This is a genomic window from Bradyrhizobium sp. CCGUVB4N (genome assembly GCF_024199945.1).
GTDB lineage: Bacteria > Pseudomonadota > Alphaproteobacteria > Rhizobiales > Xanthobacteraceae > Bradyrhizobium.
Window position 1 is genome coordinate 2,793,105 of the sequence record NZ_JANADP010000001.1, and the last position, 56,783, is coordinate 2,849,887.

The 56,783-nt window shown below is 60.0% G+C and carries 54 protein-coding genes, 1 tRNA gene, 1 pseudogene and 1 riboswitch (2 of these 57 cut by a window edge); of the genes and pseudogenes, 31 read left to right on the forward strand and 25 right to left on the reverse strand.

From position 1 onward, the window contains the following. Positions 1-363, reverse strand: the 5' portion of a protein-coding gene (gene crcB, locus NLM31_RS12625; RefSeq protein ID WP_375143556.1) for a fluoride efflux transporter CrcB. The gene continues 27 nt to the left of window position 1, outside the view; 363 of the gene's 390 nt are visible here — the first part of the coding sequence; it begins with the start codon at positions 361-363; its stop codon lies off the left edge, out of view. Positions 364-379: 16 nt separating this feature from the next. After that, a complete protein-coding gene (locus NLM31_RS12630) occupies positions 380-1,591 on the reverse strand; it encodes an MFS transporter (protein ID WP_254192407.1) in 1,212 nt (403 codons plus the stop codon). Positions 1,592-1,678: 87 nt separating this feature from the next. Next, a riboswitch (Fluoride riboswitch) is annotated at positions 1,679-1,757 on the reverse strand. Positions 1,758-1,978: 221 nt separating this feature from the next. Between NLM31_RS12630 and NLM31_RS12635 the strand changes: the two genes are divergently transcribed. Further along, on the forward strand, positions 1,979-2,857 hold the full coding sequence (locus NLM31_RS12635; protein WP_254129588.1) for a DUF1194 domain-containing protein: 879 nt from the start codon (positions 1,979-1,981) through the stop codon (positions 2,855-2,857). A gap of 126 nt (positions 2,858-2,983) precedes the next feature. Then, positions 2,984-3,619: a hypothetical protein gene (locus tag NLM31_RS12640; RefSeq protein ID WP_254129589.1), complete on the forward strand. Its 636-nt coding sequence runs from the start codon at positions 2,984-2,986 to the stop codon at positions 3,617-3,619. Positions 3,620-3,623: 4 nt separating this feature from the next. On the opposite strand, the gene NLM31_RS12645 is transcribed toward NLM31_RS12640, so the two are convergent. Both NLM31_RS12645 and NLM31_RS12650 read right to left on the reverse strand, forming a co-directional pair. Further along, the gene (locus NLM31_RS12645; RefSeq protein ID WP_254129590.1) at positions 3,624-4,469 is read right to left on the reverse strand and encodes a nucleotidyltransferase domain-containing protein; all 846 of its coding nucleotides are present in this window, start codon (positions 4,467-4,469) and stop codon (positions 3,624-3,626) included. Positions 4,470-4,485: 16 nt separating this feature from the next. Continuing rightward, a complete protein-coding gene (locus NLM31_RS12650; protein ID WP_254129591.1) occupies positions 4,486-5,133 on the reverse strand; it encodes a carboxymuconolactone decarboxylase family protein in 648 nt (215 codons plus the stop codon). Positions 5,134-5,262: 129 nt separating this feature from the next. Between NLM31_RS12650 and NLM31_RS12655 the strand changes: the two genes are divergently transcribed. Further along, a complete protein-coding gene (locus NLM31_RS12655; RefSeq protein ID WP_254129592.1) occupies positions 5,263-5,646 on the forward strand; it encodes a glyoxalase superfamily protein in 384 nt (127 codons plus the stop codon). A gap of 28 nt (positions 5,647-5,674) precedes the next feature. Here NLM31_RS12655 and NLM31_RS12660 read toward each other — a convergent pair whose 3' ends face one another. After that, the gene (locus NLM31_RS12660; RefSeq protein WP_254129593.1) at positions 5,675-6,733 is read right to left on the reverse strand and encodes a methyltransferase domain-containing protein; all 1,059 of its coding nucleotides are present in this window, start codon (positions 6,731-6,733) and stop codon (positions 5,675-5,677) included. Positions 6,734-6,986: 253 nt separating this feature from the next. Here NLM31_RS12660 and NLM31_RS12665 point away from each other — a divergent pair, with 253 nt between their 5' ends. After that, a complete protein-coding gene (locus NLM31_RS12665; protein ID WP_254192408.1) occupies positions 6,987-7,574 on the forward strand; it encodes a hypothetical protein in 588 nt (195 codons plus the stop codon). Positions 7,575-7,578: 4 nt separating this feature from the next. Here NLM31_RS12665 and NLM31_RS12670 read toward each other — a convergent pair whose 3' ends face one another. The 8 genes from NLM31_RS12670 to NLM31_RS12705 form a co-directional block, all read right to left on the reverse strand. After that, entirely contained in the window at positions 7,579-8,823 is a 1,245-nt protein-coding gene (locus tag NLM31_RS12670) for a methyltransferase (RefSeq protein ID WP_254129595.1), read from the reverse strand. Further along, positions 8,816-9,550: a TlyA family RNA methyltransferase gene (locus NLM31_RS12675; protein ID WP_254129596.1), complete on the reverse strand. Its 735-nt coding sequence runs from the start codon at positions 9,548-9,550 to the stop codon at positions 8,816-8,818. Before NLM31_RS12675 ends, NLM31_RS12670 begins: the two co-directional genes overlap by 8 nt. Before the next feature lie 27 nt (positions 9,551-9,577). Continuing rightward, complete coding sequence (locus NLM31_RS12680; RefSeq protein ID WP_254192409.1) at positions 9,578-10,132, reverse strand: nucleoside 2-deoxyribosyltransferase; 555 nt, start codon at positions 10,130-10,132, stop codon at positions 9,578-9,580. A gap of 38 nt (positions 10,133-10,170) precedes the next feature. Further along, positions 10,171-12,099: a 1-deoxy-D-xylulose-5-phosphate synthase gene (gene dxs / locus NLM31_RS12685; protein ID WP_254192410.1), complete on the reverse strand. Its 1,929-nt coding sequence runs from the start codon at positions 12,097-12,099 to the stop codon at positions 10,171-10,173. A 596-nt stretch (positions 12,100-12,695) separates the two neighbouring features. Beyond that, on the reverse strand, positions 12,696-12,947 hold the full coding sequence (locus NLM31_RS12690) for an exodeoxyribonuclease VII small subunit (protein WP_254129599.1): 252 nt from the start codon (positions 12,945-12,947) through the stop codon (positions 12,696-12,698). 74 nt (positions 12,948-13,021) lie between these two features. Then, positions 13,022-13,951 (reverse strand): histone deacetylase family protein, encoded by a 930-nt coding sequence (locus NLM31_RS12695; RefSeq protein WP_254129600.1) that lies wholly within the window; start codon positions 13,949-13,951, stop codon positions 13,022-13,024. A gap of 135 nt (positions 13,952-14,086) precedes the next feature. Continuing rightward, positions 14,087-15,742 (reverse strand): bifunctional UDP-sugar hydrolase/5'-nucleotidase, encoded by a 1,656-nt coding sequence (locus NLM31_RS12700; RefSeq protein WP_254192411.1) that lies wholly within the window; start codon positions 15,740-15,742, stop codon positions 14,087-14,089. A gap of 62 nt (positions 15,743-15,804) precedes the next feature. Next, the gene (locus NLM31_RS12705; RefSeq protein WP_254135302.1) at positions 15,805-16,563 is read right to left on the reverse strand and encodes an enoyl-CoA hydratase-related protein; all 759 of its coding nucleotides are present in this window, start codon (positions 16,561-16,563) and stop codon (positions 15,805-15,807) included. A 298-nt stretch (positions 16,564-16,861) separates the two neighbouring features. Between NLM31_RS12705 and NLM31_RS12710 the strand changes: the two genes are divergently transcribed. Next, a complete protein-coding gene (locus NLM31_RS12710; protein WP_254192412.1) occupies positions 16,862-18,121 on the forward strand; it encodes an MFS transporter in 1,260 nt (419 codons plus the stop codon). 27 nt (positions 18,122-18,148) lie between these two features. Here the strand turns inward: NLM31_RS12710 and NLM31_RS12715 are convergent, their stop codons facing one another. Further along, entirely contained in the window at positions 18,149-19,927 is a 1,779-nt protein-coding gene (locus tag NLM31_RS12715) for an acyl-CoA dehydrogenase (protein WP_254192413.1), read from the reverse strand. Between the two features lie 241 nt (positions 19,928-20,168). On the opposite strand from NLM31_RS12715, the gene NLM31_RS12720 reads away from it, so the two are divergent. Both NLM31_RS12720 and NLM31_RS12725 read left to right on the forward strand, forming a co-directional pair. After that, positions 20,169-20,243: transfer RNA gene (locus NLM31_RS12720), tRNA-Gln, on the forward strand. 202 nt (positions 20,244-20,445) lie between these two features. After that, complete coding sequence (locus NLM31_RS12725; protein WP_254192414.1) at positions 20,446-21,213, forward strand: hypothetical protein; 768 nt, start codon at positions 20,446-20,448, stop codon at positions 21,211-21,213. A gap of 12 nt (positions 21,214-21,225) precedes the next feature. Here NLM31_RS12725 and NLM31_RS12730 read toward each other — a convergent pair whose 3' ends face one another. Beyond that, positions 21,226-22,173: a ParB N-terminal domain-containing protein gene (locus tag NLM31_RS12730; RefSeq protein WP_254192415.1), complete on the reverse strand. Its 948-nt coding sequence runs from the start codon at positions 22,171-22,173 to the stop codon at positions 21,226-21,228. A 4-nt stretch (positions 22,174-22,177) separates the two neighbouring features. Beyond that, a complete protein-coding gene (locus NLM31_RS12735) occupies positions 22,178-23,404 on the reverse strand; it encodes a DUF2130 domain-containing protein (RefSeq protein ID WP_254192416.1) in 1,227 nt (408 codons plus the stop codon). A 119-nt stretch (positions 23,405-23,523) separates the two neighbouring features. Here NLM31_RS12735 and NLM31_RS12740 point away from each other — a divergent pair, with 119 nt between their 5' ends. The 11 genes from NLM31_RS12740 to NLM31_RS12790 all read left to right on the forward strand — a co-directional run bounded on the left by NLM31_RS12740 (position 23,524) and on the right by NLM31_RS12790 (position 34,809). Continuing rightward, on the forward strand, positions 23,524-24,054 hold the full coding sequence (locus NLM31_RS12740; RefSeq protein WP_254192417.1) for a hypothetical protein: 531 nt from the start codon (positions 23,524-23,526) through the stop codon (positions 24,052-24,054). Positions 24,055-24,058: 4 nt separating this feature from the next. Further along, on the forward strand, positions 24,059-24,559 hold the full coding sequence (locus tag NLM31_RS12745; protein ID WP_254192418.1) for a hypothetical protein: 501 nt from the start codon (positions 24,059-24,061) through the stop codon (positions 24,557-24,559). Further along, on the forward strand, positions 24,537-25,046 hold the full coding sequence (locus NLM31_RS12750) for a hypothetical protein (RefSeq protein ID WP_254192419.1): 510 nt from the start codon (positions 24,537-24,539) through the stop codon (positions 25,044-25,046). The genes NLM31_RS12745 and NLM31_RS12750 overlap by 23 nt, the downstream gene beginning before the upstream one ends. Positions 25,047-25,051: 5 nt before the next feature. Continuing rightward, positions 25,052-26,437 (forward strand): hypothetical protein, encoded by a 1,386-nt coding sequence (locus tag NLM31_RS12755; protein ID WP_254192420.1) that lies wholly within the window; start codon positions 25,052-25,054, stop codon positions 26,435-26,437. Between the two features lie 11 nt (positions 26,438-26,448). After that, the gene (locus tag NLM31_RS12760; protein WP_254192421.1) at positions 26,449-27,669 is read left to right on the forward strand and encodes a helix-turn-helix domain-containing protein; all 1,221 of its coding nucleotides are present in this window, start codon (positions 26,449-26,451) and stop codon (positions 27,667-27,669) included. Then, the gene (locus NLM31_RS12765) at positions 27,669-28,550 is read left to right on the forward strand and encodes a hypothetical protein (RefSeq protein WP_254192422.1); all 882 of its coding nucleotides are present in this window, start codon (positions 27,669-27,671) and stop codon (positions 28,548-28,550) included. Before NLM31_RS12760 ends, NLM31_RS12765 begins: the two co-directional genes overlap by 1 nt. A gap of 226 nt (positions 28,551-28,776) precedes the next feature. Then, on the forward strand, positions 28,777-31,134 hold the full coding sequence (gene hsdR, locus NLM31_RS12770; RefSeq protein WP_254192423.1) for an EcoAI/FtnUII family type I restriction enzme subunit R: 2,358 nt from the start codon (positions 28,777-28,779) through the stop codon (positions 31,132-31,134). Then, on the forward strand, positions 31,124-32,725 hold the full coding sequence (locus NLM31_RS12775) for a class I SAM-dependent DNA methyltransferase (protein WP_254192424.1): 1,602 nt from the start codon (positions 31,124-31,126) through the stop codon (positions 32,723-32,725). The genes hsdR and NLM31_RS12775 overlap by 11 nt, the downstream gene beginning before the upstream one ends. After that, positions 32,718-33,893 (forward strand): restriction endonuclease subunit S, encoded by a 1,176-nt coding sequence (locus NLM31_RS43210; RefSeq protein ID WP_254192425.1) that lies wholly within the window; start codon positions 32,718-32,720, stop codon positions 33,891-33,893. Before NLM31_RS12775 ends, NLM31_RS43210 begins: the two co-directional genes overlap by 8 nt. 359 nt (positions 33,894-34,252) lie before the next feature. Next, positions 34,253-34,558 (forward strand): hypothetical protein, encoded by a 306-nt coding sequence (locus NLM31_RS12785; RefSeq protein WP_254192426.1) that lies wholly within the window; start codon positions 34,253-34,255, stop codon positions 34,556-34,558. Between the two features lie 11 nt (positions 34,559-34,569). Next, complete coding sequence (locus NLM31_RS12790; protein ID WP_254192427.1) at positions 34,570-34,809, forward strand: hypothetical protein; 240 nt, start codon at positions 34,570-34,572, stop codon at positions 34,807-34,809. An 18-nt stretch (positions 34,810-34,827) separates the two neighbouring features. Here NLM31_RS12790 and NLM31_RS12795 read toward each other — a convergent pair whose 3' ends face one another. Further along, the gene (locus NLM31_RS12795) at positions 34,828-35,172 is read right to left on the reverse strand and encodes a hypothetical protein (protein ID WP_254192428.1); all 345 of its coding nucleotides are present in this window, start codon (positions 35,170-35,172) and stop codon (positions 34,828-34,830) included. 437 nt (positions 35,173-35,609) lie between these two features. Here NLM31_RS12795 and NLM31_RS12800 point away from each other — a divergent pair, with 437 nt between their 5' ends. Further along, on the forward strand, positions 35,610-36,086 hold the full coding sequence (locus NLM31_RS12800) for a hypothetical protein (protein WP_254192429.1): 477 nt from the start codon (positions 35,610-35,612) through the stop codon (positions 36,084-36,086). A gap of 68 nt (positions 36,087-36,154) precedes the next feature. On the opposite strand, the gene NLM31_RS12805 is transcribed toward NLM31_RS12800, so the two are convergent. Further along, complete coding sequence (locus NLM31_RS12805) at positions 36,155-36,334, reverse strand: hypothetical protein (protein ID WP_254192430.1); 180 nt, start codon at positions 36,332-36,334, stop codon at positions 36,155-36,157. A 235-nt stretch (positions 36,335-36,569) separates the two neighbouring features. On the opposite strand from NLM31_RS12805, the gene NLM31_RS12810 reads away from it, so the two are divergent. Both NLM31_RS12810 and NLM31_RS12815 read left to right on the forward strand, forming a co-directional pair. Then, entirely contained in the window at positions 36,570-37,046 is a 477-nt protein-coding gene (locus tag NLM31_RS12810) for a hypothetical protein (RefSeq protein ID WP_254192431.1), read from the forward strand. Positions 37,047-37,213: 167 nt separating this feature from the next. Then, entirely contained in the window at positions 37,214-38,125 is a 912-nt protein-coding gene (locus NLM31_RS12815; protein ID WP_254192432.1) for a hypothetical protein, read from the forward strand. A gap of 307 nt (positions 38,126-38,432) precedes the next feature. Here NLM31_RS12815 and NLM31_RS12820 read toward each other — a convergent pair whose 3' ends face one another. Next, entirely contained in the window at positions 38,433-38,813 is a 381-nt protein-coding gene (locus NLM31_RS12820) for a hypothetical protein (protein ID WP_254192433.1), read from the reverse strand. 80 nt (positions 38,814-38,893) lie between these two features. On the opposite strand from NLM31_RS12820, the gene NLM31_RS12825 reads away from it, so the two are divergent. The 4 genes from NLM31_RS12825 to NLM31_RS12840 all read left to right on the forward strand — a co-directional run bounded on the left by NLM31_RS12825 (position 38,894) and on the right by NLM31_RS12840 (position 43,527). Continuing rightward, complete coding sequence (locus NLM31_RS12825) at positions 38,894-40,459, forward strand: recombinase family protein (RefSeq protein WP_309143686.1); 1,566 nt, start codon at positions 38,894-38,896, stop codon at positions 40,457-40,459. Next, complete coding sequence (locus tag NLM31_RS12830; protein ID WP_254192435.1) at positions 40,456-41,340, forward strand: plasmid partitioning protein RepB C-terminal domain-containing protein; 885 nt, start codon at positions 40,456-40,458, stop codon at positions 41,338-41,340. The genes NLM31_RS12825 and NLM31_RS12830 overlap by 4 nt, the downstream gene beginning before the upstream one ends. Beyond that, positions 41,337-42,248 carry a plasmid partitioning protein RepB C-terminal domain-containing protein gene (locus tag NLM31_RS12835; RefSeq protein ID WP_254192436.1) on the forward strand — a complete coding sequence of 304 codons (912 nt, stop codon included), beginning with the start codon at positions 41,337-41,339 and terminating at the stop codon, positions 42,246-42,248. The genes NLM31_RS12830 and NLM31_RS12835 overlap by 4 nt, the downstream gene beginning before the upstream one ends. Before the next feature lie 385 nt (positions 42,249-42,633). After that, positions 42,634-43,527, forward strand: a complete 894-nt coding sequence (locus tag NLM31_RS12840) for an ArdC family protein (protein WP_254192437.1) — start codon at positions 42,634-42,636, stop codon at positions 43,525-43,527. A gap of 37 nt (positions 43,528-43,564) precedes the next feature. Here NLM31_RS12840 and NLM31_RS12845 read toward each other — a convergent pair whose 3' ends face one another. Next, complete coding sequence (locus NLM31_RS12845) at positions 43,565-43,882, reverse strand: hypothetical protein (RefSeq protein WP_254192438.1); 318 nt, start codon at positions 43,880-43,882, stop codon at positions 43,565-43,567. 206 nt (positions 43,883-44,088) lie between these two features. After that, entirely contained in the window at positions 44,089-44,859 is a 771-nt protein-coding gene (locus NLM31_RS12850) for a glycosyltransferase family 32 protein (RefSeq protein ID WP_254192439.1), read from the reverse strand. A gap of 277 nt (positions 44,860-45,136) precedes the next feature. Here NLM31_RS12850 and NLM31_RS43425 point away from each other — a divergent pair. Then, a pseudogene (locus tag NLM31_RS43425) lies at positions 45,137-45,631 on the forward strand (tyrosine-type recombinase/integrase); the annotation flags it as partial. Between the two features lie 166 nt (positions 45,632-45,797). Here NLM31_RS43425 and NLM31_RS12860 read toward each other — a convergent pair. Continuing rightward, positions 45,798-46,082, reverse strand: coding sequence for a DNA -binding domain-containing protein (locus tag NLM31_RS12860; RefSeq protein WP_254192441.1), 285 nt, complete (start codon positions 46,080-46,082; stop codon positions 45,798-45,800). A gap of 497 nt (positions 46,083-46,579) precedes the next feature. On the opposite strand from NLM31_RS12860, the gene NLM31_RS12865 reads away from it, so the two are divergent. The 5 genes from NLM31_RS12865 to NLM31_RS12885 all read left to right on the forward strand — a co-directional run bounded on the left by NLM31_RS12865 (position 46,580) and on the right by NLM31_RS12885 (position 52,361). After that, positions 46,580-46,903: a hypothetical protein gene (locus tag NLM31_RS12865; RefSeq protein ID WP_254192442.1), complete on the forward strand. Its 324-nt coding sequence runs from the start codon at positions 46,580-46,582 to the stop codon at positions 46,901-46,903. A gap of 71 nt (positions 46,904-46,974) precedes the next feature. Next, positions 46,975-50,601: a hypothetical protein gene (locus tag NLM31_RS12870; RefSeq protein ID WP_254192443.1), complete on the forward strand. Its 3,627-nt coding sequence runs from the start codon at positions 46,975-46,977 to the stop codon at positions 50,599-50,601. A 45-nt stretch (positions 50,602-50,646) separates the two neighbouring features. Then, on the forward strand, positions 50,647-51,729 hold the full coding sequence (locus tag NLM31_RS12875) for a hypothetical protein (RefSeq protein ID WP_254192444.1): 1,083 nt from the start codon (positions 50,647-50,649) through the stop codon (positions 51,727-51,729). Continuing rightward, the gene (locus NLM31_RS12880) at positions 51,726-51,983 is read left to right on the forward strand and encodes a hypothetical protein (RefSeq protein ID WP_254192445.1); all 258 of its coding nucleotides are present in this window, start codon (positions 51,726-51,728) and stop codon (positions 51,981-51,983) included. The genes NLM31_RS12875 and NLM31_RS12880 overlap by 4 nt, the downstream gene beginning before the upstream one ends. A gap of 30 nt (positions 51,984-52,013) precedes the next feature. Next, positions 52,014-52,361 (forward strand): hypothetical protein, encoded by a 348-nt coding sequence (locus tag NLM31_RS12885; RefSeq protein WP_254192446.1) that lies wholly within the window; start codon positions 52,014-52,016, stop codon positions 52,359-52,361. On the opposite strand, the gene NLM31_RS12890 is transcribed toward NLM31_RS12885, so the two are convergent. The 3 genes from NLM31_RS12890 to NLM31_RS12900 form a co-directional block, all read right to left on the reverse strand. Further along, positions 52,358-53,539: a CpXC domain-containing protein gene (locus NLM31_RS12890; protein ID WP_254192447.1), complete on the reverse strand. Its 1,182-nt coding sequence runs from the start codon at positions 53,537-53,539 to the stop codon at positions 52,358-52,360. The genes NLM31_RS12885 and NLM31_RS12890 overlap by 4 nt on opposite strands. Before the next feature lies 1 nt (position 53,540). Then, positions 53,541-54,446 carry a hypothetical protein gene (locus NLM31_RS12895; protein ID WP_254192448.1) on the reverse strand — a complete coding sequence of 302 codons (906 nt, stop codon included), beginning with the start codon at positions 54,444-54,446 and terminating at the stop codon, positions 53,541-53,543. Positions 54,447-54,896: 450 nt separating this feature from the next. Beyond that, positions 54,897-56,783: the 3' portion of a caspase family protein gene (locus NLM31_RS12900; RefSeq protein ID WP_254192449.1), read on the reverse strand. The gene runs 2,190 nt beyond the window's last position; 1,887 of the gene's 4,077 nt are visible here — the last part of the coding sequence; its start codon lies off the right edge, out of view; its stop codon occupies positions 54,897-54,899.

Below are 56,783 nucleotides of genomic sequence, written 5' to 3' on the forward strand. Positions count from 1 at the left end.
AAAGCCGCAGCTCACGGCCGCGAGGCACAGTCCGACCGAGAACACGATATTGCCGAGTGCGTGCGCCGGCTCGCCGTTGCGCGCCAGGGTCAGCGTTTGCAGGCTGAACGAGGACACAGTGGTGTAGCAGCCGAGGAAGCCGGTCACTGCGAACAGCCACGGATTGGGCGTCGCGAACACCGAGTCCGGATGGGTCGCCAGCGCCCCGAAGATGCCGATCAGGAAGGCCCCGGTGACGTTGATGGTCATGGTGCCCCAGGGAAAGGTCTCGCCCAGCCGCCGCGCGACTGCGCCGGATACGAAATAGCGGGCGCAGCCGCCCAGCACGCTGCCGGCCACGATAGCGATCAATCCGCTCAGCACGATGAACAGTCCTCCGTCATTGCGTCTTCTCCGTTGCCAGCCCGTCGCCGACGGTGAGCAGTCCCACGAGTGCGGCCACCGCAAAGCCGAGTCCTGCGAGGAACGTGCCGGCCGGGCCGTAAACGTCCCACAGTGCGCCGGCGATCACGCTCGCGGCCAGCAGCGCCAGGCCCGTGAACAGGTTGAAATAGCCGAAGGCGGTGCCGCGCAGGCTTGGCGGCGCGGTATCGGCGACGAGGGCCGAGAGCACGCCTTGCGTCAATCCCATATGCAGACCCCACAGCACGACGCCGAGCGCGAGGCCGGGCAGACCAGGCAGCAGCGCCAATGCGAGGTCGGCGCCGGCGAGGAAAACCAGGCCGAGCGCGAGCAGGGCGGTCCGGTTGATCCGGTCCGACAGCGCGCCGGCCGGATAGGCCGAGAGCGCGTAGGTGATGTTCATGAGCACCAGCACCGCCGGCACCCACATCGCATTGAGGCCGATGTTCTGCGCACGCAGGATCAGGAAGGCCTCACTGAAGCGGGCGAGCGTGAAGGCGACGCCGACCGCGACGACGCGCCAATACACGGGCCCAAGCTGCCGCATGGCGGCGGAGTCGAGCGGATTTCTTGCGGGCTCCCGGCTGGCATCCGGCTCCGGCTCGTTCACCGCGAACGCGATCAGGCCGAAGGACAGGAACGCCGGCACCACGGCGACCCAGAACACCGCGGCAAATTGGTCCGCCGTCCACCACATCAGGCCGATCGCGGCGAGCGGTCCGACGAAGGCGCCGATCGTATCGAGCGACTGTCGCAGGCCGAAGCTCGCGCCGCGCAGGCCCGCCGGCGAGATATCGGCGATCAACGCATCGCGGGGCGCGCCGCGGATGCCCTTGCCGACGCGATCGATGAAGCGCGCCGCCACCAGCCAGCCGACGCTGGGCGCGAGCGGGAACAGCGGCTTGGTCAGGGCGGCTAGGCCATAGCCGAGGGCGGCGAGCAGCTTGCGCCGGCCGAGCCAGTCCGACAGCGCGCCGGAGAAGATCTTCGTGATCGAGGCGGTCGCCTCCGCGATGCCCTCAATCAAGCCTACGGTGAGCGTGGAGGCGCCGAGCACGGTGACGAGATAGACCGGCAGCAGCGCGTGGATCATCTCGGAGGAGACGTCCATCAGCATCGAGACGAAGCCGAGCACCCAGATTCCCCTGGGTAGCTTGGTGCGCGCAGCATTCGGTGCGGTCGTCGTCACGTCCCTCGGCCTCGTTTCAGGCAACAAAAAACCCGCCAGCGGCGGGTTTGTCCATGCTCCCGCCAAAGGCAGAGGCTGATTGCCTCACCTCCAGCAGGAGTCATCAGCCCACTACGGTCGTTCGACCGCCGGGCGGTTATCGGGGGACTCCATCCCCATCTGTATGGTCAGCCTAGCATGGAAATCACGGGGAACAAGTAGGCGCGGCGCACTGTCCCGCGGCGCGATCGCGTGGCGGCGCAAGCGTGGCGACACGGCGGCGATTTCGCGCAACACACTAAAAGACTAACTCGCAATCCCTAACCTGAATGTGAAGCACAAGCGATCTTCGCGCTTTGCGGCAAGGCGTTTGCATGTCACCATCGCGTCATACGACGGGAGACTGCGATGCGGTTGCTGTTCTCGATCGGGGCTGTGCTGGTGGCCGGCGTGCTTGCCGGAGGGGACGTCGCGGGCATCGCGGCACCAAGTTCTAAACTTGAACCGCCGAAGTTTGAACCTTCAAGATATCAGCGGCAGGCGGCCGACGGCGATGCACAGTCGGTCGATGTCGAGCTGATCCTTGCGGTCGACGTCTCCTACTCCATGGACATGGACGAGCTCGCGATCCAGCGCGAGGGCTACGCGCAGGCGATCCAGTCCAAGGAGTTCCTGCAGGCGCTGAAGGCCGGGCCGAACGGCAGGATCGCGGTGACCTATTTCGAATGGGCTGCATCCTCCGATCAGAAGATCATCATTCCGTGGCGCCTCATCGACGGACCGGAGACGGCGGACGCGGTCGCCGCCGAGATCTTGAAGACGCCGATCCGGCGCGCCTCACGCACCTCGATCTCCGGCGCGATCGGATTTGCGATGCCGTTGTTCGACGAGGATCCCTATCACGGCATTCGCCGCGTCATCGACATCTCCGGCGACGGCCCCAACAACAATGGCGGCCCCGTCACCGTCGCGCGTGACGCCGCGCTCGAGAAAGGCATCGTCATCAACGGCCTGCCGATCATGGTCAAGGAGCCGTCCTATTCGACCATGGATATCGACAATCTCGATTACTATTACGAAGACTGCGTTGTCGGTGGTCCCGGCTCCTTCGTCATCTCGATCAAGGATCGCGACAAGTTCAAGGAAGCCATCCGCACCAAGCTGCTGATGGAAGTTGCCGGACGCACGCCCGAGCGCCCTGTCGTGCGCGTTGCGGACAAGGAGAAGGAGCCGCGCGTGAACTGCCTGATCGGCGAGAAGATCTGGTCGGATCGCTGGGGCCGCTAGGGGCCCATCCCGATGAGACCGTTTGCCTCATCGCATCAGGCATTCCAAATTAACCGCTCGTTAACTGTGGCATGGTCCTAATCGAATTGTTTCTGGATATTTCTGACGCTGCTCCCGAGCAGATTCATGCCCATCGTCACGCAGAGCACCAGCCAGATTTCGCCCGCCAATGAGCGGATGTATCACCAGAGCGCTCTGCTCGGTGAATGGAAGGGCAATTGGGCGGGCAACAATCAGCCCGTCGGCTTCAAGGTCGTGAATATCAGAGGCAGCCGCGCGCAAGTCGAGTACACCCATAACGGGCACACCGAGCGTGGTTTTGCCCAGATCAGCGGTTCGCTCATCACCTTCGGCTCGGTCACGGTCGGCACCAAGGACGGCAAGAACCTCGTGCTCCTGTTCTCCGCGGGCGGCGCCGGCAAGCAGACTGCGACCTTGGCGAAACAGGCGCCGCCGGCCTCCGACAGCCGCCTGATGGGAAGCTGGGGCGGCTATTCCAGCGACAACGGCAAGAGCGCGAGTTTTCGCGTGCTGTCGGTGAACGGCAACGAAGCCCAGGTCAGCGTCACCACCGACGGCATCACCCGCCAGGGCACCGGCATCGTCTACAAGAACGTCATCATGTTCGGGCAGTCGCAGATCGCGACGGATGACGGGCAGAACGGCAAGATCATCTACCAGGTCGGAATGAAGTCCTTCATGGTGCCGGTGACGAAATATCCCCCGGCGGATTCTTCATCCTCGGTCGACGTGACAGCGTAGTCGCTCAACGCTGCTTCCCGTTCGACTGTGTCAGCACCTGCAATTGCCGATCGATGTCCCGCAACACCTGGCAGGCTGACGCAAGCGCGCCGTCGCCGAACAATTGCCAGACCTCGTTTGCCCGTTCGGCCAGATGCGGAATCGTCAGCGGCAAGCGCGCGGCTTCGAGCAGCGCGCCCTTCTCGTTGATGAGATAGCGTGCGTTCAGCGCGAACAGGACCTGTGCAGTGCAGGCGAGCGATCGGTAGATGCATCCGGCGACATGGGTCTGATCGTCGCGGGCGATGGCAAGCTCGGCGTTCTCGATGCCGAACAGCACCTCCCACCGAAAGCGCCGGATCAGAGCATCGCGCAACGCTTCGGGATAAGGCTGCGCGATCGATTTCAGCCGGGCGATCAGGCCCTGCGGATCATGCATCGGTTCGCAATACGCAATCTCGCCCATCCAGATCGCCGAGCAGAAGCCGTGCGGATGGCCGGGCTGATAGTCCATGGTGACGGCCCCGGCATGGCAGGCTTCCATCACGGCTTCGACGGCATCGGCGTTGCGGTAGAGCAGATCGACCTTGTGTCCTTCGACCGACAACCACGCACCGCCGATGATCCACGGTCCCCACTCACCGATTGGTGTCACCGAAGCGACCGCGGGGTTGTCGGCGACTGCTTTTGCGGCCGCCAGCAGCCGTTCCGTATCGAGCGGCGCGGCCGCCGTGAAGTAGAGGCCGATATCGTAGTCGGACGTCGGATGCGCGCTGCCTCGCGCACGCGAGCCGCCGAGCACGATGGCCGCGATGCCCGGCACCTCGGCAAAGGCGGACGTCAGGCGCGTGAGCAACGGATCGTGCGGCATCGGCGGTCGGGTTCAGCTATTTCGCCGCGAGCGGTGGCAATGGCGGCACGCTGTCATTCGGGGCTTCCGCCTGCATCGTGATCAGCGTCATCGAGACCAGATCGTAATAGCCGATCAGGCCGATGATATCCATGATGCCGCGCTCGCCGAATTTCTGCTGCGCGGCGCGATAGACGTCGTCGGAGACCTTCCTGTCGCGATAGAGCGCCGTCGCGAGGTCGTAAAGCGCGGCCTCGTCGTCCTTCATCGCCTGCGGCCGTACGCCGTTTGCGAGGTCCTTGGCGACCTGCGGATCGAGACCGGCCTTCATCGCGAGCGGATAATGCGCGAACCATTCATATTGCGCCGTCCACTGGCGCGCCGTGATCAGGATGGCGAATTCGCTTAAGCGCGCCGGCAGCGACGAATTCCAGCGCAGATAATCCGACATCGCCGAGAGCTTCGGCGCGAGCACGGGATTGCGGATGTAGGCGCGATAGGGTGGGTTGGTGAATTTGGCATTGCGCGGCGGCACCGCGATCGCGTCCGCCCATTCCTTCTGCGGTGCCGAAAGCTCGTCGGGCTTCAGCGGCACGAAGCGGGTCGGCTCGGCCGCGCGGGCCGCTCCCGGGATCGTCACAGCGAGCAGCGCGGCCAGCGCCAGGCCGGAATATTTCATCGTCATCCTCCCATCCCGGCGGACTTGTGCCGCCTTGTTCGATCGCCAGCTTACGGTGCGGCGCGACCCGTGCAAGATGTCCGCTGCGCATGCTAGGCTGCGTGCTGGAGATCGCTTGCAGGATGGGAGAACCTCATGACCGACGAAACCGCGATGATGGTCGGCTCCGCGACCGTCTTCGTCGTCTCCGACATCGAAGCGAGCCTCGCTTATTACCGTGATGTACTCGGCTTTCAGGTCACTTTCGAATATGGCTCGCCCTTGTCTTACGCTTGCCTGTGCCGCGACGAGGTGGCCCTGCATCTGCTCGCGGCGGCGGCAACGAAACGACTGCCCGGGCAGGGCGGCCTCTGCATCTTCGTCCGCGACGTGGACCGGCTCTACACCGAGCTGTCCGGACGCGGCGCGAGGCTCATCAACCGGCCGGAGGACCGCGACTACGGCATGCGCGATTTCGATGTCGTCGATGCCGACGGCAATCAAGTCACATTTGGCATGGGCACGGACGCGGCGGCCTGACGGCCGGCCGCGCCCGTCGCGATCAGGCTCAGATCCGTGCTTCCAGGATCAGGTTGAAGGGCGTCTCGGCGGCCCGGCGGAAGCGCGATAGGCCGCCTTCGCTGGCGACCTTGCGCAGCCGTGCTTCGCCGGCTTGCGCGCCGAGTGCGAGGCCCACCTCCTGATCGAGCGAGGCCGGGGTGCAGATCATGGTCGACGCCGCGTAATAGACGCGCCCGACCGGATTGAGATTGTCCTCGAGGCGGTCGCCCGCGAACGGTTCGACCAGCATGCAGGTGCCGTCCTTCGCCATGGTCTGTCGCACGTGGCTGATCGCGCCGACGGGATCGCCCATGTCGTGCAGGCAATCGAAGAAGCAGACGAGATCATAGCCCTCGGCCGGATAGGTCTTGGCCGAATGAACCGCGAAGCTGACGCGATCACCGAGCTTCGCCTCGGCTGCCGCCTTGCGCGCGGCCTCGATCGAACCCTCGTGATAGTCGAAGCCGTAGAAGCGTGACTTCGGGAAGGCCTCGGCCATCAAGCGTGTCGAGACGCCATGGCCGCAGCCGACATCGGCGACCTTGGCGCCGCGCTTCAGCTTGTCCACGACGCCGTCGAGCGCGGGCAGCCATTCCTGCACGAGGTGGTGCATGTAGCCGGTGCGGAAGAAGCGGGCCGTGCCGCAGAACAGGCACTCGCTGCGCCGGTTCCAGCCGACGCCCTTGCCGGACTTGAATGCGTCCGAGACCTTCGGCTCGTCGAGAAACGCCGATGCGATGACGTTGCCGAATGCACCGAGGAAAACCGGACTATCCTCGTCGGCAAGCGCCATCGCCTGCTCCGGCAGCATCGAAAACTTTCGTGATGCGGAATCGTATTCGATGTAGCCGGATGCCGCCTGGCTCGACAGCCATTCGCGGATATAGCGCTCCGTCGTTCCGGTGGCGCTCGCGAGCTCGGACGAACTCATCGGCCCCTTGGCGGCGAGGGTCCGGTAGAGACCGAGCTTGTCTCCGAGCAGCACCAGCGATGCATTCATCGCCGCGCCGAACTCGGTGACCATCTTGCCCATAAAGGCATTCAACCTGTCGGCATTGACCTCCATGACGACCTCCTTACAAAGGTTGCGTATTTTCAAGGGTCTGCGCAATCGCGCTGCGGGACGGCGCCAGGCATTCGCGGTCAAGCCCGCGGCCTGAACTTGCGCGTCCTCTCAATGGGTCAATTCGCCACGGAGGAGGTTCAAAGCGTCAGGAAGAGGTGATCCGGGAACCGGATGGCGCAGTCACCGGCATCGCATCGCTGGTATTGGAGCGGGCCCCGGCGTATAATTTGTGACCATTCTGACGGTTACCTGAATGCCCAGCCTTGTACGTTCCTGCGGTCTCGCAACTCTCTTCGCGGTGCTCTGCTTCGGTGGAGCACCGGCTCATGCGCAGGTCGCCCCCCTGCAATATTGGATTCCGGGCGGGGCTTTCGGCTTTGGCAACAGCGCCGACAGCTACGGTAATTTCCCGGCCTTCAATGCCGGCGATGCGAGCGGCTATGGCTTTCGTCCCGGTTTCTTTGTCGGAAGCCAGAGCGGCAATCTCGGTCTGAGCGGTTTCAGCCAGCCGGGTCCGGCCGGTAATTTCAGCGCGCTGTCTTACGACAGCACGCAGTTCGGCTACAACATGAAGAGCGCCGGTGGCATGCCCGTGACGTTCTTTGCCGGCTTCGACACGCTGAAATATGGCAACGGCATCGGCAGTTCGGTTGCGCCGCTGACCTCCGGCGCTGCGCCCAGCTATGGCGGCTTCGCCGGTGTCGAGTTCAAACCGACGTCGAACCTCAGCCTGTCGTTCGGGGCCGGTTTTTCCCAGCGAGGCTCGGGCCGCATGGATAGCGATATCAGGTCGGACATGCTGCCCGGCGAGTCGCCGGCGCTCGGTCAGCTACGACACTAGGGCTTCATCGCGTAAATCGCGCCACCAGCTCCACGTGCGGGGTGTGGCGGAACTGGTCGACCGGGACCACGGCGTCGATCTTGTAACCGCCATCGATCAGCAGCCTCGCGTCGCGTGCGAAGGTTGCGACATTGCAGGACACCGCGATCACGACCGGTACCTTGCTCGCCGCGAGTTTCAGCGCCTGCGCTTGTGCGCCCTGGCGCGGCGGATCGAACACCACGGCATCGATATCGCGCAACTCCGGCGGCACCAGCGGACGGCGGAACAGGTCGCGCGGCTCGGCCTTGATCGGCTTCAGCCCCGGCGTGCGCGCGGCCTTCGCGAGCGCGGCGATCGCGCCGGCGTCATTGTCGTAAGCGGTGACGCGGGCCTTCTCGGCGAGCCGCAATGCGAACGGGCCGACGCCGCAGAAGAGATCGAGGACCTCCTTCGCCTTGCCGAGGCGCTCGGCAACGAGTGCAGCGAGCGTCTCTTCTCCCGCCACCGTTGCCTGCAGGAACGAGCCCGGCGGCAGCGTCACCTCGGCACGGCCCATCCTGATCGTCGGCGGCAGGCGTTGCAGCACCAGCTCACCATGCCGCGTCAGCCGCGCCAGGTCATGCTGCTCGGCGACGCGCGATAGCGCCGTGACCAGAGGCGTCGGCAGCGGCCCGGAGCCGCGCACGTCGACATCGAGACCATTGGCGGTCGCGGTCACCTGGATATCGAGCGGTTTCGTCACCGGCATTTTTGACGTCAGCGGCTCCGCGAGCGCCCAGGCGGCATCGAGCGCACCGTCGAGCGCAGGATCGAGGATCGGGCAGCGATGGATCGGGATCACGTCGTGCGAGCTTGCGGCCGAGAAGCCGACCTTGAGCACGTCATGCGTGCCGAACCTTCCGTGCAGCGTCACGCGCCTTCGGCCGGTGCCGTGGGCATCGACCAGCGGCGCCACCTCGCAATCGAGGCCGGCCTGCGCCAGCGTCTCGACCACGATGTTGCGCTTCCACGCGTGATAGGGCTCGGCCGCCCAATGCTGGATGGCGCAGCCGCCGCAGATGCCGAAATGTGGGCAGAACGGCTCAACGCGCTCGGGGCTTGCGACGTCGACCGCGAGCAGCTTGCGGCGGTCGGGATGACCGGCGACATGGTCGACCTCGACGCTCTCGCCGCCAAGCGTGTAGGGCACGTAAACCGCATCGCCGGTCGTGAGCGAGACGCCATCGCCGCGATGGCCCACATGATCGATCGTGATGCGTTCAACCACGGCGCGCGCCCAGGAAGAATTCGATGTTGCCGTCGCCGCCTGCGATCGAGGAGGGAAACACCGCGATGTCGGTGCAGCCGAGCGACGCGGCAAAGGTCGCGATGTCGTCGCAGATTTCCTGATGCACCGCGGCGTCGCGGACGATGCCCTTCTTGTTGTGCTTCCGATCGGCTTCGAACTGCGGCTTGATCAGCGCCAGCAGGCTCATCGGCGCGGCGGCCAGCGACAGCGCCACCGGCAGCACGGTCTTCAGCGAAATGAAACTGACGTCGATCACGACGACATCGGGCCGCGCCGGCAGTCGCTTGCCCTCATAGCTGCGAATGTCGGTCGCCTCCATCGATACGATCTTTGGATGATCGCGCAGCGAGGCGTGCAGCTGGCTGGTGCCGACGTCGATGGCGAACACCAGGCTCGCGCCATTCGCCAGCAGCACTTCGGTGAAGCCGCCGGTGGAGGCGCCGACGTCGAGGCAGACATGGTCCTCGATGTCGATCGGATACCGCTCCAATGCGCCCGCGAGCTTGACGCCACCGCGCGACACATAGGGGTGCGCCGGCTCGGCCTGGATCACGGCGTCCTCGGCGATCGTCTCCGAGGGTTTGGCGACCTGCTTGTCGTCGGCCGTGACGAGGCCGGCCTCGATCGCCGCGCGCGCCCGCGCCCGGCTCTCGAACAGGCCGCGCTCGACCAGCAGAACATCCGCACGCTTGCGGGCAGGGGACATGATCTCTCCGAGAGACGATTGAAACGTCTATGATGCGATCAATCGCGCGGCTGCGATCCGGACGCAAGTCTCGAACGCGGCGAGATCGTGCCAGACGTCGGCCGGTGGTTCTGCCGGCGTCACCAGTGGGCAGCCGTGCAGCTCCAGCGCGTGGATCATCATGAGATTGTCGACGAGGCCGAAATCCTCGACCGTCAGCCCCTGTGCGTCGACCAGCCGCCCGTCTTCAGCGGTGACGGCCGTGAAGCGCCTGACGCGGTCGGCATAGCTGGCGCCATCGTTGGAATAGGCCAGGCAGAACTTGCGGCGCCCGGCCATGTAGCCGAGCTCGTAGACGGTGCCGGGATCGGCACCGGCGCCGCGGAACGGGGTGAGATTGGCGATGATGGCGTCGGCCCCGTCCATCATGGCCTCGTTGCCGCAGAAGATCTGCCGCGACGCATCAGGCGCGGTGAGGTCGATGGCGTTGTCGAGGGGGTAGAGGCCGATGAGGCCGTGGGCAGCGCAGATCGCGGCTTTCTGCCGGCCGATCTCAACCGCATCCGGCAGGAACACATCGGGACCTGCCAGATAGATTTTCATGAACGTCGCGCCGCTTCGCGTGAGGTCGAAGCTCGCCCTCAGGCGAGCTTGACCGTCTCGGTCTTGACGTCCTTGCCGAGCGCTTCGAACACCTTGGCGACGATGCCCTTGGCGTCGAGACCGGCGCGGGCGTACATCGCGTTCGGCGTGTCGTGATCCTGGAACACGTCGGGCAGGACCATCGTGCGGAACTTGACCATGCCGGTGTCGAGCACGCCCTGATCGGTCAGGAACTGCGCGACATGCGAGCCGAAGCCGCCGATCGAACCTTCTTCCACCGTGATCAGAACGTCGTGGTCGCGGGCGAGCTTGAGCACCAGCTCGGTGTCGAGCGGCTTCATGAAGCGCGCATCCGCGATCGAGGTCGAGAGGCCATGGGCGGCGAGTTCGTCAGCCGCCTTCTCGCATTCGGCCAGACGCGTGCCGAAGGAGAGCAGGGCGATCTTGTTGCCCTGGCGGATCATGCGTCCCTTGCCGATCTCGAGGGGAACGCCGACGTCGGGCATCTCGATGCCGCGGCCTTCGCCGCGCGGATAGCGCAGCGAGCTCGGACGGTCGTCGATCGCAACCTGGGTCGCCACCATGTGCACGAGTTCGGCTTCGTCGGCCGCCGCCATGATCACCATGTTCGGCAGACAGCCGAGATAGGCGTTGTCGAACGAGCCGGCATGCGTCGCGCCGTCGGCACCGACAAGGCCGGCGCGGTCGATGGCGAAGCGCACGGGCAGGTTCTGGATCGCGACGTCATGGACGATCTGGTCGTAGCCGCGCTGCAGGAAGGTCGAGTAGATCGCGCAGAACGGCTTGTAGCCTTCGGTCGCAAGACCGGCGGCGAAGGTCACCGCGTGCTGCTCGGCGATACCGACGTCGAAGGTGCGGTCGGGGAAAGCCTTGTTGAAGATGTCGACGCCGGTGCCCGACGGCATCGCCGCGGTGATGGCGACGATCTTCTCGTCCTTCTGGGCTTCCTTGACCAGGCTCTGGCCGAACACGTTCTGGTAGGCCGGCGCGTTCGGCTTGGCTTTCGCCTGGGTGCCGGTCGCGACGTCGAACTTGACGACGGCGTGGTACTTGTCGGCGGACGCTTCCGCCGGGCCGTAGCCCTTGCCCTTCTGTGTCACGACGTGGACCAGGATCGGGCCGGTCTCCATGTCGCGCACGTTCTTCAGCACGGGCAGCAGATGGTCGAGGTTATGGCCGTCGATCGGGCCGACGTAGTAGAAGCCGAGCTCTTCGAACAGCGTGCCGCCGTCCATCATGAAGCCGCGGGAATATTCCTCGACGCGGTTGGCGCGGTTGGCGAGGATCTTCGGCAGGCGCTTGTTGATCTGCTTGGCCGCATCGCGCAGCGTGCGATAGGTCTTGCCGGAGTAGAGGCGCGACAGATAGGCGCTCATGGCGCCGACCGGCGGCGCGATCGACATGTCATTGTCGTTGAGGATGACGATCAGGCGCGAGTTCATGGCGCCCGCATTGTTCATGGCCTCGTAGGCCATGCCTGCCGACATCGCACCGTCACCGATCACTGCGATAACGTTGTTCTTGCCACCAGCGAGGTCGCGCGCGACGGCCATGCCGAGGCCGGCGGAGATCGAGGTCGAGGAATGCGCGGCGCCGAACGGATCGTAATCGCTCTCGCTGCGCTTGGTGAAGCCGGAGAGGCCGCCGCCGGTGCGCAAGGTGCGGATGCGGTCGCGGCGTCCGGTGAGGATCTTGTGCGGATAGGCCTGGTGGCCGACGTCCCAGATCAGCCGATCGCGCGGCGTGTCGAAGACGTAGTGGATCGCGGTGGTGAGCTCGACCACACCGAGACCCGCGCCGAAGTGACCGCCGGTCACCGAGACGGCATCGATGGTCTCCTGACGCAGCTCGTCGGCGACCTGGCGAACCTGCTCGACCTTGAGCTTGCGCAGGTCTTCCGGCGTCCGGATGGTGTCGAGAAGCGGCGTTTTACTATATGCGTTCACGGCGATTTCCAATTTGTCAGCGCCGGAAGGTCATTCCGGTGCGCGATGGGTTTGCACAATGTCGGCGCAGCGCGAGTCCTCAAACCGTCGGAGCCACCTGCATGGGGCAAGGCCCCGTCTTCAAGCTTAGGTGAGCTTAAGTGCGCTCCGGTTCAGTCTCTGTGATCCCTGTCACGTAGATCGGCTTCGTCCGTCCCAGCCAATTTCATTAGCGATTTGAAGCTCTTGTCGTCGGAAATCGGTCCCCACGTCAAAGCTAACAAAAAGCCACACTCCGCGCAGCTTTACACCAAAGCTTCGGCCAAAGCCAACCCGCCCGACCGCTTACGGGTATGCAGGTGCAACCGGCGGGCCAATTTGGTTAATCGCGGCGCCGGCGGGGAAGTTCCAATCTTGCCCGGTTCCTTGGCAGGATTCTGGGCGAAAGAACAGCCATTTTTACGGGATTCGCCGGGCGAAAACGCGTCAGCGCGGGAACCCGTCAATTTTGGTGCCCGGCTGCTCGCTGCCGGGAGCAGAGATAGCGGCGTGCGATCTTGAAAAAATGCAGGCGACCGATGCTCGGGACGGGCAGCTTTGGGAAAGAGAGCGCCCTTTTACTGCACGTCGAGCGGTGCGGTTCCGACCGCTTGGCCGCTGGCGTCGGTGGTGATCTTGTCGACCCGAGCCTCGGCCTGGCGCAACAATTCCTCGCAGCGGCGCTTCAGGGCTTCGCCGCGCTCGTAGATCGTGACGGATTCCTCGAGCGGCACCTTGCCGTCCTCGAGCCGCTTCACGATCGTTTCGAGTTCCTCGATCGCGCGCTCGAAGGTGAGCCGGGAGACGTCGACTTGGGTATTTTCGGCCATATCCGTTTCCGATTGCCCGATTCGCTTGCCATCTCAAACAGCAGGGTTTTGCGGGCTTAATGTGGCGGGTCCGTCTAGGCGCCCATCAGGGCGCCGACATGCGCCGTAACAGATTCTTTCAGTCCTTGCAGATCGTAGCCGCCTTCGAGCACAGAAACAACGCGGCCGCCAGCGGACTTGTCGGCGAGGTCCATCAGCTTGCGCGTAACCCAGGAATAGTCCTCCGCGCGCAAATTCAGCGAAGCCAGCGGATCGCGGTAATGCGCGTCGAAGCCCGCGGAGATGATGAGCAGCTCAGGGCTGAATTTCTCGAGTTGCGGCAGGATCAGATTCTCGAACGCGCTGCGGAATTCGGGCCCGCCGTCTTCCGAGGCGAGCGGTGCATTGACGATGGTGTCGTGATCGCCGCGCTCGCCCTTGGCGCCGGTGCCCGGAAACAGCGGCATTTGATGCGTCGAGCAGTACATCACGGTCGGGTCAGACCAGAAGATGTCCTGGGTGCCGTTGCCGTGGTGAACGTCGAAATCGACGATGGCCGCGCGCTTGATGCCGTATTTGCGCTGCGCATGGCGCGCGGCGATCGCGACATTGTCGAAGAAGCAGAAGCCCATCGGCTTGCCGATCTCGGCGTGATGGCCGGGCGGGCGCACCGCGACGAAGGCGTTGCGGTGCTCGCCGTTCATCACCGCTTCGGTCGCAGCCACCGCGCCGCCGACGCCGCGCATCACCGCTTCCCACGTGCCGGGGGACATCGAGGTGTCGCCGTCGATATAGACCTGGCCGCTGGTCGGCGCGATATGGCGCAGCTCGGTGACGTAATGCTCGTTGTGGCACAGCGTGACGAGATCGAGATCGCCCTCCGGCGCGAGGTCGCGCGCCAGGAACTGGAAGCGCTCGACCGACAGCGCCTCCTCCACCGCGCGCAGGCGGTCGGGTCTTTCAGGGTGTCCCGGCGGCGTGACGTGGTCGAGGCAGGCCTTGTGGGAAAGGAGGAGCGTGCTCATCAGGTCGGCCTCACAGGGAACGAACTCTCGACGTCGCTTGGCGCATCCGGCGCCAAAACGCAATGCAAAACCCAATCTATGCGTTCCACCGCGAATGGCAAAGGGTTGTCCCGTTCCGCGCGGGCTTCATCCGCATCAATTCACGCGCAGGATGCGGGTCGGCGGCAGCGGGCCGATCGGACCATGTGCCTTGAAAAAGGCAAACAGCGCATCGGCGTCATAGCCGCCATATTGCGGCGAAGCGCCCTGTTTCGCGACCGTAAACCCGTCGCCGCCGACGGCGAGGTAATCGTTGACGGTCACGCGGTAGCCGGTACCCGGCTCGATCGGTTTGCCATTGAGCGTCATTTTGTCGGCCATCACGCGTTCGCCGAACTGCTTTGACGCATCCCAGCTGTAGCTAAATCCGATCGACACCTGGAGGATCCGCGGCCGCTTCGGATCGAGCCATTGCTGCTCCAGCATGTCCTTGAGCTGGCTGCCGGTGAGCGTCATCGTGACGAGGCGGTTGCGAAATGGCTGGCTCGCGAACAGCTCGCCGTAGGACACCGCGCCGTTCTCTTTCGGGATGATGTCGGTGCGGATGCCGCCGGGATTGGTGAGCGCGATGACAGCGCTGCCATCCTTGGCGTCCCTGGTTGCGGCGAGCTGTGCATCGGCAATGACGTCGCCGAGCGGGCTTTCACCGGCTTCGTTCGGGACGCGCGACAGCGTCTGCGTCACCGATCCGGCCGGCCGGTTGGCAATCGGCGCCGAGAGCTTGTCATAGGCGTCGATCAGCGCGGTCTGCTCGGGATCCTTGGCCAGCGACGCGTTGGCGACGATGACGTTCTCGGCCTTGGCGCTGACGATGTCGCGCGTCGCCGGATCGAGCTTGAGGTCGATCGCGGTGACCAGCGTGCCGTATTTATCGCCGCTGGTGACCAGCCTGCCGTCGATATTGCAAACATAGGCACGATGGGTGTGGCCGCTGACCACGACGTCGACGGCGCGATCGAACTTCTTGACGATGTCGACGATCGGCCCCGTGATCGCCGGGCATTCGTTGTAGTCGCCGGAGGGCTCGCCGCCCTGGTGGATCAGCACCACGATCGCCTCGACGCCGCGCGCCTTCAGTTGCGGCACCAGCGCGTTCACCGTCTCGGCCTCGTCGCGAAATTCGAGCCCGGCAATGCCCGACGGAGAGACGATGTCGGCGGTCTCCTTCAAGGTCAGCCCGATAAAGGCGACCGGGATGCCCTCGAACTCCCTGATCTCGTAAGGCGGCAACACGCTCTTGCCGGTCGCGGTCTCGATGGTGGAAGCCGCGAGGTAGTGGAATTTTGCTCCGGTGAACGGATGCGGCCCCTGGCATCCATCTTCCGGATGGCAGCCGCCGTTCTGCATCCTGAGCAGCTCGGTCTTGCCCTCGTCGAATTCGTGATTGCCGACCGAGGTGATCGCAAGCCCCATCATCGAGAGCGCCTCGACCGACGGTTCGTCGTGAAACATCGCCGACAGGAACGGGCTCGCACCGATCAGGTCGCCGGCGGCGACGAAGATGGTGTTCTTGTGCCCCTCGCGCAATTGCTTCACCAGCGTCGCCATGTACTCGGCGCCGCCGGCGGCCACCATCACCTTCTTGCTCTTGTCTTCGGGATCGTTGATGCGGATGCCGCCCGGCGGCGGACGGAGATTGCCGTGGAAATCGTTGATCGCGAGGATGCGCAACTCGACCGGCGCCGCGGTCTGGGCTGCGGCGGGCAGGGCGAAGATGAGCGCGAGCGCAGCAAGGACGGATTGGTATCGCATGGAATCAGAGTAGTCGTTCCGCGCGAAGATTTCACGAAGCATTGTCGTGATCGCGCCGAGGCCTACCGCTTCTTCCTGTTCGCAAACGCATTGAACGCGGCGATCGCTTCGTCGGACTTCAGCCGCTCGCCGAACAGATGGCCCTCCTGATCGATGCGGCGGGTGAGTTCTTCCGGCGGGGCACGCAGCAGCTTGCGCGAGGTCGCAACCGCTTCGGCCGGCAGCCGGCAGATCTCGCGCGCCACCTTGCGGGCCTCGACCTCGGTATGTCCCGGCGACACCACGGTGTTGACGAAGCCGGCGGCATGGGCCTCCGCGGCGGTGAAGCTGCGTCCCATCACCAGCATTGCAAAGGCGCGCTGGTATCCCATCGTGTGCGGCATCAACAGGCTGGCGGCTCCGACCGGCACGAGTCCGAGATGGATATAGGGCGCGGAGAATGTCGCAGCGGTGGAGGCGAGCACATAGTCGCAGTGGAACAGCATCACCGTCCCCACGCCGATCGAGGCACCGTCCACGGCGGCAATGATCGGTTTGACGTTGAGGGTGAGCGAATAGAGAAATTTGGCGCCGTCCGACAAGGTTTCCGGACGCGAAGTATCCGCGTGCATGAAATCGTCGATGTCATCGCCGGCCGTGAACACGCCGGAGCCGCCGGTGATGATCATGCAACGGATATCGGGATTGTTCTGCGCGGTGTCGATCGCGCGGCTCATCTCGCGATACATGTCCTGGGTGATCGCGTTCTTCTTGCTCGGACGGCGCAGGGTGATGACGCGCGTTCCACGCTCTTCGGTGACGACGATATTGCCGTTCGGCATGAACACTCCCTGCGGCCGCCGCGGCGCCTGCCATCGGCGAGTCTTAGCATAGCTCAGCCTACATGATCCGGCCGGCGTGCCAATCCTGCGGCTCACCAATTCGGTGGGGATGCCGGTGGACGGTTGCATGACACCCGTCCGACATTGCATTCGTACGGGGGAACCGTGATGCGAAAGCTGCCTCCCATATGCTGCGGCGTTTTGCGCATTGCAACAATTGGCTACAATGTTTAATTTGAAAAACCGGTGGTTGTGCGGCACGATCAGCCGTCTCGTTCAGGAGGCCGACACTTGATCGATGATTGCCGCAACGGGCGTTGACGAATCCTCGGTTCACTACCGCGGCTGGCGCGTGGTGCTGGCCTGCTTCCTGATGGCCTTCTTCATGTTCGGCTTTGGTCTCTATGGCCAGGGCGTCTATCTCGCCGAGCTCCAGCGCGCGCATGGCTGGCCCGGTACGCTGGTGTCCACGGCCAGCACATTCTCGTTCCTGCTGACCTCCGTCCTTGTCATCTTCACCGACGATCTGCTTGCCCGCATCGGGCTGCGGGCGTTGATCCTGTGCGGGCTGGCCGCGCTTGGCGCATCGACCGCGCTGCTGGCTCTGATGCAGGCGCCCTGGCAGCTCTATCTTGCCTATGCGCTGATGTCGGTCGGCTGGACCGGCATGGGCTCGGTGGTGATCGCAACCGTGCTGAACGCGTGGTTCGCGCGGCGCCGCGGGCTTGCGCTCAGCCTCGCCTTCAACGGCGCGACCTTCGGCGGCATCATCCTCGTCCCGGTCTTGCTGGCGCTCAGCAGCAGCATCGGCTTCCGCTCAGCCATGCTGGTGGCCACCATCGTGATGGTGGTGCTGGTGCTGCCGGTCGTCGTCGTCTTCACCGGCTGGCCGGTCGATGCGGCACCGAATGCAGCCGGTATATCCGGGGCCAAGGCCGCGGGTCATTCGCGCAAGGATCTGCTCGCCAACGCGTCATTCTGGACCATGGTCCTGCCGATCGCGATCGCGCTGCTCGCGCAAATGGGATTCATCATCCATCAGGTGACGTTTCTCGAGCCGCTGATCGGCCGCGCCAGTGCCGGCCTGGCGGTCACCATCATGGCCGCGATGGCGGTGGTCGGCCGGCTGTCGCTCGGCCTGTTCGTCGACCGGCTCGATCCGCGGCTTGCCTGCGCGGCGTCGATGACGAGCCAGGCGGCGGCGCTGTTCGTTCTGCTGCAAAGCCAGAGCCCGACCGTGCTGCTCATATGTTGCGCCGTCTATGGCTTCTCGATCGGCAACATGATCACGTTTCCGCCTTTGATCATCCAGCGCGAGATCGGCAGCACGGCTTTCGCAGCCGCGATGGGGTTGGGGACGTCGATCAGCGGCATCGTCAGCGCCTTCGGCCCCGGCATTGTCGGCCTCGTGCGCAGCGTGAGCGGCGATTACACCATGGCGTTCGCGATGTGCGTGGTGCTCGATGTCATTGCGGCCGGCATCGTGCTGTGGCGGCCGGGAAGACGGGCAGCCGTCACGCGCGATCTATCGCCCGAGCAGGATCGTAAGGTGGGATAATCCACCCGACGTGTCCACGCTTTCAGGTTACCCCAGCAACACTGCATCCGCCGCGGCGACCGACTCCGCGCTCTCCGTTACGATGCGCTCGAGCGCGGGCGCCTGCACCGTGATGTTTTCGGCGAAGAAGCGTGCGAGCGAAACGTAGCGCGCGGCTTCCGTGTTGCCGTCGGCCTTGGCGGCGAGCGCCTCGGAGGCCAGCATGCAGCCGCCGAGCGTCGCGCCGAACTGCTGCAGATACGGCGTCGCGCCGGCGAGCGCCTCGTTCGGCGCCGAGGTGACGCGCTCCAGCAGCCACTTGCTCGTGCGCGTCAGCGCCTCCAGCGCCTCGCGCAGTTTCACGCCCGTGGTGCCGAAGGCAGGATCGTTGGAAGCTTCGACCTGCTTCACGGTGGCGGAGAGCTCGTCGAGCAGCGCCCACACCGCCGCGCCGCCATTGGCCGCAAGCTTGCGGGTGACGAGGTCGATCGCCTGGATGCCGTTGGTGCCCTCGTAGATCGCGGTGATGCGGGCATCGCGATAATGCTGCGCGGCGCCGGTCTCCTCGATGAAGCCCATGCCGCCATGGACCTGCACGCCGAGATAGGCGACCTCGTTGCCGATATCGGTGGAATAGCCCTTTGCCATCGGCGTCAGCAGCGCGGCGCGCGCAGCAGCATCGGCGCGCACCTTCGGATCCTTGGCGCGCAGGGACACGTCGAGCGCGACCGCGGTCGCATAGCAGATGGTGCGCGCGGCCGCGGTCTGCGCCCGCATCCGCATCAGCATGCGCTTGACGTCGGGATGCACGAAGATCGCATCCGACCCGTCGCCCTTCTTGCCGACGGCGCGGCCCTGCTTGCGCTCCTGCGCATAGGCCAGCGCCTGCTGATAGGCGCGATCGGCGACGCCGACACCCTCCAGGCCGACGCCGAGACGGGCCTGGTTCATCATCGTGAACATGCAGCGCATGCCCTGGTTCTCCTCGCCGATCAGGAAACCGATCGCGCCGCCATGGTCGCCCATGGTCATGGTGCAGGTCGGCGAGGCGTGCATGCCGAGCTTGTGCTCGACGCCGGAAGCGAAGATGTCGTTGCGCGCACCGAGCGAGCCGTCGGCATTGACCATGAACTTGGGAACGAGAAAGAGCGAGATCCCCTTGGTGCCGGCGGGCGCGTCCGGCAGACGCGCCAGCACGAAATGCACGATGTTGTCGGTCATATCGTGCTCGCCATAGGTGATGAAGATCTTCGTCCCCTTGATGCGATAGGTGCCGTCGGCCTGCCTGTCGGCGCGGGTGCGCAGCGCACCGACGTCGGAGCCGGCCTGCGCTTCCGTGAGCTGCATGGTGCCGGTCCATTCGCCGGTGACGAGCTTTTCGAGATAGATCGATTTCAGCTCGTCGCTGCCATGCGCATCGAGCGCCTCGATTGCAGACGCCGTCAGCAGCGGGCAGAGGCCGAAGGCGACGTTGGAGGCGCTCCAGATTTCGGTGCAGGCGGCGTTGATCGCCATCGGCAGGCCCTGGCCGCCGAAATCTTCCGGCCCGGACACCGCGTTCCAGCCGCCGTCGGTCCAGCGCTTGTAGGCATCCGGCCAGCCCGGCGCGGTCGTGACCTTGCCGTCGTCGAGCTTGATGCCGTGCTCGTCGCCGACCTTGTTGAGCGGCGCCAGCACGTCGGTCGCGAACTTGCCGGCTTCCTCCAGCACCGCCGACACGATGTCGCCGTCGAAATCGCCGTAATGGCCGGCGTCCACGGCGGCCTTGAGGCCGGCGCCATGGTTGAGCGACAGCAGCATGTCAGAAATCGGCGCGCGGTAGGTCATGGCTCACTCCCGTGGACAGGTTTGGCGCCGTATTCCCATGAAACGCCGGAGGTCTCAATGGGCGGGAGGGCCGGGGCCGGGCGGGGATCGAGCCTATAATAGAGTGTGGCCGGGCCGGCCCCGGGCCCGCGGTATTTTGCCCCTCCAGGCGGTTGAAATGCTGCGCCGCTCCCTATAGACCGGCTGCGACCAGAGGGAATCTGCGGTTGCCGGTTCTTCCGCCGTTCCCCTTGTCGCCTGATGGGGCGTAGCCAAGCGGTAAGGCAGCGGATTTTGATTCCACCAGACGTAGGTTCGAATCCTGCCGCCCCAACCACCAAACCATCCCGAACGCTCTGATTTTTTGCGAGTTTCTACGAGAAATTCCCGCGGATTTTGCAGAGCGCGGCTTCGCAAAAATTCCCCTGTATTTTCAAGCACTACAAAGCAGTCCCGGCGACTCCGCGCGACATGGACGCGACATGGAGCTGGGGCTTGATGCTGACAGAAGTCAGCACAAGCCTATGTGACGAACACTCATGCATCGATTAGGTTTGCTTATGCGCGTATCGTTCGACAGCAACGCTTGGGAGAAAATATTCGATCCTGCGGACAGCAATTGGACCCCTATTCGCGCGGGGCTCACCAAAAATCAGATCGAGGGATTCATAAGCGAAGCCACCTTTCGGATCGAAGCAATCCGCAAGACCGAACGGGCGGCCTATTTTTCCGAGCCCAGAATGCAGGTGCAATTCCCTCTTTCCGTGGTTGAGAGGAATGGCAAGCCTTACGTCCATTTCATGACGATCGGTCCCGATGACGCCCAACATCCAGGCTTGCCCGAGAGGCAATTGGCAAAGCTCACAAGTGCGCTCCACGCTAATGCAAGGATTATGCGCACGGCGTCATGGCTCGGACTACCTAGTCCGCCGGAGATTGGCGATCCGGCGCTCTTTGCGCAAACTGCGTACTGCGATAGCGAGCGCGAGCAACGCCAGATCGATGCCTTGGCACGCATTGAAGCGCGGGGCGTAGGTAGGGCTGCGTTCGAAGCCGCTGGCGGGTGGCAGGGTGCCGGCGGAGCGCCCTTGGACGAAAAGAGATTTCGCAAGGCCTGTGCCGAATGGGCGGACGGGGAACTCGTCGCCGCCCACATCGCCTATCGAAACGATATTCTATGCACCGATGATCAAGGCCGCGCGGCAGGTCGATCCATTCTTGATCCAACAAATCGAGCTTGGCTCACGGCGGAGTTTGGGGTTCAATTTGCGACGCTAGACGAGCTTCTCAGCCAGATTCGCGCATGACGTGACCGATGGCTACGAAGAAAGAGTGGTTCGCAGCGAGTTTAGCAACGTGGTCGCTTCATCGATCTTCTTTAAGAATTCCGGATCTTTCTTCAATTCATTGAGCGTAGCCCAGGGCACCTTCTTTACAGAATCCACAACCGTATCGAGATCGCTCACCAGCCCACCTTTTTCTTTCTTAGGTGCCGGGGCACGCAATCGCATCATCGCAGATTCTAGGTCACCATCACGCGTCATGAAATGTGCATTAGCAACTGGATCGGGAAGAATGGCGCGAAGCTTTCTGAGGTCCTTGGAATTTGTGATCCGTTTTCTTGCCACTTTGTCGACGACCGCGTCGATGACGGTCGGAGACAATAGCTTCTTGTTAACTCCGAGAAGTTCGCGCGCCCAAGTCAAGCTGGCGGCGTCGTCCTTTAGTCCCTTAAATCGCTCCGACAGCTCAAAAACCTCGATGAGCTTGTCTAACTCTTTGAACGATATGCCCAGCATGTTGGCGGCACTGGCGCGTCCAACAAGCTGTATGAGGCGATAGGCCACCATTTCCTTTTCTTTGGCATCCCATTCTTTCCGCTGACGATGGATATAAATCCAAACGCGCAAACGATCTTCTTCGCTTAAAGTGCGGTCGGTTACCTCAATTGGGATCTGTCGATACTGAGTCTTGCCGTGTTCAACGAGAATGCGCGAGTTCGCCCAACGACGTTCACCGTCGATGATGCGAAACTTTCCCTGCTGATCAGGATGCGGTTCGACGAGAAGAGGCTCAAAGAGCCCTTCGTTGTCGTCAATTTGGCGTTGCAGTTCTTCGTCTTCCTTGGGGCCCAGTCTGGGCTGACGCTCGTTGGGAACGACGTCGTCGAGGTCGGCCTTCGCTCGGTATGTCCGAAGAACAGTACGTCCAAGGGGGCGTTCCTGAAGCCCTATGACGCGGCCCTTGTTAGGTTCGGGCTTGTTCATGGGTTTAATCCGTCTCCGAAGTTCCGATGATGCATTCTATCTCTTCCCGCAGCTTTGCGTGAAGTTTCTGGGACGATTTAAGGAGAATGCCGCGTTTTTCCCACACCTTGTCATGTGCTTTCTTTTCGTCCACGTCTAGTTGTAGAAGCTTCTCATCGTTTCCTTCAACGGAGCCTAGGAGCTTCGCAAAACCTTCGGATACGATGAAGTCATAAAGCTTCGCGGTTTTTTGGCTGCGATCCTCTTCGCTCAGACGCAGCGTGTGGAAGCGAACAATCTCCTCACGAACGATGCCAACGATCGCCATTACCCGAGCGGGGTTGGCCGCAATCACTCCCTCGACACCGTGCACCTGCCGCGCGCCGGTCGGAAACTTGCTGGTCGTCAGAAAGGCGTGGTCCGCTTTTTCGCTGACCATGTCTTCGCGCAGCTTTGTGACAAACGACGCTTGCCAACCATTACGGTTGCGAGAATCGTAGACGATCTTCCCGCAGACCTTATTGTTATGCTTGACCACATGGATGATGTCGGCACCCGAAGATTTGTTGAGCGCCGTGATCTCGTCTTTGGGATATCTCTTTTTCAGTTCCTCGAGCAGCTTGACGTCCGCACCTTCGGCTTCTTCGGCATCAAGCCGACGTTGCATGGCGCTCATCTGTTCGGAGATCTTCGCCATGTCGGTGGCGTGCTTGACGGTAAGGGTGGCGATGTTCTCGCTGTTCTTCTGTTCCATGGCCGTCCGCACTTCGTCGGTTCGAGCCGCGATTGTGGTCTCCTGATCGGCCTTCACCTTCGCTAAGGCTGCCATGGCCTCGGACTTTTCCCGCTCGGCCTGCACGGCACGCAACGTTGTCGCCTCCTGTTGCGCGACAATCGCTTCCAACTTTTGCTTCATTTCGTCTTCGGCGGCCTGCTTCGCGGCCGCGCGCGCTGCGTTCTCGCGCGCTAGGGCGTCAGACTTTATCTGCTCGATCACCGCGACGTGATCCTGCAGAATTTTTTGGGTGGCCGCCTTGTTGTCGGCTTCGATCTGCTCACGCGCTTCTTTGAACTGCTCTTCCATGCGCGCTTGCAGTGCTGCCGTTTGCTTCAACGTATCAGCTTCAAATCGCGCTCGAATCTCTCCGGCGCGCTCGTTCGAAATTGGCTGTTCGCAGTACGGGCACACCTCGTCGCCGGCGTGCACGTGTACGGCGCCATCCGGGTGCAAAGCTGGCTGCAGACTGGCCATCGGTTTCTTCCCCATCTTGACATGGACGAAATAATGTCCTATTCTGTCCTAGTTAGTCCTAGTCGTCAATCACTATTGCGGAACTCCGTCCCGCAAGGGCGCTGAAACGAGGTAACCATATGGAAAATCAAGAGATTGAGCTGTTTGTCCATGCCTCGGGCCGCAAGCCCCAGGTGGTCTTGGCTGCGGCTGAGGAAACGCTGGGCGACACATTGCGCCGTCTGGACCTGCTGCCGGCGGGCGATCACGGCCACCACATTTTCGTCGGCGAGGCCGTGACAGAAACGATCGAGATCGAGCACGGCGCGCAAGAGCACACCACGGTCGATATCGACCTGAAGCTGGTAGTTCTCGATCTCCACAAGCATCGCCATGTCCATGTTCACAAGTGTCAGCGAATCGCCGTCGCTGTGAATTTCAGCGCCGACACCAAGGACCACAAGTTCAAGCCCAACACCACGATCGGCACTGTTACCGATTGGGCCCGGAAACAGTTTCCCATCGATGCTGCGGTGGCCGGTGAATATGTGCTGCAAATCCATGGCACCACTACGCAACCGCGCTCGACCGAGCATCTTGGCGATGTCGTCGAGGGTGACACCTGCTCGATCTGCTTCGATCTCGTCAAGGAAGTGACGCCGAAAGGGTGACCCCATGCTGCCGCCCGATCAGCGCCTGTTTGAGTCTCACCTGCTCCTGCCCGAGTACCGCGACGGGCTCGCCAAGGAACTTTGGGGCCACGTCGTCGGTGACGACCTGCCCCCAGGTACAGCATGGCCCAACGTCGTGTTCTGGATGGCAGCCGCGCGGCGCGAAGGTGCTCCCGATCACTACCATGTCGCGCTGAACCTAAGCGGCTACAGCACCCAGCCCCCAACCGGTCCTCTATGGGATCCGGCAACGAAGCAAACTCTCGCTTTCTCGAAATGGCCGAAGGGCAAACCCGGAAGCCGCTTCGCCATCGTGTTCAGGACGGACGGCTTCTCGTTTGCCGGAAAGGCCCTTTATCATCCCTACGATCGTTCACCGCTGTCGGATCATCCCGAATGGAAGAGCGAGCCGCTTCGGCCGGTCTGGACGAGCTCGCATACGATCATCGACTACCTCGAAGAATTTCAATCGCTGCTGACGAGTGAGGATTACCTTGGTATCTGATGCTGACATCAAGATCATCAAGCTGCCGGTCTGGCTGTGGGCTAGCGCGATCCGCGACCTGCGTAAGCGCGGTGCCGGCGTACGTGAAAGCGGCGTATTTCTGCTCGGGCCGCTCGACAGCCAATATCCCCGCGTCACTTCCTATCTTTGCTACGACGATATCGATCCCGACGCTTATCAGCTCGGCGCCATTGCCTTCCACGCGTCCGGATGTGCGGCTTTGTGGAAACACTGCCGTGAACACAAGGTGCGATTGCTCATTGATGTCCATACGCATCCGACACGCGATGTACGGCAGAGCCACATCGATGTTCGTCACCCGACACTCCCCGTCGTCGGACACACCGCAATGATCGTCCCGAACTACGCCGACGCGCCGTGGTGGTCGCTCAAGACCGCGGGCGTCTATGAATATTGCGGTGGCTTCAAATGGCGCACCCATTCGCCATCCGCGCCCGACCGGCGCGTCAAACTTTCCCTGTGGTGACGGTTATGAATGCCTTTACCAGCGAAATCTCCCGCATCTCGAAACTCGCTATTGATCGCGACGGAGCTGATCCCGCCGAGGTGCTTGCGCGGCGGCAATCGTATGCCTTGACGCTGTGTTGCGGCGATGATGTTGCCGCTTCCTACACCCTTCAGCTCGCGGTACTGACCGCGGCCGCGACCGCCAGCCGTTGCTTTCCGGGAGCGGTGCGCGTCGCCATTTCACCGGATCTCGCAGCGGCACCCCTTCTCATTTGGCCATGGCTTCGTCTTTCCTTCGGCCAGGCACTCATCGACATTCTGGGCCCGCAGAGCGTGAACCCCAGCGCTACGCCAACTCCCCGGGCACTGGTTTTCGGCAGCGCTATTGCTGGACGTGGGGCTCTGCGCGTGACGTTCGATGGATGGATCGGCCTCGTGGGGCCTGTGCAAAGCGTCGGCCGCTTGCCAGAGCGTCAGTTTTTTCCAACCGCCGGCGTTTTGGCGGCGTCGCTTGCGGTGTCCGAGTTGTTCCTCTCGTTTGCTGACATCAACTTGGAAGCGACCCGACGGTCAGTCGGTTTGTCGCTGTGGCGTCCCGATCTCGACATCACCGATCCTGAAGCGCTTGGCATCCCGGTGCAGTACCTGCCACAAAGTCTCTGGGCTTTGGGATTGGGGCATCTTGGTAATGCCTATCTGTGGTCACTCGCAACCTTGCCCTATGTTGATCCAAAGGCAGCAGAGTTCGCCCTGTTCGATTTCGACAAGGTCGTGAAGGACAATATTGAAACCGGAGTGCTGTTCGATTCCGGCTTCATCAATCGCTTTAAGGCTCATGCGTGTAGCCAATGGTTGGGCGCGCACGGCTTTGAGCAACCACGTCTTGTTGAACGTCGGTTCGACAGGACCTTCAAGCTCCAGGACGGTGAGCCGAAGCTGGCTCTATGCGGCTTTGACACCAACCCCGCACGTCGTGACATGAAGGACGCAGGTTTTCTGCGCGTCATCGAGAGTGGGCTCGGGGGAACGGTGAACAATTTCGACACCATCAGCTTCCACACCCTGCCAAATCCGCGTCCCGTCGAGGAACTTTGGCCGGATGTTAGAAAGGAAGACGAGGCGAAGATGGAGACCGAGCAAGAACGGACTGCCCGTAACAATGCCGGTTACCAAAAGCTCGCGCGTGACGTATGCGGTCGTCGCGACCTTGCCGGCAAGTCAGTTGCAGTGCCGTTTGTGGGCACGACCGCAGCGAGCTTCGTCGTGGCCGAGGCGATACGCCTCCTGCACGACGGCCCGGCCTACCACGACATTAGGTTCAGTCTGGGCAACCCCGGCAAGCGCCATACCACCCGAAATGGCAACTATGGCCCGCCTGACACCGCCGGCTTAACCTACGTCCCCGTTTAGAAGGTTCAACAATGACGCTTTCCCACAAGCCGCTTGGCCAGATTACCGAACGCGACCTGCTTCAGCTTATCGAGGACAAGGCGGCCGAAAGCAAAACGATCGAATATAAACGTGACCTCGTTGCCTCCAGCGATTCTGAAAAGAAAGAATTCCTTTATGACGCCTCTTCGTTTGCCAATACGCAAGGAGGGCACATCGTGTTCGGGATGGCGGAAGCGTCAGGTCTCCCCACGAAACTTGACGGCCTAGCTGGAATCGATCCCGACAAGGAAATTCAGCGCCTTGAGCAAATCTTGAGAGATGGGGTGCGGCCGAGTTTGGCGGTTGAAACCAAGTCAGTTCGTCTTACCAGTGGAAACGTCGCGCTTGTTATGCGCATTGCAAAAAGCTGGAATCCCCCGCATCAGGTGACCTTCCAGAAAGCCTTTCGTTTTTACGCCCGCGACACGAATGGCAAGTATCAAGTCGACGTTGATGAGCTTAGGTCAATCTTTTCCCTATCCGGAACGGTCGCAGATCGTATTAGGAATTTCCGGGCCGACAGAACATCCAGGATCTTAACGGGAGACGCTCCCGTAAAGCTACTCGATGCTCCAATCCTGGTCCTTCATGTTGTTCCACTAAGTGCGTTCGCGGCGGGTGGCTCTTTTCCGTTCGAAAGAGCCGCGCGTATGGCCGATGAATTCCCAACCATTCTAGACAATACGGCGCGCAACGCCTTCGTTACCTTTGATGGTTTGCTTGTCACCTCGAATGCGAAGCCGCCTCCTCAATCCCAGCGTGCCTATACGCAGGTCACTAGGAACGGTGCCGTCGAGGCCGTTGCTTCATCGCTGGCTCGCGGACGAGATCACAACTTCCTGCTCCTCTCGCAATTGGAAGGTATCGTCATTCGTTACGCGGGCCTCTATATGCAGCCGCTAGGCGCTCTGGGCGTTTCACCGCCTGCTGCGGTGCTCGCGAGTCTTCTAGGTGCAAGAGGAATCCGCATCCTAGAAGAGATGCCCCCAAATGGAGCCTTGTGGGAGGATATGCCGTGTACGACGCTGGATCAGGATCAGTATCATTTTGTGGAATCGATCTTTGCAACCATACCCAAGAATGACCAAGAGTCTGCCGACCAAGCTCGGGGTACGCTCCACCACATTGCGAACACGGCAGGTTTGGCTGCATCCCCGTCGTTCGATGCTCGCGGAAGATATATCCGCAAAATACCGCCTCAGGGTCTCTGATGGCTCAGCGGCTCAAATTCAATGAAGGGAAGTCTTGTGACGCCGTCATTCGGATATTGGAGGCACGGGAAGGTCACCCGCGCACCGATGTAGAATTCCCAGAGCGCACGCACCATTCTGCGCCCGTAGAGCTGACCTGCAAAATCAAGGGCAACCTATTTGCCTTCGAGCACACGGGCATTGAGCCGTTTGCCGGTCATATGCAACTCGACGCCGAAGCCGATTTGCACATTCGGCCCATCGAGGCCATGGTAGCCGGGAAACTCCCCCCTGCTGAGACCTTCGAACTCAACATGCCTGCGCTAGCGACACAAGGATTGCGGCTCAAAGAAGTTCGCACGATCCAAGAGTCCCTTGTTGCTTGGATTGTTGCAACAGCACCTAAACTGCCAATTGCACGCTACGGCGACTATCTGCCTGATCTTCAGAAGGTGAGGCCTCCCGGGGTACCGTTCGAGGTTTCACTATATCGTTTTGAGGCGGTTGTACCGCCCGCGCGCTTTTTCATTCGTCATGTGGTGAGCGACCATGCGGTCGCACGCGAGAAGAGGATACACGAGGCTTGTGCACGCAAGTTTCCAAAATTGGTCGCTTGGCGCCGGCAGGGTGCACGGTCGGTTCTGGTGCTTGAAGATAACGATATCTTTCTGACGAATGCACAAGTCGTCTATGAAGCCCTCGCCAAGGTCGAGGGCGACTTCAGTGAACGTCCAGACGAAATCTACCTCGTAAGCTCCATTATCGAAGATGAATGGTTTGTCCACGCTTTGCGTGTCGATGACATTGGCTACTACGAGATGACAGCCAAACAGGCTTGTTTGTCTCGATTCGATCCCGAGCAGCTCATCGACTTGACCCGAGGCTGCCGGGATCTGCGATAGGTCTTAGCAGCCGGGTGCAGTTCAAATTCGTGGGGCTATGGCCCTTGTCCACGGCCCGATTGGTAGGCCGCTAGCACAGTTTATACCAAGGGGAGTGCGCCAAAACGAATAAAGGCTTGATTTTATTGTGTTTTGCTGGAATTTCTCTCGCTGAAGGTGCGTTCAGAGTTCGTTTCTCTAAGTTGCCCTGCTTCCCTTCCTCAACCTGATTTGGTTTTATGAATTGATGGCCACAGAAGCGGACACCTGCCGAAAACTCGTTGTACCCAAGCTTCAGAGCTCTGGCTGGGATACTGACCCTCACTCCATCGCTGAGCAGCGAACGATTACAGACGGCCGTGTCGTTCCGGTCGGGAAGGGCTTCATCCGCAAACCGCCGAAGCGCGTCGACTATCTTCTGCGCTACATGCGCGATTTTCCGCTTGCCGTCGTCGAGGCCAAGGCGGCCTACAAGACCGCTGCGGATGCCGTACAGCAGGCCCGCACCTACGCTGAAATGCTCGCTCTGAAATTCGCCTATGCCACCAACGGGCATGACATCATCGAGATTGACTATTTCACCGGCAAGGAAACCCACGTCTCCGACTACGCTAAGCCGCAGGATCTCTGGCAGCGATATCAGGCCGGGCAAGGCCTCGCGAAGCCCGACGTCGGCGAGCGACTTCTAACTCCTTTTAATCACACCGGTGGCAAGGACGAGCGCTACTACCAACAAATCGCCGTTAACCGGACTGTTGAGGACATCCTGAAGGGCCGTGAGCGCCTGCTGCTTACCATGGCCACCGGCACTGGTAAGACCTTTGTTGCGTTTCAGATTTGCTGGAAGCTGTGGTCATCGCGCTGGAACCGAACAGGTGAGCATCGCCGCCCGCGTATTCTCTACTTGGCCGATCGCAACATCCTCGTTGACCAGCCGAAGGACGGACTGTTCGCGGCGTTCGGCGATGCTCGCTATAAGATCGAGTCCGGTGAGGTTGTCCAAAGTCGCGAAATGTATTTCGCTATTTACCAGGCGTTGGCCGAAGATGAGCGGCGCCTGGGACTTTTCAAGTCATTCGCGCCCGACTTCTTCGATCTGATTATCATTGACGAATGCCATCGTGGTAGCGCGCGCGACGATAGCTCGTGGCGCGTCATCCTCGATTATTTCAAGCCAGCTTACAAACTTGGAATGACCGCCACACCACTTCGCGAGGACAACCGAGACACGTACGTCTATTTTGGCGCGCCAATTTACGAGTACAGCCTTCGTCAGGGGATTGACGACGGTTTCCTTGCGCCGTACCGCGTTCACCGCGTGGTCACCCAATGGGATGCTGCCGGGTGGCGCCCTAGCAGAGACGAAGTCGATCGCTTTGGCCGCGCCATACCCGATGACGAATATCAGACCAAGGACTTCGAGCGGGTCATAGCGCTCCGAGCGCGCACCAATGCGATTGCGCATCACCTCACTGAGTTCCTCAAGAAGACCGACCGGTTCGCCAAGACGATTGTGTTCTGCGTCGATCAGGAGCACGCCAGCGAAATGCGCGAAGCGCTCGTCAATCTGAACTCGGACATCAACAGCAAAAATCCTGACTATATTTGCCGCGTCACTGCGGATGAGGGACAAATCGGGCGCGGGCATCTTAGCCGTTTCCAAGACGTCGAAACCCAGACGCCGACCATCCTAACAACCTCACAGTTGCTTACGACCGGAGTCGACGCGCCGACCTGCAAGAATGTAGTTCTTGCGCGGGTCGTAGGGTCCATGAGCGAATTCAAGCAAATCATCGGCCGTGGAACGCGGCTGCGAGATGATTATGGGAAGCTCTGGTTCAATATCGTCGACTACACCGGATCGGCAACGCGGATGTTCGCCGATCCCGCCTTCGACGATGACCCAGCTCGCATAACTGAAGAACAGGTGAACGACGAGGGGGACATCGTCGCCACAACTGAAACCACGCCTGGCGAAGAAACAATACCCCCAGACGTGGATCCCGCCATTGTCGAACCACCGGAAACGGAGCACCGCAAGTTCTATTTCGATGGTGGCCAGGTCTCGATCGTAGCCCATCTCGTCCATGAGCTTGATCCCAACGGCAAGCAGCTACGAGTTGTTCGGTACACAGACTACGCTGCCGAAACGATTCGGACCCTTTGTCCGACGACGCAGGAGTTGCGCAAACGCTGGGCTGATGCCGCCCAGCGCGACGAGATCATCCAGGCTCTCGCGGAGCGTGGCGTCGGCTTTGAGGAACTGGCCGAGCAGACCCAGCAGCCGGATGCCGACCCGTTCGATTTGCTCTGCCACCTGGCCTTCAACGCGCCGTTGCGCACAAGGCGGGAACGAGCTCAGCGTCTAAAGCAGGAACGGACGGACTTTTTTGAGAACTACGGGCCTGAGGCGCGGCAAGTTCTCGACGAACTCCTCGAGAAGTACGCGCAACACGGTGACGCCCAATTCGTGCTGCCTGACGTTCTGCATGTACCCCCGATCTCGAATCATGGCAATCCGGGAGAGATCATCAAGTTGTTTGGCGGCGCCGAGCAGCTCCGCACCGCGGTAACCGATCTGCAGGGTATCCTCTATGGTTCGTAGTCCTAAAGTTAAGAAAGCCAAAGCAAAGAAAGCGAAAGCCGAAAAAGCAAACGACGCCGAAAAAGCAGTGACGACCGCGCAAGCTCTCGGCAGTGTGCTCAAAACGGCGCGCGCGATCATGCGTAAGGACAAGGGCCTCAACGGCGATCTTGATCGGCTCCCCCTACTCACCTGGATCATGTTCCTCAAGTTCTTGGACGATCTTGAGGTGCAGCGTGAAGACGAGGCGCAACTCGGTGGCAAAAAGTTTCGAGCGGCTGTCGATTCTCCTTATCGATGGCGAGATTGGGCTGCCGATCCGCAAGGGATCACGGGTGATGAACTTCTCACGTTCATCAATCAGGATGAAACGCGCCTTCCGACTGGCAAAAAGGGCCCCGGTCTGTTTGCATATCTTCGCGGCCTGTCGAGCTCAAACGGCGACAACCGCCGAGACGTGATTGCCACAGTATTCCGTGGCGTCGATAACCGCATGAAGAGCGGCTATCTACTTCGCGATGTAATCAATAAGGTTGCGGATATTCATTTTACGTCGTCAGAAGAGCTGCATACGTTAGGTGCGCTGTATGAATCTATGCTGCGTGAAATGCGCGATGCAGCCGGCGACTCTGGTGAGTTTTATACGCCTCGTTCCGTTGTGCGTTTTATGGTTGAGGTTACTGATCCCCGCTTGGGCGAAACGGTGCTTGACCCAGCGAGCGGCACGGGCGGATTTCTTGTCGAGGCCTTTAATCATCTTTCTAAACAGGTGAAGACCGTCGGCGACCGGAGGCGGCTTCAGAACGAAAGCATTTTTGGTTGCGAGCCAAAGTCACTTCCCTATCTTCTGTGCCAAATGAACCTGCTGCTGCATGGTCTGGATGCACCGCAGATCGATCCTCATAACGCGCTTCGATTTAAGTTGTCGGAGATTGGCGAGAAGGATCGTGTTGACGTCATTCTTACGAATCCGCCGTTTGGTGGGGAGGAGGAAAAAGGCGTTCAAGGCAATTTTCCGGAGGACAGACAAACGTCAGAAACAGCCCTGCTGTTTCTTCAACTCATCATGCGTAAGTTGCGGCGTCAGCCGGCGGTAACAGGCCTCAAAGGGCGGGCGGCCGTAGTGGTTCCAAATGGAACGCTCTTCGCGGATGGTGTGTGTGCGCGCATAAAGGAAGAATTGATCAAGGAATTCAATCTTCACACTATCGTTCGCTTACCGAGCGGCGTCTTTGCGCCATATACCGGGATCGAAACTAACATTCTGTTCTTTGATCGGTCGGGCCCCACCAAAGATATTTGGTACTACGAACAGCCTCTGCCGGAAGGTCGAAAGACTTACACTAAAACACTTCCGCTTCAGTTTGACGAATTTTCAGAGTGTCTTGCTTGGTGGACCAAACGCAAGGAAAGCAGTCGGGCCTGGATCGTTCCGGCAAAGGCGATCCTGGAGGACGGTTGCAATTTGGACCGAACGAATCCTCGAGCCCAGGCAAAATTCGAGCATCTACCGCCCAGTCGGCTCGCAGAGGATATATTGGAGAGAGAACTTCGCATTGCCGAGTTGTTGCGAGGTATCAAATCCAGCCTAGAGGCCGCCGCTCGTGATTAATGTATGGCCGCTGCGCGCGATGGGGGAAATCTGTCATTTGGAGAGACGCCAGATTTTCCTGATGCCGGACGCTAGCTATCGCGAAGTCGGTATCCGATCGTTTGGAAGAGGCGTGTTTCACAAGGCGCCTACGACGGGCTTAGAAATTGGCGGAAAGCGAGTTTTCTCAATCGAGCCTGGTGATTTGCTTTTCAACATCGTGTTCGCATGGGAGGGCGCAGTAGCGGTGGCGTCTCAAGCCGAGAAGGGCATGATCGGTTCGCATCGATTTCTCACTTATGTAATGGACGGAGAACTCGCCGACGCCCGGTATCTCTATTGGTGGTTTTGCGGTATTGAGGGAAGAAAACAACTTTTGAAGGCATCGCCCGGCGGAGCGGGACGCAATCGCACGCTCGGCATCGACAAGTTGGCCGCGGTCCGAGTGCCGTTGCCGCCGCTGGATGAGCAGCGTCGGATCGTGGCGCACGTAGATGACCTAGTCGCAAAGGTTGCCGAAGCCAGAAGTCAGCGAGAACTTGCTTCAACGGCAACCAGAGCTCTCGTTCCAAGCCTACTGCACGATATTTTCGTATTGGGGTCCAAGAACTGGCAAGCGGTTGCGATGGACCGTGTTGTGGCGATTAACGACCGACAGGTAGATCCAGTCCTTCCGGCCTATTCGAACTTGCCGCATATCAACGGAGAAAATATTGAGGCCGCAACGGGTCGGCTTCTTGCATATCGAACGGCTGCCGAGGACGGAGTTCGAAGCAACAAGTATCTGTTTTCACCCGGAACAATCTTGTACTCGAAGATCAGGCCATACCTTCGCAAGGCAGCGACCGTTAATTTTTCTGGGGTGTGTAGTGCCGACATGTATCCGTTGCGTATCATAAATGAGGATATTTTACCCGCCTTCGTGAAGTGGGCGTTGTTGGCGGATCCGTTTACAGCCTACGCGAACAAACTTTCTGGCCGGACTAGAATGCCGAAGCTCAATCGCAATCAGTTATTCGCATTTAATTTCGCCTTCCCTCCGCTCTCCGAGCAGCAACGCATTGTTGATGCCCTTGACGCGCTCCAAGCAAGAGTCGATGTCCTCAAAGAACTCCAAGCCGGAACAACGCTAGAGTTGGATGCCCTGATACCCTCTGTTCTGCATGCGACATTTCAAGATTCGCTTTGATGGCGAAGAAGAGGGACGCCAATCGTCTCCATGGTCGACTACGTCGGTCGGGTCATGGATAATAGGCGTCTGTTTCCCTGATACGTGCATCTCCAAAGCGAGTTGCGCAGTTCGTTCGATCCGGCCAAGTTCGTTGAATGGCGGACTCTTGAAGTCTCTGACGGACTGATGCGCGATTGAGTAATGTACACTAAGCGCCGGCTTTACCGCGTTGTTTGGTGGATGGCAGTCAAAGCGGCGCACGAGCTGATCTTCTCAGCTACCACCGATTACCACATACTGCGCATCTTCTCTAATGCATCCCAGCTTAGGGCCGCTACCTTCATCCGTGACCGCAAGTCGCATAAGGGGCTGTCATCATGAACCGGAAACACAATCGGCGCGGGCGCGCGACCGCGAAGCTGGCCGAGCTCGAGGGTTATCAACAGATCGGCCGCGCTGTCTGCGCTCTGCTCAGGCAAACGCCTGCGTATGATCCGGAGCAGCCGACGTCGAAAAAGGCGGTTAAGGCCCGGCGCTTCGGACTCAAGATTACGGCGGCATTGATGAAGCAGGTGCCGGAAGATGGTTTTGGTTCTCACTTGCTCGTCGATGCCAGCTTTGGACTCTGGAAGTACAAGCCCTTTGCTGAAACCGTCACCGACGATGATGATGTTCCGTTCTGAGGAGATGAGTGATGTGGGAGCCGTTAACAGCAACCGGCGAGCGGATTCATGGCCTCACCGGTGACCAGCGCGCCGAGGTAGAGCGCGGGCAGGCCTGGGCCCACTACATCAATGGCGGAGGCGGCGAGATCGCATATTTCGACGGCTACAAATGGTACGAGATGGTTTGCCGACATATAGCCCAAGACGAAGAGCGCCAGCGCGAGCATTCGGGTCGGGAGGAGGAGCGCAGGCGCGAGCATTCACGCTGAAGCGTTCAGCCGGGCAGTTTACGATCCCGTGCCTGTGCCCGTCTTCCCACCCTGCTCCAGATCGTCCCGAGCGGTTATCCCGCCATGCCGTACCCGGCGGCGATATTCGCGCGGCGGCACCACGCGCACTTCCTGTGAGGCGATGAAATCAAGCAGCACGGACTTGCGCACACAAAGGATCGCGCCGAGCCTAAAGAACGGAAGCTGACAGTTCTCGGCAAGGTAGTAGACCTTCCGGCGATTGCGGCCTCGTTCATGATCGCTGGTCCCGCAAAACAGGAAATCGGCGATCGCTTCCGCGCCCTCTAGGATGTCATCTGCGAGGTGAAGATGGTTCTTGTGAGGGGCGGCGTCTGGCGGCATGTATCCTCCCTGATTGCTGTTGAGACATCCTTCACGGTCGCGAAGGACTTTGAGTCGGGAGCGATCGCTTGTACCTCACTGGCAGCACTTTTGGTCGCCTGCCAAAAATAGGTAACCCCCTTCAATTTTGCTCGTCCTCGGCTAACCAAAACGCCGATTGACGAGCGTCATTGTCTTTTTTTGGTAGGTGTAAAGCAAACATAAAATGCTGCATCGCAAAACGTTCCAGATCATTCCGATTAAGAGACGATCGTATGCAAAGGCGAGAGCACACCGCTCGCGAGCGGATGCGATCCATTCCGAATGATTCCGATTTCGCAATTTGATTCCCAAACGTTCTCGATGGCTACGCCTCGATTCCCAATCCTTTCGGTCCTGTTGGTGACGTCGTTTCGCTAGCGTTACCTCTCGATCAACCCAAGCGAAAGGAAGTCATCATGAAAGTCGTTACCATCGGTAAGAGACTGGTCCCGGTCGAACAGGTCGCGTTTGTCGAGCCGTTCGATCCCGCGGCCAATCCGGAGTTCAAGCCGGAGAAGGAGTTCAAGGCGCGCCTCGTGCTACTCAACCGCGATATCGTTCTCACGGAACAGACGGTGCAGGAGTTTGCCACCGAGCACGAACTGCATTTGTTCGCGGAGGACAGTGTCGCGGTGAACCGGGCGATCCCCTTCCGGGTCGAAACCTTCGAGCCGACCGAAAGCTTCAATCCAGCGAAGCCCTATAAGACGCGGCTCAAATGGAAGGATTTCGCCGGCGGGGAGCAGAGCAAGCTCCTGCTCACGGTTCCCGACACCGTCATTTCCGAGCTGCTCGAAGCCAAGGCTGAGATGGTGCGGACCCCGAAGCGGCCATCCAAGAAGCCTGGACGCGGACGAAACGGTTCACGCCGCATGGAAGCGTTTCGCGGTTAACGCGGCCGCTGACGAAGCAGGAGCAAGGCCCCGGTCGATCCTTCGGCCGGGGCTTTTTTGCGAGCCGATCACCGGTGAAATCCCCGCCGGAGCATCGCCCGCCGGATGCTGTCGAGACTGACGAGCGCCTTGGTACGCCCAACCGTGCCGGCTTCGTGTTGGGATAGCCCCTGCTCAAGTTCGGTAGCGAGATTGCACAGCTCCTCGCGGGTCAGATGCATGAGTTCGTCGATTGTCCAGTCTGGCATTGGTCTCTCCATCGCTGGCCGCGCCAATCGCGGCCTTGGACGGAGGCCGATGCGACGGAGGAGGCGGGCGCACCCGGAGGGCAGTAGCGAAGCGGATGAGCGCCGAGCGCTTGCGCCCTTGAGCCGATGCCGGTGCGAAACGGCCGGAGCAGGACGCGTGGTGCGGTTCACGATCGGATCCAGAGTTTGGCCAATTGGCGCGCTATGATCCTCTCATCGCCGAGGAGCCATTGCCATGCGCAAGCCAAAGCGCCACGCCCGGCCGGAAGATGCAGTCTCCTGCTATATCCTCGAGATCAGGGATTGGGACTGGAGCTACAGCTTTGGTGTGAACGATCCCCGCTATGACGATCGGCCCTACAGCGACTTTCGCCATATGCAGGTTCGAGCGGAGGTGTTGCTGCCCAGCAAGCTAAAGGCCAAGGCAGCATTGGCCGAGCTGACCTTCATGCCCGATGTACCGCCGTCCCGGGTCGAAGCGAAGGCTGAGCAGCATCCGCTTGGTGTTGGGTACCTGGATCTGCATGGAGGGAGGCTCACCGGCGGCTTCTCAATGACAGCCGATGTCCTGGGCCCCGTCATGCAGATGCTGCTCGCCGGGCGCTTCCGCTTTCTTGTGCTGGACGGCGCCACTATGCGTTACGGCAAGGCCCGCATCCGCCACTACCGGTTCGAGGAGAAGATTGTTCTTGAAGAGTATCCAGACCACTAACCTGGTTCGATCCGCCACCTGTGGCGCAACGCAACATCATTCGTGCTTGAGGTGTGGTGGATAAATGTGCAAGTTGCGCGAGCCGCATATATTGCGCGCGGGGCCGGCAATAATCCTGTATCGCACTGCCTTTCTTTGACCCTTTCAAGCGTTCGGTATCCGAAATCATGGCCGAAAAAATCATGCTCTGCCGGCTCGTCTGGGCCGAAGAATACAGATCCAAGGACGAGCCCATTTATGCGGGTAATATGAGGTATCCCGCCGCCCACGATCTCGCACTCGAACGGCTGAACTTTGCCGACGAGAACGGGTCAGTATACGGATTCGTCGAGAACCGTGGTCAGAATTTCGATCTCCGCAAACTGGGAGCCGAGGCAGCGGATCAATCGGTCGATGGAGTGACTGTCATCTTTTGTGCGGTCGACGAGCAGAGCAATAAGCTGCGCGTAGTCGGCTGGTACGAAAATGCAACCGTCTATCATGAGCCGAAGAAGCCAAGAAGAGATTCCATTCGTGGAAAGTGGGAGTATTATTTCGAGGCCTCGTCGAAGGACGCGCACCTGATACCCGTCACCGCGCGCGATCTTGTCGTACCACGGAAGACCAAGATCACGGACAGAGGCTTCATCGGGCAACGCTGCGTCTTCTATCCGGCAAATAATCCGAACTATGAGCGGTTTCTAGAAAGCTTTGAACTGCTACGCAAAGACGAGCTGGTTCGCGGTTCTGACGACATCGATCAGAGCGAGTTTCAGGAAGGGCAGCGAGCCTCGCGCGAAATGACGTATTTTGCGCGCAACTCAAAGCTGGTGAGGGCCGCAAAGGCTCACTACGGCACCAACTGCCTGGCATGCGGCTTCAACTTCGCCGACTTCTACGGTGATATCGGCGAAGGCTATATCGAGGTGCATCACAAACGTCAGATGGCGGACGATTCAGTTCGGCTGAAAACCGTCGAGGATGTCGATGTCCTTTGCGCCAATTGCCATCGCATGGTGCATCGGCAGGCTATACCGCTCACACTCGATCAACTCAGATCCTTGATTGGCGATCAGCAGAAACCTCGCAAACGGGCCTAGCACCGAGTTGCGTTTCTTTGGGCGCCCGGTTGGACCGGTCAGGCTCTACGCCACCGCATGGGCGGATGACGCGGAGCCACGAGGTCTCCGCCCTCCGGGTAACGATCCTTCGCGCGAGCCAATGCCGTTCAAGCGGACCGAGTGACGGAGGCGTGGGCTCTTTGTACCCGGTCCCGATCACCCTGCTGCCTAGCCATCTACTCTGTGAGCCGAGAAAAATGATTAGATGCCAATCTACGATCTTCGTCCTAGGGGCAGCATGAGCTTTCGCAAACGACTGAGAGCCGCCAGACGAGAGCCTGATCGACTAGCCTTGGAGTTCGCCTATAAGAGAGAGCATCTTAATCAGCGTCTGCTTTGAATCGCCGAGCTTCTTCGCAAGGATCAAATCGCTCCGGCCGGACATGCGCAGGACGGCTTCCAACACCTCATCCGAGACCCGCACGAGATCAACCAAGTGTCGGCCCGTTGGCCCGTTCTTGGCCGAGAACCAGTTCTTCACAGCGCGCTCGTTGGCTTTCGTCAAAGCTACGACCGTCTTAATGGCGGCATGGGTGTCGCCAAACTCCTTATGCAGAGCCTCTGCAATCTCGCGTGAGAATTCCGCGCTTCCGAGGTCGGTCCCTCCGTCAGGATGAGGGTTTCCTGAAACGGACTGAATTTTTCGGTCCTTTTTCGGAAGCGACATTCCAGTCCTCCCTTGGGTACGCTGAGCTATCCGCGAGGTTCGACCCGAATTCAGGTTGATCCATGACCGAGTAGTTTTCCGTGCGACGTGCAAGACAAGCAATTGCCGAAGAGCCACCCAAAGGCCCGGCACGGGCAGCGCAATATGTGCGCATGTCTACAGACCACCAAAAATATTCCACGGAGAACCAGAAGGACGCGATAGCCGCTTATGCCGCGCGCCACAATCTTACGATCGTCCGCACTTATGCCGACGAAGGCCGCAGCGGATTGCGGATCGAGGGACGCGATGCCCTGAAGCAACTGATCGACGACGTCAGAAACCGCCGTACCGACTTTAGCGTCGTGCTGGTCTATGACGTGAGCCGGTGGGGTCGCTTCCCCGACGCTGATGAGAGCGCTTACTACGAATACACCTGCAAAGAAGCGGGCATTCGGGTCCAGTATTGCGCCGAGCAGTTCGAGAACGATGGAAGCCTCTCATCCACAATAATAAAAAGTATGAAGCGGGCGATGGCCGGCGAGTACAGCCGGGAACTGTCGGCCAAGGTATTCGCCGGCCAGTGCCGGCTGATTGGCCTTGGCTTCCGGCAGGGTGGCACCCCCGGATATGGTCTGAGGCGGCAACTGATCGACGAACACCGGACGCCGAAGGCAGATCTTGGGCGCGGCGAATACAAGAGCCTGCAAACGGATCGGGTCATTCTAAAGCCGGGACCGCCGCAGGAGGTCGAGCTGGTGCGGCGCATCTACAGGTGCTTCGTCCTCCAGCTCAAATCTGAAGCCGAGATTGCCGCCATGCTCAATTCGGAAGGTATTCCGAACGAGTTTGGTCGCCCCTGGACCCGCGGGACAATTCACCAGATCCTCACCAACGAAAAATATGTGGGCAACAACGTCTATAACCGCGTTTCTTTCAAGCTGAAGCAGGCGCGTGTGATCAATCCGCCGGATAGGTGGGTACGGGCCGATCATGTGTTTGATGCGGTCATCGACAGCGACTTCTTCCTGGCCGCCAGGCGCATTGTCGAGGAGCGCAGCAAGCGGTTGACCAACGAAGAAATGCTGGAGAGGCTAACAACGCTTCTGAAGCAGAAAGGGCACCTTTCTGGCCTTGTTATCGACGAGATGGACGAGATGCCTTCCAGCTCCGTCTATCGGACGCGGTTCGGCAGCCTTATCCGGGCGTATCAGCTCGTTGGTTACGATCCGGGGCGAGATTATCAGTATATCGAAACCAACCGTGCCCTTCGGACCATGTTCCCGGATGTGCTTGAAAAAGCGATGGCGGGAATACGCGACGCCGGCGGGACGGTCGAGTTCGATGAGCTAACGGACATTTTGACGATCAACGGTGAATTTACGGCCTCGATCGTTATTGCCCGCTGCCTGCATACCCCGGCTGGCTTTCTGCGATGGAAGCTCAGGCTCGATACGAGCCTGCGCCCCGACATCACTATCGCCATCCGAATGGACGGAGAGAACAAAGAGATTCTCGACTACTACCTCCTGCCCAGCATCGACATGTCGGCCGACAGGCTCAGGCTCGCGGAAGAGAACGGTATTTACCTGGACGCCTATCGCTTCGATGATCTCGACGCGCTCTTTGGACTTAGCGCGCGCAACGAACTAGGAGTTGCCGCATGAGCGACGAAACGGCTCCGGAAATCGTCAAAGTTCCCGTGGCGGACATCAGGGTCCTCAACCCTCGATCGCGCAACAAGCGGATCTTCAGCGAGCTTGTAACGAGCATTGCCCATCTTGGCCTCAAGAAACCGATCACGGTCAGCCGCCGCAATGGCCATGGGTTTGACCTCGTCTGCGGCCAAGGCAGACTAGAAGCCTTTATTGCGCTGGGTCAAACCGAAATACCTGCAATCGTTATCGAAGCTTCCGAAGAAGATTGCTTTGTGATGAGCCTCGTCGAAAACCTCGCGCGGCGGCATCATTCCCCCCTAGAGCTGGTCTCTGAGATCGGCAATCTCAAGAAGCGTGGCTATTCGATTGGGCAGATTGCGGCCAAGATCGACTTCAGCACGGAGTATGTCTACGCAATCTGCTCCCTCCTGGAGAATGGTGAGCAACGGCTATTGGCCGCGGTCGACAGAGGGCTCATTCCTCACAGCATTGCCATGGAGATTGCAAAGGCTAAGGACGGCGACGTCCAAAAGGCACTTGCCGAAGCCTATGAGGCTAATGCGATTCCGGGCAATCAGGTCCTCGCAATCCGCAAGATCATTGAACAACGTAACCTGCTCGGCAAGGCAAAGACCCCAACGGGGCCGCGGCAACAGGCAAAGCGGGTAACCTCGGGAGCCCTTGTGCGCGCCTACAAGAAAGAAGCGGATCGGCAGAAACTGCTCGTGAAAAAGGCTGGGCTCGCCCAAGGCCGCCTGCTCTTCGCCGTCAACGCCCTGCGAATGCTGATGGGAGAGGCCCCGTTCATCAAGCTGTTGCAGGGGGAAGAATTGCATACGCTGCCGCGCCCCATCGCCGAGCGGCTCCACGGGGCAGGAGGACAGCCATGAGCACGGCCGATGTCCGGATAGCCTTTGAGCAAAACATCATCGTCCTGCCCTTTGATTCGATCCTGCCGCTCAAGCAGGTCTCCGACGACACCAAAAGGCTGGTCCGGTACAAAAGAGTGGCCCAATCGATTGCTGAAGTCGGATTGATCGAGCCGCTGGTCCTCTCGAAGCACCCTGACGAGAACGGGAAATATCTGCTGCTCGACGGCCATTGGCGCCGCACGGCTCTCATGGATCGCGGCGAAACGTCAGCCCGCTGCATTCTGGCGCATGACGATGAGACCTTCACCTATAACAAGCGCATCAATCACCTCGCGACCATTCAAGAATACTTCATGATCGTGCGAGCGCTTGCGCGGGGCGTTTCGGAAGAGAAGCTGGCGAAAGCGCTCGATGTCAATATCGGTCACATCAAGCGGCGGCGAGCCATGCTGGACGGGATCAGTCCCGAAGTCATCGAGATGCTGAAGGATAAGATGGTCAGCACGGTGACTTTCGATGTGATGCGCAAAATGGGTTTGATGCGTCAGATCGAAGTCGCGGAACTGATGCTATCGGCGTCGAACTTCACCGTCGGTTATGCGCGGGCGCTTCTCGCTGCGACGAAACAGGCCGATCTCGCGAAGCCCGAGAGGGTAAAGCGGATCGATGGCATGACGCCCGAGCAACTGGCGCGGATGGAACGCGAAATGAGCACGCTTCAACAGGACTTCAAAGCCGTCGAAGCCTCCTACGGAGAGGACGTTCTGCATCTGGTGATCGCGTCCGGCTACATATCGAAACTGATTGCCAACCGGAAAGTCGAGCGCTACCTCGATCAAAATCACCCGGAGATCCTTGAGGAGTTCAAGGCAATCGTTTCCGTGACTTCGCTCGATCATCCTGTCCCGGAGTCCACGGCGCGATGACCCACGGCGCTCATGCGTTATGCTTCTGGCAAACCTACCGGTGCGTCGTGAGGTTGATGAGCGGAGATTGATTAGCGTCCGATCCGCAAGGTCTCGACCCTTTCAGGTGACGATCCTTCGCGTAGACGCGATGGTTGGACGTACCAGATCGATTAGGTGAGGGCTTGCGGAGCTCATCTTTTTGGGGCCTGCGGCCCCCAGGCCGTCAAGCCCAAGCCCCACGACGGCGTGGGGCGGAAAACGGCGGGCCGTGTAGTCACCTCGCTGCGCTCGGCTCCGGCCCGCACCAGCCCCGCTCGTTTTCCGGGCTGTGACGGCCAACCCCCGCTCATTGGCGCTGGCCTAGTTCCGGTTGCATGCGCAACCGGCAATTAGGAAGGCCCAAATGAAAGCCGACATCCATCAGAAGATCACCGGCCAGATCGTCACCGCTCTTGAGAAAGGCGTGCGACCTTGGCATCAGCCGTGGAAAGCCGAACATGCCAACGGCCGCATCACGCGGCCCCTGCGCGGCAACGGCATCCCCTATCAAGGCATCAATGTCCTTGTCCTGTGGTCCGCCGCCATCGATCACGGCTATGGCGCCCCCATCTGGATGACCTTCAAGCAGGCGGGCCAGCTCGGCGCCCATGTACGCAAGGGCGAGATCGGCACCCTTGTCGTCTACGCCGACCGCATGATCCGCAAGGACACCAATAAGGAGACCGGCGAAGAAGCCGAACGCGCCATTCCCTTTATGAAAGGCTACACGGTTTTCAACGTCGAGCAGATCGAGGGACTTCCGGCGCACTACTATGGCCAGCCGCAACAACCACCCGATCCGGTGCAGCGTATTGCGCATGCCGATGCGTTCTTTGCGGCGACGGGTGCCGCTATCGTTCACGGCGGAAGCCGCGCCTGCTATGTGCCTTCGACCGATAACATCCATATGCCCTGCATCGAATTCTTTGAGGATGTCGTCAGCTATTACGCGACGCTCGCTCATGAATGCACGCACTGGACCCGCCACGAGAAGCGCCTCAATCGCGACTTCGGGCGCAAGCGCTTCGGTGATGAAGGCTATGCGATTGAGGAATTGGTGGCGGAGCTTGGGGCCGCCTTTCTCTGCGCCGATCTCGGCCTTACTCCGGAGGTGAGGGAGGATCACGCCTCCTATATCGCCTCTTGGATCAAGGCGCTGAAGAACGACAAACGCGCGATCTTCACCGCCTCCTCACATGCGCAACGCGCCGCCGACTTCCTGCATGCATTTCAGAACAAGGACGCGGCAGCGGCCTGAGGGCGGGGCGTTCGGTCCGCAGGCCGAACGCCCCTGCTCACCTGTGGTGCCGGGGATCAAAGCCGCGCTCGCGCCGCATCGGCAGGCCTTGCTGCCTGTGGGCATGGGCCGCAGCGACCATCTGCCGATTACGGTCCGCATGCGCTGCAAACTGCTCAAGCCCCATGCCGACCACCTCAAGACCCTTCCAGCCGATCAGGGCTGCGATCACATCCAGTACCCATGAACTACCGGAGGGCAGCACCAGCCATGCCGCGAAGGCGAGCATGAGCCCACCAATCGCAAAATAGAACAGCGCCCGCACGCTCAGGACAACAAAGAGGCCGATATTGACGGCTCGGGTGAAGCTGCTCATGGACGATCTCCCGGCGGCACGCAGATGGACTGGGGCTCAACTTACCGAACGCAGACCGACACCAAAATCGGTCAGTTTGGAAATGTTCGGTAGTCTTGCTCAATCGACTGTATTGGTGCACGCGACCGGCTTTCCGAAAATGTTGGTTGCCTTGAAGTTGCGGGGGCGCACCGCCGCTCATCGAGCGCGCTGCTTCCGTCCGCGTTTCAGCTTCCAGTCCGCTCGACTTCCTGCGAAACTGAAGCCTTGATCACGATCGGCCCCTTTTCCTCTTCACGCGCCCAGTAGCCTTTCAGCCTGTCCGGGTACTGAAAGGATTTTCTTGTGAACTGCCCTTGCCGGGACACCGACCGGAACGGCTCGATCCGTACCGGAGAATTCGCCGCTACATGGTCGATCACGGTAGGTCCGGTCATGTCGTAAACGCTGGCGATGGTGCCGGACACAATGTTCTCCACCATCTTGCCGACGGCAGCGGTGAGTACGGGATGGGCGGGTTCGGCGGCAAGAAAGTAGTTGGTCAACCGTCCATCCTTCGCGCGCACGAACAGTTCGGATTGATCGGCGCTCAGCAGATATTCAGGCGGCCAGGAAAACGCCGCATCGACGTCCAGATAAATTCCTCCATGGGTGAGCAACACGAGAACGCGCCAGAAGTCCGCCTTGGCCGCGCCGATCTGAAGACTCAAATACGTCTCGGCGAGTTCCGGGTGGCTGCTGCGGACGAAGGCTTCGCATTCTGCGTCATCGCAGAATCTGAATTCATGGGTCGGCGCGAGATAGCGATTGAACAGATAATTGACGTAAATCGGAAGCGTCACGTCGCTTGTATAGTTGGTCAGCCATACGATGCGAGGTATCCGCCTCGGTGCGCGGGGCGGCAGAAGCGGTGGCGACTGCGCGGGTATGCGGTAGCGTCTGTGCGGCCTGAGAAAAATGTCCAGATGAAAGAACACCTTCAGGATGTTTCCCAACACCTGAATGCATCCCGTGCTGACATACCGGGCGGCAAGCCGAACCAAACTCCGCCGCTTGCGCGGGTCGCGTTGGCCGTGCGCGGCAGCATCAATTCTCGATTTTGCGGTGAAACGGAAAGGCCCGAATTGTTTCGGGTGACGAAAAAGCCCGTTGAAATAAGCGTTTGAAGCAGGCTAGAGTTCCGCGGCAATTCGCCTCATGCACGCGCTCTCGCAGCAAAAAGAAGGGGATACCTCGTGCAACAATTCGGGCCTTACGGTTTCAACCGAGGTTGCCATGCACGAGTATCCAAACCGCATCGAGCTCAGCCTCTACAGCGCCTCTGGCGGCCGTAAATACCTCAATGCCGCCGAACGGCGGCGATTTGCAAAAGCCGCCGGGCACGCGAATGCCGAGGTGCGCTTGTTCTGCCTGACGCTATTTTTCAGCGGCGCCCGGATCTCCGAAATTCTCGCCCTTACACCTGCCTCTATCGATCTCGATAGCTGCGTCGCCTCCATCCACACGCTGAAGCGTCGTAAAGCCGGGATTGTGCGGCAGGTGCCGCTGCCTCCAAGCTTGGTTCGGGACCTTGATCGTAGGTTCGACATCCGCCGCCGCCAGCGCGATCCCATCGAGGCCGGGCGGCGCTTGTGGTGCTGGAGCAGGACGACCGCATGGCGACGCATCAAAGAGCTTATGGCCCGGGCCGATGTAAGCCGGACGGCCGCAATGCCCAAAGGGCTGCGCCACAGCTTCGGCATCAACGCGACCGCCAATCTGGTCCCGCAGCATCTCATCCAGCGATGGCTTGGCCACGCTTCACCGAAAACGACCGCAATCTATTGCGATGTGTGCGGTCCTGACGAGCATCACCTTGCGGAGCGAATGTGGAAGTCGGGGTATCCAAGGCCGATCAGCGGAATTGTTGGCCTGGCCTCCTCGATTTGGCGCGCGTTCAATTCAGGCTCGGCACTTCGCCGCGCAAGAGAGTCCTGTAGCCATGTTCTGTCATCCATTTGGCGCGGGCTAAGTGGCTCTCGTAGGCTCGCCGCGCGCGTTGCCACTCATGTTCAGGATCGATCTGCAACACGATCCGAGCCATCTCCCGCCAATCGGCACCCTCGGCGTCGGCGTCCAGCAGCCGCAGATAGGTAGTTATGTGCTCGAAATCATAAGGCGTCAGTATTCTATCGACCGGCGCTATATCGGCGACATCCGGGTCGAGCGGCGGCTTCGGCATGACGACCTCCTAAGAGTTGATCGGCCCGACAAATGGGAAAAAGCGACCGACCGTCTAGTACCTATTTACGCACCACGTGGTGCGCCTGGAGCACCACGCCTGAGCGCCCAGCGGTCTAGGGAGGCGAAAAATGTTGAATTGATTCGATTTGCGACCTGATCGAAGTGCACTTAGTCACGGTCCCAACGGCACAAACACAACAGCATTGACCGGCCAAACGGCGGTGGCAGTGTCGAGGTGAGGGCAGAGAAAGCCTGCCTTCGGGGTGTCAGAACCTCTTGATAGCCGGTGTTTTGCGTTGCCGATACAACGCTGCCTTTCGACCCTATGGGCCGGGAGGCGGCGGCGAGGATATTGCGTGAGCAATGTCCTTGGATGTCCAAGCCTCACGGCCAAAGGCCGTCGCAATCGTGCTATCACGATTTCTGAACTCCCGTGCTCGCCAGTGGAAGGTTCTCTTCCCGGTGTCTTTCCGAGCTTTCCGGAAGGGAGTTCTTGTGAAGCGTTCTGTGTGCGTCCTCTCTGTTGTGCTGGCTCTCGCTGCTCCTAGCGCCACGCTTGCCGATCAGCCGAAAGTCAATCAGCCTAAGACCGATCCGCTTGGGGGCATGATCTTCTCGGGTGCCAACCATTGCTGCGTCGGAATCGGCACCGCCAATCCGGTGGCGCATCTCGACGTCTATCAGGGCGAGCTCAAACTCGGTTCATCCGGCGTCGGATGCGCAGACAAGAACGCGGGCTCCATCCGGTACGCCGACAAGCACCTGCAACTTTGCGACGGAACGAGCTGGCGAAATGTTAGCCTCGATAAGGCTGAATGATATGGCGCAACGCGCGGTGCGCGGCAGTCGTTCTCCTCAGCTTGTCGTTCGCATTGCATCCGACGATATCCATGGCTCAGTACGCAAGCCGCCCCGGCTATTCGGTCGGAACGGCGGGAGCTGCATGCGACGGCACCAACATGCAGTACGGCTGGCCCGATGCAAACGGCAACATCCTGAAATGCGTCTCGAATGTGTGGCAGACGCAGGGGATCAGTGCGACCGCGGGCGGATCAAACACGCAAGTCCAATATAACAGCGGTGGCGCTTTGGCGGGTGACAGCGGACTGACCTACGTCAATCCCAACCTCACCATCGGATATGGCAGCCTTTATATCGGCACCAGCTCGGCCACCGCCGGGGCGGTTAAGATCGGTGGCCAGAATGCTATTTCTTTCCCATCCTCAGACTCGACAGCCGGTGCCTCGCTCGCCATCGGCAGTTCGGCGCTCGCGAGCCAAACGACATCGGCAGCCTACAGCAACATTGCCATCGGTTATCAATCCCTGGGGCTTAGCACGATGACAACGGCGGCGGTGCATAACGTTGCCATCGGTAACCAGACTTTGTCGCATCTGACCAGCGGTAACCAGATGGTGGCGATCGGCTACGACACGTTGTGGGCCAATACTACAGGCGTTAATAACGTCGCTGTTGGCTGGAACGCATTGCTTAATAACACAACCGGCAGCTACAACGATGCCTTCGGCCATGATGCGCTGAATGGAAATGTGACGGGCAGTGGCAATACGGCGCTCGGCGAAGGCGCGATGTTCGGAAACTTCGTGACCTATTCGTCAAGCAACAATACCGCCGTCGGGTTCAGCTCGATGCTGGATATCAGTAGCGGCGGATCGAACACGGCGATCGGCCAGGCATCGTGCGTTGTGCTGACAACCGGCGGCAACAACGTCTGTATCGGTCAAAATGCGGCGTCGGCGCTTCTGACGGGTAACTACAACACCTTGATGGGTCAGAATGTCGGCCCAACTTTGGCGTCCGGTTCACAGAATACGCTGCTTGGTACCAACGCGGATGTGACGGGTTCAAGCTCTACTCTGGTGGTGGCCATCGGCTACGGCACCAAGGGCAATTCGACGGATGTGGTCATCGGCGGCAACGCCATGAGTGCCGGCGGCACGGGCTTCAGCGATACGGTGCTGGGTTTTGCGGCCGGTACAAACGTAACCGGCAGCAATGACACAATTATCGGTAATCAGGTCGCCAGCACGACATTGGTGGGCGGCAGCGGTAATATCCTGATCGGCACCAGCAGCAATGTTGATACGCCGGCCGCCGGTACCAACAACTTCCTCAACATCGGCAACCTGATTTACGGCACCAGCATCGGCAGCGCCACCAGCCCAGGCAATGTCGGTATTGGTACGACGAATCCGATGAGCATGCTGCATCTCAACAATGGCGAAGTGCAGATCGGCTCCAGCAGCGCAAGCTGTACCGGCAACACCGCGGGAGCCCTGCGATACAGCGCGGGCACAGCCTACTACTGCAATAGTGCGAACTGGACGGCGATCGGCACCGCAGGCGCTGGCGGCGGCGGTTCTGGCACCGTGACGAGCAGTACAGCCGGACAGGTGGCGTATTTCCAGAATACGGGATCGACCGTAATCGGCACCAGCACGCTTAATATTGCGGGTGGCTATGTCGGTGTCGGCACCACCGCACCGGTGGCGGGTGAAGAACTGACCATTGGTAGCGCGGCCTCCACGCCGGGCCTGAAGCTGAGCGGCAATTGGTACAAGAGCGGCACCGCCACCACCACCAAACCGCAATTGCTGATCGAGCCCAACGGCGCGACCTCAACGGCATGGAGCACGGCAGGCACGGGCCTTGGCGTCAATGCAGGGTCAGGGTTTACGGGCAATTTGCTCGACCTGCAGACGAATGGAACTGAGGAGTTTTATGTTGACAAAAATGGCAATGCGACTGCCAGCCAGACGGTTTCGGCTAACGCGTTCAGCGCTGCATCAACAACTAGTACCAATTTCAATTCTTCAGGGTCATCTGCAATGACAGTGGCTTCTGTCCTTCGAGCTAATGATAGCAACACGGGAACTTTGTCTTCCTTCAGCGGTGCTTATCTGAATATCGCGCCGGCCCGCACGCAAACCGGAGCAGCCGGCGTTACCGACAGCGGCAACTTCCTCTATCTGGCGCGCGCAAATACGGTCAACAACGCGAGCGGCACCTACACCATCTCCGGTGACCTGGCGAAGCTGTCCTCAAACTGCACGCAGACGGCGGGGACATGCACGGATACATCCTCGATCCTGTCGCTCACGCAATCCTACGCCAGCGCATCCGGCACGGTGCTGAAGATTACCAACAGCGGCACCGGTTATGCCGCCACCTTCATCGGCGGCAATGTCGGTATCGGCACCACAGCGCCGGTGGCGGGTGAGGAAGTGACCATCGGCAGCGCGGCCTCGACGCCGGGCATGAAACTGAGCGGCTACTGGTACACATCCGGCACCGGCACCACCTCCAAGCCGCAATTACTGATCGAACCCAATGGCACCACTTCGACAGCATGGGCCGTAACCGGCACCGGCCTTGGCATCAATGCAGGGTCGGGGTTTAGCGGGAGGCTGATCGATGCACAATTGAATGGCGTAAGCAGTTTTAGTGTGTCTTCCGGCGGCACCACGACTATAGCGGGTACGATCTACGCCAATGCTAGCCTTGGGAATACAGCCTTAAGTCTTAATCAGGCTAGCGGTTTCACGACAGGATCTGGGGTACAGGCTAATAGCAGTAGTAGCGGCACGCTTACGGGCTTCACCGGAAAATATATCGATATCGAGCCAACCCGCACCCAGACCGGCGCGGCTGGTGTTACGGACAGCGGCAACTTCCTCTATCTGGCGCGCGCAAATACGGTCAACAACGCGAGCGGGACCTACACCATTTCCGGCGATCTTGCGAAGCTGTCCTCGAATTGCACGCAGACGGCGGGGACGTGCACGGATACATCCTCGATCCTGTCGCTCACGCAATCCTACGCCAGTGCCTCCGGCACGGTACTGAAAGTCACCAACGGTGGAACGGGCTACGCCGCGACCTTCAGCGGCGGCAATGTCGGTATTGGAACGACGACGCCGATGAGCCTTCTGCATGTTTATAACGGGGAAGTACAGATCGGTTCGTCAAGTGCAACTTGTACAGCGGGCGTCAATGATGGCGCCCTACGTTACAGCAGTGGCACGGTTTACTATTGCAGCAGCTCGGCCTGGACAGCCATCGGCACGGCGGGCGCCAGCGGGTTGCCCTCCGGTGGCACGCAATATCAAATGGTCCGTGAGGGCGCATCCGCCGCGCAATGGGAAAATGTGCCATATGACTTGCCGATCTTCATGCCGGGCACACAGACTGCCAGCGCAATCGCGCGCATTATCCTGCCACGCGCCATTCAATTACCGGCCTCACTTACAAGCTCACAATGCCTGGCGAAAACCGCCGCCACCGCCTCAACCACCGTGACGCTGAACAAAATCAGCAGCGGCGTCACCACAGGGATAGGAACGGCTGTCTGGGCGGCATCCGGGACCAGCTGTACTTTCACCTTTTCATCGAATGTCAGCCTGGCGGCAGGCGACATGGTGGAATTTGCCTTCCCGGCCTCACCTGATGCGACATTGTCGGACATCGCCATAACGCTGGCAGGGATCAGACAATGATGAAGATTATTAGCTCCCCCACTTTCATCTGACGGAGATCAGACCATGAAAAAGCTCCTGCTTCTTGGCACCCTTTCTCTCTTTACTTTTACGATCGGCCAACCTTCTCCGGCCACGGCAACCATCCTGTTTGCTTCGGGTGAGGATACGGGGTTTACGCTCAACGGCAGCGCCGCAGGCTCAACATTCACGGGTTGGCGGAGTAACTTCGCACGCGCAGCCGTAAATATTACTAACAGCGCCACTGTGGCCGATCCTCCGGCAAACCGCGCTACGACACCAACTTTTACGGCAACATCGAACTTATGGTTACATGCTCAGGTAAACTCCAGCGGTAATACAACGACTGCAAACCAACAGACTATACTTGTCCGCAGCCCGGATGGCGTATCGCGTATCGTCGTAAGAGAAACTGGAACCGCAGGGCAGCTCAAAATATCCACACGAAATGCGGCTGGTACTCTCACCGATCTGGCGACGGCAAGCAGCACATTTGCTTCCGGGGGACCTATACCCATTGATCTATATGTAAACTACACATGCTCTGGTTCAGGCGGGGTACAGTTATATTTAAGTGGTGCGCAGGTCATTAATTACACCGGTAATCCATGCACGGATTCAGCGACGCAATTAAATCAGGCCGATATTGCCGGCACCAACACCAGCTCTGGCTACTGGTCAGAAATTATTATCGCCGATGAAGATACGCGCGGCATGTCACTCTGGACACTCTACCCGGTCGCTGCGGGCAATACCCAGGCCTGGACGCCCAGCACGGTAGGGAACATCAACAAAGGCGTCATAAACGATGCCACAAGCATCGGCACATCATCCAACAACGCCTTGACCGAATGGACAACACCAACCTCTGCTCCCAATGGCGCCTGGAATGTCAAGGCAGTGGTGCAGGAAGCACGTACCCTAGTTGGCACATCCGGTCCACTGCATTTCGAATGGTTGATACGCACGATTGACGGCAGTGACAACGTAACCGGTTCAGTTGCGCCGACAACGTCATTTGCCAGCTACAGCAATCAAATCTGGGCAACGAACCCGCACACCAGCAGCGCATGGAGCCTCAGCGATATCGCGAGCGGTTTCAATCTTGGCATTGAGTCACTGCCTTGAAATTCGTGGCTGAATTTCTTCGCGCTTTTTCGTTGGCGATTCTGCTGTTCGGCGGATTTACGGGTATGGCCATGGGCGCCAGTACGGAAAGCGCAGCAAAACTGGAAGGCTATGCGGTTCTTAACGCAAGTGGCCCGCAAGCTGCGAAGCTGGAAGGCTACGCGGTACTAATGGCGACCGGCCCTCAGCTTACAAAGCTGGTGGGCTATGTGGTGCTCCAGCATCGCCGTGGCCAGGTCGGCATCGTGCAGTGATTGCGTTCGTGTTTGTCGAACTTCACCAGGATGACCCGCATTGACCTGCAGCCTCTTCTCGTCGGCCAATTGCGCAAGCTGGTCCAAAATAGCTATCGCGACCCGGAACATGTCAACTCGATGCAGATCCAGCCATCACAAAAGCACAAGGCGCGTGTCGGGTTTTACCTTTTTCCCGAGCAGCTCCGACCTCAACTCAAGCAATCACTGGAGCGACTTGCCAACCGGGCTCTCGACGCAAGTGAAGGCCGACCCGCTGTGCTCTTCGCGCGAAGTACGGAAAGGTGGGACCTGCCTTACGAGGGGGTTCTTGTTGCCAACAGGAGCAAACCCTTGCTGTCGAAGCAGACGCCCAACGATCCAGAAGAGGTGACTTAATTGCCTCGACTGATCTCGCGGACGCGATCGAGAAGCGCAGAAAATCCCCAGTCCGAAGGCAGGCCCTGTTGGAGAATCTTGAGCTGCTTATTGAAATCTCCGGACCAATGGATGCTTGGACGCCCAATTCTCACGGTGACATGTTCCGTCACCAGCCGCTCGCGCAGTCTTGCAGACTCGTCCTCAATCAACTTCGCATCGTCATGCCGGCCCAAACTCTTGAGGCAGCCCGATAGCATTTCAAGCCTGTTGACGCCGCCTTGATTCAGCAAAAATGCTTTGGCGAAACCTCCTGCCGCTGCCTTCCAGTCTTCCCGCTGCGCCGCGGACTTTCCATCGAAGTAGGCCTGCATATCCGCTAGATCGTAGTGTTCTACATACAAATTGACTGGCTCACTAACAGTAGAAACGAACTGATCCTTGTCGCGGACGACAGTCACGGCACCGACAAAATTCTCGACATAGAGCGCCACTGGCATACCCAGAACGATGCCGAACTCCGTCTTGCCTCCTTTGAATGCGGGCGGCAGTTCTTCGATATATTCAAGCGATCTTTCAGCCCATGGCTCCGCGCCCGCGTCATCATCACGCGGCCAGTAAGCGATGAATTCCTCGCGCCCAGGATTACAATAAAAGAAGGGCATGGCTTCGAAAGGCTCGTCACACATGGTGCATCTCGGTCCCTCGCAGAGTGCGCCGGTCCTGGCGAGCTCTTCCAGCTCCGGCCGCAGAGTGGTGTTGACGAAATGCCAGAACCTGTGCGGGCCGACATAGCCGCAGGAATTGCAGGTCAGATTCTTGACGTTAAATTTGCAGTGGCTTGGCTCTGGAGGTTCTTCCATGCGATCGGCCACCACGGCAAGGAACATCCGAAAAAGGCTTGCCAGATCACGAAGGCCTGGCTGCTGAAGCTGCTCGGCAGCCTTCGCGATAACGTCGCGCTCCTGATCGACCGCTGCGGTGCCTTCAAGGAACGGGCGGACATCAGCTTTAGTTATGAGCTGACAAGCCTTCTTCACAGAATCAAGATGACCCGCGGGATGCGTGTCGCGTTCGAGCTTGGCGAGCGGACCCCGACAGACCCAGAAGGCGGATACCACCTCGTTCGTGTCATAGGATGAAGTGATCGCGGTTTCAAACAGCGCGCGCACCCTGTCACGGGCTTCCTTTGCGTCCACATCACACTCCAGCGAAGGTCAGGCAGAGTTCAGGCGTCTTGATGACAGTACGCTGATTGCTTCGGAGATTTGTTTCGTTCGCGACGAGCCTGACAAAGTAATCGTAACCGGGATCGCCGCTCACCGTCACCGAGAAGAGGTCGCTTCCTCCACGGGCGGTAAGACGAAATTCCCGGTGACCGCTGCCCATCGGGATAAGCTGGGAAGTCGGGCTGCTTGCGGTCAGGTGCGCAACGAAACTGTAGCGCGTCCCCGGGTGCCCCGGCGTAACGATGCGGTGCAGATCGATTTTGCGTGCCTCTTGCACTTCGATGCGCAAACGATTGATCAGGACTTCATCCTGGGTCGGATTGTGCGCGTGAAAGTCGATTTCATACGACTCCTTATAATTAGGCGGCTCGATGACCTCATTGATAAACAGGAGGGCGTTGGGTTGGTCCGAGGTGTTTCGGTAATCTTCAAGCTGCCGCCATTCGGCAGCTCTTACAAAGACGCCAAGACACATCTGTTTGTCGGTTTGGCAGACATCATTGAGACGCGCCGCCAAGTCCCGAAGGTGTGGCAGAACATCTGAATCCGATAGCCGAAAGAAGGGCTGCATATCGGCGCCTTTGTCGGCAGCGTTCCACCATTCCGTGACGGCATCGAGCCACTCGTCTCGCGTGGGTAACCGGCCATCCGTCATACGCTGGGATATCAGTTTGCGCGCGGGACCGGCACTGATGTCGCGCAGGCGCAGAACTGCGTCTGGCTCGATGTCGAAGTCCGGGGGCAGCGATTCGACCCAGCTCTTGATCGTTGATTTCAGCCGGGATGAGAGCTCGCTTGGCGTCAACGACTTCAGGACGCCCTCGAGTCCTTTCTTCGCACCCCATTCCAAAACCGTTTCGAGGAGACCGAATGTCATCGCGCCAACCGGAAAACGTTTGTCCGCGAAAGTGTAACAAGGCAGCCTGACAGTCGCCAGTTGAATCTTCCCGTTTTGCCGACCGCGTCCGCTTTGCGGACCGGGCTCTATGAGCCAGCTCACCGAGCCAACTGTCTCGGCCCTGCGGGTAACGATCCCTCGCGCAAGGCATAAGGTGCTCCTCGCCGGGGCCACTCGGAAAAGGGGCTCGCCTGCGGCGACCGCTATCACTGCCCCGTTCCCGGGTGCCGCAAGGGACCGGTCTCGTCGCTACACTCGTCCCGCGTGCCGTCCCCGCTTTCGCGAGGACGTCGCTATGCTCACGCGGCCCGGGTGCCATTTCAGCGGGGCGATGCGCTGCGCACTTGAGATCATCATGCCTTTGAACGTTCTGACCCTGCACATCCGAGGTGGACTCTTCGCCGACGGCGCCGAACCCGCCATATTGCATCAAACGGCGGTTGAAGCGGCGGCAGGCCGCGTCGAGAATGGATCAGCTTGAAAAAGATCCACAGTGTAGATCTTACTCCGTGCCAGAACGGCTATCGAGTCCGTTCCCCGCACGACCCAAACTCGGTCAATTCCGTTGTCGAGAGTCAGTCCCGCGATGCGCTTGCCGGAGCCCAGAGCCCATACCGCAAGGATGCCGCCCTTCGAACCGGTCACCATCACGTCCTCGCCTCGCAGCCGTCCTAAAGCAACAGCAGTCACCACTTTTGCGTCTGTGGCCGGATTCGGCAGCTCTCGGCCGTCGGCTAGCGAGAATATTTTGATGCGACCGTCGCTCACTACGGCTACGACGTCGCCGGATCCAGGATAGAAACCGATGGCTAGTGATTCAACTGGCCCCGCGCCTCCCTTTTTCCGGATCAGCGAAATAGTCCGCTTGAGTTTCATGGCCGCTGAGCCACCGAGCGGGCCGGGCCTCGGCCGCGTCGAGTTTACCTTCCATATCCAGACCGCGCCTTCCAACGATCCAATGGCGACGATGCCGGTGTCATCCAACTGACCCCAGGCTAGTGCTGTACGCGGCCAATCTTTTGGCTTAGCAGTCCGAACATCAAGTGTTTCGGTCAACGCTTCCGGGCGGGGAGGTTGCCACAAGGCCTTTCCATCGCTGGAGAGGAACGCTGTGCGGCTATCGTGGCGTCCTGTGAGCGCAAAAGCGATCGTGGATTGATCGAGATCGAGCGGATCACCATGATCGCCGGGATCCAAATTCCAGACACGAAGCGGCCGGTCGGTCAGCGCCAGAACAGCGCCTGTTGGGGATACGAAGACAGACCTTATTTCCGGACCGTGCCACCGCCCAACGTCATCGAACTCCCGCATCGGGTGAACGTCTTCGACCTGACACAGCTGGACGAGCGTGGTTTGATCATAATCAGGCGCAACCGCAACGACCGTCTGCTTGAACAATGAGTCCACATCCGCAACAGCGAGTCCTCTAATGTCCGTGTCGATAAAGAGCCCAGGGATGCGATATAGCTCGCGCGGCTCTTTCGGGGACCACACAACGACTGACTTGCGATCAACTGACCCGGCGAGAATGAGTCCCTCCCGCGCATTGTATCCCGCGGCAACGACGCCAAGCTCGCCGTCGAGGGGCATCGGTGTAGGCCAGATAGACCGTCCGGTTGCCACATCGGCGCACCAGGCAATGGTCACACTATCAACGGTAGCCGCTACACATGCGACGACGCGGCCTTCATGTTCAAAGACGGCCCGGACTGGGTGCAATAGTGGCGGAAGCTGAATCGAAGCGAGGGTACGATAGTCCCACGCCTCGACAGCGCCATGACCTGACGCAACGATCGCGGGGCGCCCACCAAGGAGACCTACCGCGACCGAGTCAACATAAGCTGAAAGCCTTAGGTCTGGCCCCGTTTGCTCACCAGAACTGGCGTCTCGAATGACTGCGACTTGACCGTCATACCAGGAAGCCACCACCAGCACCTGACGCCCATCGACCTCACCGAATGCAAGCGCGTTGATGCGACGATCGTCGTTGGCGATGATGCGAACATCGTCGGCTCCCTTGAGTGGATTCCACAGATAAATCTGGGTCTCGACACCGATTGCGAGCAGTAGTACGTGGTCTTCCAGCTGCCCAAAGGCGAGAGCGCGAACCTTGCCGACAAGACCATACGTCGTTTCGAGGTCCGCGATATAGTCGAGATAACCCCGCGTCATGAGCAAAGTCGGGGTTGGGCTTTCGGCGGCCAGTGCCGTCCCGAGTTCGGCAAGCCGCGGTTGTTTGTCGTCTCGAAGACGAGCCTGCATTTGACCGGCGAGCTCACTTGAGTCCCAGCTCAGCGCAACGCGGCTTCGCCGCAA

Excerpts from the sequence above, each read along its gene's own strand:
- NLM31_RS12700 (WP_254192411.1), bottom strand. The coding sequence starts at position 15,742 with ATGCGATACCAATCCGTCCTTGCTGCGCTCGCGCTCATCTTCGCCCTG.
- NLM31_RS12695 (WP_254129600.1), bottom strand. The coding sequence starts at position 13,951 with ATGAGCACGCTCCTCCTTTCCCACAAGGCCTGCCTCGACCACGTCACG.
- NLM31_RS12715 (WP_254192413.1), bottom strand. The coding sequence starts at position 19,927 with ATGACCTACCGCGCGCCGATTTCTGACATGCTGCTGTCGCTCAACCAT.
- NLM31_RS12710 (WP_254192412.1), top strand. The coding sequence starts at position 16,862 with ATGATTGCCGCAACGGGCGTTGACGAATCCTCGGTTCACTACCGCGGC.
- NLM31_RS12675 (WP_254129596.1), bottom strand. The coding sequence starts at position 9,550 with ATGTCCCCTGCCCGCAAGCGTGCGGATGTTCTGCTGGTCGAGCGCGGC.
- NLM31_RS12830 (WP_254192435.1), top strand. The coding sequence starts at position 40,456 with ATGAGCGACGAAACGGCTCCGGAAATCGTCAAAGTTCCCGTGGCGGAC.
- NLM31_RS12745 (WP_254192418.1), top strand. The coding sequence starts at position 24,059 with ATGCTGCCGCCCGATCAGCGCCTGTTTGAGTCTCACCTGCTCCTGCCC.
- NLM31_RS12805 (WP_254192430.1), bottom strand. The coding sequence starts at position 36,334 with ATGCCAGACTGGACAATCGACGAACTCATGCATCTGACCCGCGAGGAG.
- NLM31_RS12690 (WP_254129599.1), bottom strand. The coding sequence starts at position 12,947 with ATGGCCGAAAATACCCAAGTCGACGTCTCCCGGCTCACCTTCGAGCGC.
- NLM31_RS12800 (WP_254192429.1), top strand. The coding sequence starts at position 35,610 with ATGAAAGTCGTTACCATCGGTAAGAGACTGGTCCCGGTCGAACAGGTC.
- NLM31_RS12765 (WP_254192422.1), top strand. The coding sequence starts at position 27,669 with ATGGCTCAGCGGCTCAAATTCAATGAAGGGAAGTCTTGTGACGCCGTC.
- NLM31_RS12665 (WP_254192408.1), top strand. The coding sequence starts at position 6,987 with ATGCCCAGCCTTGTACGTTCCTGCGGTCTCGCAACTCTCTTCGCGGTG.
- NLM31_RS12735 (WP_254192416.1), bottom strand. The coding sequence starts at position 23,404 with ATGGCCAGTCTGCAGCCAGCTTTGCACCCGGATGGCGCCGTACACGTG.
- NLM31_RS12775 (WP_254192424.1), top strand. The coding sequence starts at position 31,124 with ATGGTTCGTAGTCCTAAAGTTAAGAAAGCCAAAGCAAAGAAAGCGAAA.
- NLM31_RS12845 (WP_254192438.1), bottom strand. The coding sequence starts at position 43,882 with ATGAGCAGCTTCACCCGAGCCGTCAATATCGGCCTCTTTGTTGTCCTG.
- NLM31_RS12860 (WP_254192441.1), bottom strand. The coding sequence starts at position 46,082 with ATGCCGAAGCCGCCGCTCGACCCGGATGTCGCCGATATAGCGCCGGTC.
- NLM31_RS12840 (WP_254192437.1), top strand. The coding sequence starts at position 42,634 with ATGAAAGCCGACATCCATCAGAAGATCACCGGCCAGATCGTCACCGCT.
- NLM31_RS12885 (WP_254192446.1), top strand. The coding sequence starts at position 52,014 with ATGACCCGCATTGACCTGCAGCCTCTTCTCGTCGGCCAATTGCGCAAG.
- NLM31_RS12725 (WP_254192414.1), top strand. The coding sequence starts at position 20,446 with ATGCATCGATTAGGTTTGCTTATGCGCGTATCGTTCGACAGCAACGCT.
- NLM31_RS12730 (WP_254192415.1), bottom strand. The coding sequence starts at position 22,173 with ATGAACAAGCCCGAACCTAACAAGGGCCGCGTCATAGGGCTTCAGGAA.
- NLM31_RS12870 (WP_254192443.1), top strand. The coding sequence starts at position 46,975 with ATGGCTCAGTACGCAAGCCGCCCCGGCTATTCGGTCGGAACGGCGGGA.
- NLM31_RS12785 (WP_254192426.1), top strand. The coding sequence starts at position 34,253 with ATGAACCGGAAACACAATCGGCGCGGGCGCGCGACCGCGAAGCTGGCC.
- NLM31_RS12705 (WP_254135302.1), bottom strand. The coding sequence starts at position 16,563 with ATGCCGAACGGCAATATCGTCGTCACCGAAGAGCGTGGAACGCGCGTC.
- NLM31_RS12655 (WP_254129592.1), top strand. The coding sequence starts at position 5,263 with ATGACCGACGAAACCGCGATGATGGTCGGCTCCGCGACCGTCTTCGTC.
- NLM31_RS12635 (WP_254129588.1), top strand. The coding sequence starts at position 1,979 with ATGCGGTTGCTGTTCTCGATCGGGGCTGTGCTGGTGGCCGGCGTGCTT.
- NLM31_RS12660 (WP_254129593.1), bottom strand. The coding sequence starts at position 6,733 with ATGGAGGTCAATGCCGACAGGTTGAATGCCTTTATGGGCAAGATGGTC.
- NLM31_RS12650 (WP_254129591.1), bottom strand. The coding sequence starts at position 5,133 with ATGACGATGAAATATTCCGGCCTGGCGCTGGCCGCGCTGCTCGCTGTG.
- NLM31_RS12790 (WP_254192427.1), top strand. The coding sequence starts at position 34,570 with ATGTGGGAGCCGTTAACAGCAACCGGCGAGCGGATTCATGGCCTCACC.
- NLM31_RS12820 (WP_254192433.1), bottom strand. The coding sequence starts at position 38,813 with ATGTCGCTTCCGAAAAAGGACCGAAAAATTCAGTCCGTTTCAGGAAAC.
- NLM31_RS12895 (WP_254192448.1), bottom strand. The coding sequence starts at position 54,446 with ATGACATTCGGTCTCCTCGAAACGGTTTTGGAATGGGGTGCGAAGAAA.
- NLM31_RS12810 (WP_254192431.1), top strand. The coding sequence starts at position 36,570 with ATGCGCAAGCCAAAGCGCCACGCCCGGCCGGAAGATGCAGTCTCCTGC.
- NLM31_RS12645 (WP_254129590.1), bottom strand. The coding sequence starts at position 4,469 with ATGCCGCACGATCCGTTGCTCACGCGCCTGACGTCCGCCTTTGCCGAG.
- NLM31_RS12815 (WP_254192432.1), top strand. The coding sequence starts at position 37,214 with ATGGCCGAAAAAATCATGCTCTGCCGGCTCGTCTGGGCCGAAGAATAC.
- NLM31_RS12740 (WP_254192417.1), top strand. The coding sequence starts at position 23,524 with ATGGAAAATCAAGAGATTGAGCTGTTTGTCCATGCCTCGGGCCGCAAG.
- NLM31_RS12875 (WP_254192444.1), top strand. The coding sequence starts at position 50,647 with ATGAAAAAGCTCCTGCTTCTTGGCACCCTTTCTCTCTTTACTTTTACG.
- NLM31_RS12760 (WP_254192421.1), top strand. The coding sequence starts at position 26,449 with ATGACGCTTTCCCACAAGCCGCTTGGCCAGATTACCGAACGCGACCTG.
- NLM31_RS12835 (WP_254192436.1), top strand. The coding sequence starts at position 41,337 with ATGAGCACGGCCGATGTCCGGATAGCCTTTGAGCAAAACATCATCGTC.
- NLM31_RS12795 (WP_254192428.1), bottom strand. The coding sequence starts at position 35,172 with ATGCCGCCAGACGCCGCCCCTCACAAGAACCATCTTCACCTCGCAGAT.
- NLM31_RS12680 (WP_254192409.1), bottom strand. The coding sequence starts at position 10,132 with ATGAAAATCTATCTGGCAGGTCCCGATGTGTTCCTGCCGGATGCGGTT.
- hsdR (WP_254192423.1), top strand. The coding sequence starts at position 28,777 with ATGGCCACAGAAGCGGACACCTGCCGAAAACTCGTTGTACCCAAGCTT.
- NLM31_RS12640 (WP_254129589.1), top strand. The coding sequence starts at position 2,984 with ATGCCCATCGTCACGCAGAGCACCAGCCAGATTTCGCCCGCCAATGAG.
- NLM31_RS12755 (WP_254192420.1), top strand. The coding sequence starts at position 25,052 with ATGAATGCCTTTACCAGCGAAATCTCCCGCATCTCGAAACTCGCTATT.